Below are 48,937 nucleotides of genomic sequence, written 5' to 3' on the forward strand. Positions count from 1 at the left end.
TGTTTTCAGCTTGAAAACAATATGTGCACTATGTAATTAGCTATAAAAAGCAAAGCGAATGTCGTTCCCGAACGAACTCGGCGGGCGCCGCCGCAAAACCCGCGCCCGCAGCCTGGTGCCAAGCCCTTCTAGAATGACGGGTTCTCTGTGAAAGCTGTTTCCTCATGACCGCACGCAAACTATTCGTCACCACCGCCCTGCCGTACGCCAACGGCAACTTCCACATCGGCCACATCATGGAATACATCCAGGCCGACACCTGGGTGCGTGCGCAGCGAATGCAGGGCAATGCGGTCAACTTCGTGGGTGCCGACGACGCCCACGGCGCGCCCATCATGATTGCCGCCGAAAAGGCCGGCAAGACGCCCCAGCAGTTCGTGGCCGACATCGCCGCCGGCCGCAAGCAGTATCTCGACGGCTTCCACATCGCCTTCGACAACTGGAGCAACACCGACAGCGCCGAAAACCACGAGTTGTCCAAGCAGATCTACCTGGACCTGAAGAAGGCCGGCTTCATCGAAACCCGCACCATCGAGCAGTTCTTCGATCCCGAGAAGAACATGTTCCTGCCCGACCGCTTCATCAAGGGCGAATGCCCGCGCTGCCACGCCAAGGACCAGTACGGCGACAACTGCGAAGTCTGCAGCTCGGTCTACGCGCCCACCGACCTCATCAACCCATTCTCGGCCCTGTCGGGAGCCACGCCGGTGATGAAGTCGTCCGAGCATTTCTTCTTCAAGCTCTCGGACCCGCGCGCCGTGGAGTTCCTGACCGAGTGGACGCAGAACGGCAAGCATGTGCAGCCCGAAGTGGCGGCCAAGATCAAGGAATGGTTCGGCGTGCGCACCAACCCCGACGGATCGACCAGCGAAGGCCTGGACGACTGGGATATCAGCCGCGACGCGCCCTATTTCGGCATCGAGATTCCCGACGCTCCAGGCAAGTACTTCTATGTCTGGCTGGATGCTCCCGTGGGCTATCTGGCATCGCTCAAGGAACTGCTCAACCGACGCGGCGAAGACTACGACGCCTATATGGCCGACCCCGACCTGGAGCAGTACCACTTCATCGGCAAGGACATCATCACCTTCCACACCCTGTTCTGGCCTGCGATGCTCAAGTTCAGCGGCCGCAAGACGCCGACCAGGATCTGCGTGCACGGCTTCATGACCGTGAACAACGGCGAGAAGATGAGCAAGAGCCGCGGCACCGGCCTCGACCCGCTCAAGTACCTGTCGCTCAAGATGAATCCCGAGTGGCTGCGCTACTACCTGGGCGCCAAGCTCAACGGCAAGAACGAAGACATCGACTTCAATCCCGAAGACTTCATGCTGCGCGTCAACTCCGATCTGATCGGCAAGTACGTGAACATCGCTTCGCGCGCCGCAGGCTTCATCAGCAAGCGCTTTGACGGCAGGCTGGGTCAGGTAAGCGAAGACGGCCAGGCCCTGCTGGACGCGCTGCGCGAGCAGCAAGCCGCCATCGTCGCCGCCTACGAGTCCCGCGACAGCGCCCGCGCCGCGCGCGAGATCATGCTGCTGTGCGACAAGGTCAACAGCTATGTGGACGCCAACAAGCCCTGGGAACTGGCCAAGAAGGAAGGCATGGATGCGCGATTGCACGATGTGTGCACGACCTGCATCGAAGCCTTCCGCATCCTGACCATCTACCTGAGCCCCATCCTGCCCGGCGTGGCCGCCGAAGTGGCCCGATTCCTCATCGTGCCGCCCGAGAGCTTTGCCGACGTGGTCAAACCCCTGGGCGCAGGCCACCAGATCGGCATCTACCAGCATCTGATGCAGCGCGTCGATCCCAAGCAGCTCGAAGCCCTGTTCGAAGCGCCATCTTCTGCAGGTTCGGGCCAGGCCGCCCCCGCCACCGAACCCGCCAAGGCCGAGAAGAAGGCTGCCAAGAAGGCCGAGCCCGTGATCGACCCCAATGCCCCCGGCGGCGAGCCGCTGGCCGAGACCATCAGCATCGACGACTTTGCCAAGGTCGATCTGCGCATCGCCAGGATTCTGGAATGCAAGACGGTGGAAGGCTCGACCAAGCTGCTGCAGCTGACGCTGGACGTGGGCGAGAAGGACGAAAACGGCCAGCCCAGGACCCGCAATGTGTTCAGCGGCATCAGCAGCATGTACCAGCCTGAGCAGCTGCAGGGCAAGCTGACGGTGATGGTGGCCAATCTGGCTCCGCGCAAGATGAAGTTCGGACTGTCCGAAGGCATGGTGCTGGCCGCCAGCCATGCCGACGAGAAAGCCCACCCCGGCATCTATGTGCTGGAGCCCTTCCCCGGCGCCATGCCCGGCATGCGGATTCATTGATCCTATGCCCCCTCCTGAGTCGCCTTCGGCACCTTCCCCCTGGGGGGACGACAGCCTCGCTGCGGGGCGGCGGGGCCGCCTTAGGCCCTTGCTCGCTGTCCCCGAGCTGGGCTCTGCCCTTTGCATGCTCCGCAAACCCTCGCGCTTCCTGGCCCTGGGGGCTTTTTGCTTCAGCCTGACGCTCTCGGGCTGCACCGTGATCGCCGTCACCGGCACTGCCATCAGCGTGACGGCCGGGGCCGTGGGTCTGGCCGCCGATGCCGCCATCGGCACGGCCAAGATCGTGGGCAAGGGCGTGGGCAAGGCCGCTGACGCCTTGATGGATGAGGACCAGCCCGATGCCAGCGGCGTGAATATTCGCTACCGCGATCCGTCGGCTACCGCTCCCGCAGCGGCAGAAATGCCGGCAACGTCCGCCAATACCACGCCTTCCGCGCCCTCTGACGGAATGCCGCCGCAAAACTGACGAATCACCCGCATCCGCTCACAGGAAACCGCATTGCGCTATACATCAGATAGCGCAATGCGGTTTTTTGATGCACTGGCGCGCACCCGCAAGCACAAGCGCAGCGCATAACTAAATAACCAATAACTTCCTGTTACACCACCGGGATATTGAGCTTGTCAGAGCCGGTCCGCTTCCTAGAATCCGACTCCATCGGCTCTGCCTGCTCCGCCCCTGCCCAGAAGAATGCTCGACATTCGCCACACATAACAAAGGCCGCGCACATTCAGGCATCGAGGTCATAAATCCCCCACGCGGCCTTGCGTGGGGACAACGGGAGGCCCCATGCGATCGAAACCCTTGCTCACTTCAGCGCGCCCTGCGCTATGGCTGGCTTTTGCCCTGGCAGCGCCGCTGCCCAGCCTGGCCAACCCTGCCGCCACCTCCTTGCGTGTGCAGGATGTGGCCGTGCTGGCTGCCAGCTGCGCCAACTGCCACGGCCCGGACGGCCGCTCCACGGGCGTCATTCCCCAGCTGCGCGGCCTGCCTGAGGCCCATCTGCTGCAGCGCCTGCAGGCCTTCAAGGCCGGCACCGCCAAGGACGCCACCGTCATGACCCGTCTGGCCAAGGGCTACGACGATGAGCAACTCAAAGCGCTGGCCCAGTGGTTCAGCAAGAAGGGCCAGTAAATGCAGATCAATCGTCGTCAAATTCTCGGCGGTGCCGCCGCCGGCGCAGCCAGCTTCGCCATGCCCGCCATCGTGCAGGCCAAGGCAGCCTCGGCCCATGTGGTCGTGATCGGCGGCGGCTTTGGCGGAGCCACGGCCGCGCGCTATCTGCGCCAGTTCGCGCCGCATATCCAGGTCACGCTGGTGGAGCCGGCCGAGCGCTTCTATACCTGCCCCTTCTCCAATCTGTACCTGGCCGGCCTGCGCAGCTGGGACAGCATAGGCCACGGTTACGGCGGTCTGCGCAAGGCCGGCGTGAACGTGGTCCATGCACGTGCCGACCAGGTCCTGACCGACTCCAGGCGCGTGCTGCTGTCCAACGGTCAGGCGCTGAGCTATGACAAGCTGGTGCTCTCGCCCGGCATCGATATGCGCTGGAATGCACTGGAGGGCTATGACGAGGCGGCTTCCCAGCTCGCCCCCCATGCCTGGAAGGCCGGTGCGCAGACCCAGCTGCTCAAGAAGCAGCTCGAAGCCATGCCCGACGGCGGCAAGTTCGTGATGGTCATTCCTGCCAACCCTTTCCGCTGCCCGCCCGGCCCCTACGAGCGCGCCGCCATGGTGGCGCACTACCTCAAGAAGCACAAACCCCGCTCCAAGATTTTGCTGCTGGACGACAAGGATGCCTTCTCCAAGCAAGGTCTGTTCATCCAGGGCTGGAAGGCGCTTTATGGCGACATGATCGAATGGGTCAAGCAGGCCGATGACGGCAAGGTCACGCGCGTGGATGCCAGGAACCTGGAAGTGGAAACTGCGTTCGGCACCAGGCACAAGGCCGATGTGCTCAACGTCATCCCGCCCCAGAAGGCCGGCTTTATCGCCGACCGCGCCGGCGTAACCAATGCCAGTGGCTGGGTGCCCGTCAAGCCCGAGTCCTTTGAGTCCACTCAGGTCCAGCATGTCTATGTGCTGGGCGACGCCACGATTGCCGCGCCCATGCCCAAGTCCGGCTTTGCCGCCAATACACAAGGCAAGGTGGCCGCTGCTGCGATTGCCGCCGAGCTGAGCGGCCAGCCCCTGCCTGCGGCGGCCTTTGCCAACACCTGCTACAGCCTGATCGGCGCCGACTACGGCATCTCCGTGGCCGGCGTCTACCGCACGGCAGCGGGCAAGCTGATCGAGGTGCCAGACTCCGGCGGCGTGAGTCCCTTGAACGGCGATGCCGCCTTCCGCAAGGCCGAGGCCGACTACGGCGCAGCCTGGTACAAGGCGATCAGCGCGGATATCTGGGGTGGTTGACTAGAGGCATCCCCCTGAGGCGCTAACGCGCCTTCCCCCTTCTCTCGTTGCGCTTCGCTTGCGGGAAGGGGGACGCTGGCTTTGCTGCGGGGCGGCCCTTGCTCGCCAGCCCGAGCGAAAGTTCACGCTTCATGCGCTGGATGCGAATCTCTGCCACCCGCCCTCCTCTGCTTTATTGAACGACTGATATGTTGTTGTGGTCTGTTTTTTTGCTAGGCATGGCCTTCGGCGTCGCCGCGCGGCTGGGGCGTTTCTGTCTGCTGCGCGGCCTGCGCCAGCAAATGGGGCTGGATACCGAAGTCGCGGCGGGCCAGGCACCTGCATTGCAGGCCTTTGCCCTGGCCTTGGCCGTGGCCTTGCTGGCCTCCCAGGGGCTGCAGGCTCTGGGAATGCTCGATCTGAGCCAGGCCGCCATTGCGCGGCCCAGCTTTTCCATGGCTGGCGTGCTGATTGGTGGTTTGCTGTTTGGCATCGGCATGGTGCTGGCACGCGCCTGCGGAGCACGCTCTCTGGTGCTGCTGGCGGGAGGCAATCTGCGCTCTCTGGTCACCCTGGTGTTTCTGGCGCTGGGCGCACAACTGGCCATGACGGGTGTGCTGACGCCTCTGCGCCTGTGGCTGCAGGCCCTCACCCCCCTCACTCTGGCCCAGGCCACCTTGCCCGCCTATCTGTCTTCCCTGAATACATGGCTGCTGACGCTTGGGCTGGCCTTGCTGCTGCTGGCCTACGCCCTGCTGCGTCCCGGCCTGCGTCAAAGCCGCTTGCAGTGGGGCAGTGCGTTGCTCATAGGCCTACTGGTGGCTGCCGGCTGGTGGCTGACTGCGCATATCGGGGTCGATGAGTTCGAGCCGGCCCGCCTCACCTCGCTGAGCTTCATCGGCCCGATCGCCGAGACCCTGCTCTATCTGCAACTGTCCGTGGGCCGCGAGCCCGGCATAGGCCTGGCGCTGACGGCTGGCGTGCTCGCCGGCGCATTTCTCGCAGCCTTTGGCAGTCGCACGGCACGCTGGGAAGGCTTTGACTCCACCAGCCGGCTGGCTGCCAGCGCCGGTGGCGGCCTGCTGATGGGCATTGGCGGCGTGCTGGCCGCAGGCTGCTCCATAGGCCAGGGGCTGAGCGGGCTGTCCACGCTGTCGCTGGCCAGCTTTGCGGCCGTTGCCGGCATCCTGCTCGGAGCGCTTCTCAGCCTGCGCCTGCTGCGCCAGCAATAGCGCTGGCTTCGCTTGGGTATTCACCTCCGGATCAGGACCTGCTCCTAGAATCTCCAGCCACCAGCTCTGCTTGTGCCGCGTGTCGGCTGAGAGGCAATCCCATCGCGCTGCGCCCAAGCTTGCTTCCCTCCCCCGAATCCAAGGCCTGAATCAGGCCCCATTCCCATTACAGGAGCAATGCTCATGCAACGTCGCCATTTCCTCTGGACTCCGCCCGCACTCGCCCTGGGCGCCGCTGCCGGCCCGGCAATGGCTGCACCCGCCATCATCAGCAGCCAGTCGCCCATCCTGCCGCGCAAAGGCAAGGGTCCGCGCATCGTGATCTGCGGCGGCGGCTGGGGCGGCCTCACGGCGGCACGCTATCTGCGCGAGCTGATTCCCGCTTCCGACGTCGTGCTGCTGGAGCGCAATCCGACCTTCTGGTCCGGCCCCATGAGCAACAAATGGCTGGTGGACATAGTAGGCACGGACTTCGTGAACCGCGACATGCTGCACCCGGCCAACAAATACGGCTACACGCTGCTGCAGACCGAAGTCACGGGCTTCGAGCGCGACAAAAAGCTGGTGCGCACGGCCCATGGCCTGATCGAGTACGACTTCCTGATTCTCTCGGGCGGCATTCGCAACGATTACGAGGCCTGGTTCGGCAACGACCAGCGCGCCATCGATTACACGCGCACCCACTTTCCCAACGCCTACATCCCCAACCAGGAGATGCTCTCGCTCAAGAGCAAGGTCAAGAACTTCAAGGGCGGCACGCTGGTGATGACGCTGCCTCCACCGCCACATCGCTGCCCGCCCTCGCCCTATGAGCGCGCCTGCCTGATCGCCTGGCACATCAAGAAGAACAAGATTCCCGGCAAGATCCTGATCCTCGACCCCAAGCCCAAGATCGCCCCCATCGGCGTGGGCTACAAGCAGGCTTTCGAAGAGTTGTACGCAGACATCATCACCCATGTGCCCAATGCCGGCGTCAAGGAAGTGGACCCCTTCAACAAGCAGATCAAGACCGCTGCGGGCGACTTCAAGTTCGACGACGCCATCCTCATGCCGCCCCACCAGGCCGCCGACATGGTCTGGAAGGCAGACCTGATAGGCAAGGATGCGGCCACCGGCAAGCCCACGGGCTGGGCCGATATGCATAACCGCCTGTTCCATGCCAGGAGCGATGACCGCGTCTACTTTGTGGGCGATCTGATGGGCGCGATCTCGCCCCAGTTCGGCCACTATCCCAAGAGCGGCCATGTGGCCAACTACATCGGCAAGATCGTCGCCCGGAACATTGCCGAGCGCGTGGCCGGCAAGGAGGTCGTGGCCCGGCTGCCCGACAACCTCTGCTACATGATGGTCAACGGCGACCCTCAGGAGGAAATTTCGGTGAAGTTCGAATACGAGGTGGACGCCAGCGGCCAGGTCAACCAGACCCAGATCGACATGGATGTGCGCACCTCCGATCTGGTCAAGGAAGACTTTGCCTGGATCAACGGCAAGTTCGGTGATTTCCTGGGCACTTAAATCTCCCCCTGAGCGGCTTTGCCGCTTCCCCCTCTCTCTTCGGGAGGGGGACGACGCCCTCTGCTAGGCGCCCCCGCCGCGAGGCGGCTCTTGCTTGGCATCTCTCGCTTGGAGCCGGTGCGAGTTTTGAAGTTTTGTTGATTGGATTGAAGAGAAGCAATGTTCAAGAACACCACCCGTAGAAGCATGGTGCTGAGCGCGGCGGCAGCCGGGGCCAGCCTGGCCCTGCCCGCCCCTGCTCTCGCCCAGGCCAAGGCTCCGTTGGTCGGGCCGCTGGCCCCCAACCCGGCCGAGTTCAGAAAAGCCATGGAGCAGTTCACGGGCGGCAAGCCCGGCCTGGCAGAAGGCCTGCAGCTGGAGGTGCCCGTGCTGGCCGACAACCCCAGCGCCGTGCCCGTCAAGGTCAAGGTGACGCTGCCCATCACCGAGCAGGACTGGTGCGAGGAGATCATTGTGCTGGCCGAGCTCAACCCCTCGCCGCTGACCTGCCGCATGCAGTTCACCGCAGCAGCCGGAACGGCCGAAGCGGCGGTGCGCATACGCCTGTCCCAATCGCAGACTGTTCACGCGCTGGCGCGCATGAAGAGCGGCAAGGTGCTGGTCGCCAAACAGGCGACGACCGTGGCCGCCAGCGGCTGCGGCATGTGAATCTGGCCCCCCTGAGTCGCTGCGCTCCCTTCCCCTCTGTTGTGCCACGCTTTGCGTGGCCGAGGGGCACACCGCCCGCGCGGCAGGGCGGCCATTGCGCGGCGGTTGCTGGCCCAGGCCCAATTCTGGTATGGAGCGTAGCTGCATCCACATTCACGATAGATGCCTGAACTGAAAGGAATTTTGATGAATAAACCACCCCGCGTATGGGTCAGCAATGCCAACCCCAAGAAAGGCGAAGTGCTGCGCGTGCGCGCGCAGATGGAACATGTGATGGAAAGCGGTCTGCGCACCGACCCGGCCACGGGCAAGGTACGCCCGCGCAATATCGTCAGCCGCTTTGAAGCCAAGCTGGGCAATACCTTGCTGTTTGCCTGGGAGCCAGGTATTTCGATTGCCCAGAACCCTTATATCGAGTTCACCTTTGTGGCGCGCGAAAGCGGCGAGCTGAATATGCAGTGGAAGGACGAGCAAGGACAGACACTGAGCGCCCAGAAGACGATCAGCGTCGCCTGATCGCGAGAGCCATGAGAAATGGCGCCCCACGCTTGCCCACTACGTGTGGCCGCGGCCCCGGCGTTTTCATCTTGGGGCGGCCCGGCGATAAAAAAGCCCCGCCCGGTTTGCACCGGAGCGGGGCTTTTTTCATGGATCATGGATGACAGGCCTCAGTTGCCCTGATAGCGGCCGGGGCGATGGCTGATCCACAGGAACATGCTCATGATCACCGCCGCGAGCACCGAATACGCCACACGCTCCAGCGGCACGATGGCCAGCGCCAGCAGCACAACAGTGCAGTCGATCATCATCTGCACCTTGCCGGCGCGAATGCCGTAGCGGTCCTGCAGGTAGAGAGAGACGATGGTGGCTCCGCCCAGGCTGGAATGATGCCGTGCGAGGAACAGGCAACCCGATCCCATGAGCAAGCCCCCAGCCACGGCCGCATAGAGCGGATTCAGATAGTCGATATGGATGAAGCGCGGGCCCACATCGGCCATCAGCGCCAGCATGGCAACCGAGACAAAGGTCTTGATCGTGAACTCCGCGCCCATGCGCTTCCAGGCAAACCAGTAGAACGGCAGATTGATGACGAAGAAAATGGCGCCGAAAGGCAGTCCCGTCACATAGTGCAGCAAAAAGGCCGCGCCCGCCGTGCTGCCCGTGAGCAGTCCCGCCTGCGCAAACAGCATCATGGTGATGGAGACAAACAGCGAGCCCGTGAACAGGGCCTGCGCGTCCTCGAAGCGGCCATGGCGCAGGCCCGAAGTGGCCGGTGCAGCAGCAGCGGGGGCATCCATGCGGCCGGCCAGAGCAGAACTGGCCGAAGAAGATAGCGGTGTCGACATGTCGGGTAAGACAGCAAGATTGATGCCCATGATCTCGATAAAGACCGGGACGAGCCGGTGCGGATAACACCGGGAAACCCCTTAATTTTACGGATGGACTCATGCTGTATGCACATGATTTGCTGCAACGCAACAAATCCCGAAGGGGAATTTCAGGCGCAATTCCGTCGAATATTTCAAGCTTTTTGGCTTCCATCGCTTACCGGTAAAGCGCTAAAAGCTATTAATTCAGAAGCATCTCGACTCCCCCGCCACCACAGCATTCAGGCCCTCTCCAGACCAGAGGCAAAAAAGCCCTGTCTGCACCATCGCAAACAGGGCTTTGAAGAGATCCGGTGGCTTTGCAGGCGATCAGCCGCGCGGCTCGTCGGGCAGGCGTTCGCGGTTGAGCGTGCGCAGCACCCGGCCATCGGCGCCAAAGGTCACCGTGAACTGCATCTCGCGCGTGGGCGGATCGATGTAGTTCCAGTCCCAGTCGGTTTCCTGCTTGAGCTTGTAAGTCATCATCTTGGCAGGCTTGCCCAGCATGCGGCGCACCTCGTTTTCCTCCATGCCGGGCACGATCTTGGCAAACACATGCGGGGCCAGCACCTGGCGCAGCGCGCTCATCTTGCCGTCAGTGTCTATGGTGATCATGTAGTTCCTGGCACCGGCCGGCTGACGGTTGTACTCGAAGGTTCGCGAGCCGTCTTCCTCGTTCCAGATGCGCTCGGGCTCGCCGAACCGGGCGCGCACATCGGCCTCGGTGGACAGGCCTTCCTCCAGCTCCTTGATCTTCTGCTCGTCGCAGCCCAGCAGCGCCAGGCTGCTGATAGCAGCCGCCGCCAGGGCCGCTGTCACACGGGAAAAAATATTCATGGGCTTGGATCACAATGCTTGCCAGACAGAATGCGAATTCTGACATCAAGCCACCCGCGCACGCGCGCCACTTTTGCAAACGCTTGTCAAAACGGAGCTATCCCCAGTGAGCACAACCATAGAGCAGCTGTTTTCCCAATTCACCAGCGCCGCACAGGCGGCTCAGGATCAGCAGGACAAATGGCTGATCATCGATCCCGTCTACGAGCACCTCGAAACACTGCAGGACGCCGCACTGGAGCAGGTTCTGCCGCATATCCTGACGCTGATCGAAACCTATCCCGAACTGGACTATGGCGGCCCCGGTCCGTTCGGCAGTCTGATCGAGGAGCACCCCATGGCCGCCTACACCCCGGCCTTGCTGGCGTCGCTGGAACGTCAACCCAGCGTGCAGGTGATAGGCTGGCTGGACCGCACCATGCGCGTGGACGAGGATTTCCAGCGCAATGACCCGAACCCGGTTGGAGCCACCGAATTTGCCGCTGTGCTGCGCAAGATCGTCGATTCGCCGCTGGCCTCGGACGACTGCAAGGAGTTCGCGCAGATCTGTCTCAAGGATCTATAAGAACGAGCTTGCGATCTCCTCGCGCCGCGACAGAGGCTTTGCGGGATGGAATGCCAGGGGGCGGCCCCGCGCGCGCGATACCGTAGCAATAGCCGTGCTATTGCGAGGATTTGCGCGGCCGGCGAGGCAACGCCGCATACCGCCCCTGACCGGGCGCCCGCAAAGACACTGTCCCGGAGGGTTGGCGCGAAATCGGACGATTTCTGCACTCTGTCTCTTGCTTGCACCCCGGTGCAAGCGGCGAGCCATCGCTTCGAACTCATCCCGATTGCGCTCCAACGCGGCTGCGTAGAGATCGCAAGCACGTTCTAAAGGCCCGGAGCGGGCCTGGCGTCCGCGACGGGCTAAAATCCGCTGTTCTGAGAGGTTTTACACATATGTCTTTCTTCCGCCGCCCCGACTACCGTTCCGACACCACCAACTTCATCAACGACCTGAAGCAGCAAAAGCCCGAGCTGGACAAGCAACAGCAAGCCGGTCGCGCCCTGCTGTGGGACAAGGACGTGAACTATGAAGTCTGGGAAGATCTGCGCGCCGGTCGCGTGGAACAACAGCCCTACGTGTACCAGACCAACCATTCCTGATCTTTTCGATGAAATCAGCCTCAAGCGCTTACTCATCAAGCGCGCTCAGCTCTGCAATCCATAGCAGACCATGAGCGAGGCTGAAGAACAGACCCTGTTGCCGGGCCAGAACCCGGACGCTTCTGATCCGTCGCCTTCGGTCGTCGATCAGGTGGCCCTGGCACGCCTGTACGGTGAGCCCCTGTTTGCGCTGCCCCAGGATCTCTATATCCCGCCCGATGCGCTGGAAGTCTTTCTCGAAGCCTTTGAAGGCCCGCTGGACTTGCTGCTCTACCTGATCCGCAAGCAGAACTTCAATATCCTCGACATCCCCATGCTGGACGTGACGCGCCAGTACATGACCTATGTGGACGAGGTGCGCAGCCGCAATCTGGAGCTGGCAGCCGAATATCTGCTGATGGCGGCCATGCTCATCGAGATCAAGTCGCGCATGCTGCTGCCGCCCAAGAAGCAGGAGGATGGCGAGGAAGCCGAGGATCCGCGCGCCGAGCTAGTGCGCCGCCTGCTCGAATACGAGCAGATGAAGCTGGCCGCCCAGCAACTGGGACAGCTGCCCACCTACGGGCGCGACTTTCTCAAGGCCACGGTCTATATCGAGCAAAGCCTGCAACCGCGCTTTCCGGATGTGGAAATCGGCGAGTTGCAAGCCGCCTGGCGCGACATCCTCAAGCGCGCCAAGCTGGTGCAAAGCCACAAGATCACACGCGAAGAGCTGTCGGTGCGCGAGTACATGAGCCAGATCCTCAAGCAGTTGCAGGGTCAGCGTTTTGTGGAGTTCGAGCGCATCTTCAATCCGGAAAAAGGCTCGACCGTGCTGGTCGTCACCTTTATCGCCATGCTGGAGCTGGCCAAGGAAACGCTGATCGAAATCACCCAGGCCGAAGCCTACGCGCCCATTTATGTGCGCCTGGCCTATACCCCGGTGTGAGGCCGGAGAACAGTTGCAAGGCCTCGGCCTTGTAACCCTATGGCCCACCAGAAGTTCAGCAAGGGCTTACATTCGCATCCTGGGCTGCAGCACGCCAGCCTCCTGTTCCACCGCGCCTTGACGCGACACACACGACATGACATATAGCGTCAAAGAAATTTTCTACACCTTGCAAGGCGAAGGCGGCCAGGCCGGCATGCCCGCCGTGTTCTGCCGCTTTGCGGGCTGCAATCTGTGGACTGGCCGCGAGCAGGACAGACCCAAGGCCATCTGCCAGTTCTGCGACACCGATTTTGTCGGAACCGACGGCACGCTGGGCGGCAAGTTCGCCACGGCCGATGAACTGGCCGAGCGCATTCTGGGCCAGTGGCCCGCCGACGACAGCCGGCACCGCATGGTGGTGTTGACGGGCGGCGAGCCTTTGCTGCAGGTCGACCAGGCCCTGATCGCAGCCCTGCATATGCGCGGTTTTCGTATCTCGGTGGAAAGCAATGGCACGGTGGCCGCACCCGAAGGCATAGACTGGCTGTGCATCAGCCCCAAGGCCGGTGCGGACTGGATTCAGCGTAGCGGGCAGGAGCTCAAGCTGGTCTGGCCTCAGCCCACGTTCGATCTGGCGGCCATTGAAGCCAGCACCGAGTTCCAGCACTATTTTCTGCAGCCCATGGACAACGCCCAGCAGAGCAGCAATATTGCCGCCTGTATCGCGCAATGCATGCTGCGCCCCGGCTGGCGCCTGAGCCTGCAAACCCACAAGCTCACGGGAATTCGATGACCCCCCCCCTGAGTCGCTTCGCGCCTTCCCCCTCTCTCGCTACGCGGGAGGGAGACGACAGCCTCGCTGCGGGGCGGCCCTTGCTTGCTGTCACTAGCGTTGGTGCGCGCCGGTTGCATGCGCAAAGTCAGAAATAACGTTTATGCAGTTCACCGTTCACCAGCGTTTTTTCTTCGATGCCGCCCATACCCTGGAGCGGGCTATCGAGACCGAGAGCAGCCGCCGCATTCACGGCCATACTTACTGGGCGGAAGTCAGCGTGAGAGGCCCGCGCAATCCGGACAACGGCATGGTCATCGACCTCGGCCACCTGCGCGCGCGCCTGGAGTTGCTGCGCGATCAGCTAGACCATCACTTTCTCGATGAAGTGCCGGGCCTGGGCAAGCCCACGCTGGAAAACCTCTGTCTCTTCATCGCCAATGCCCTGGCCGACCTTGAGCCTGCGCCCAGCCGCATCCGCGTCTGGCGCGACAGCATCGGCGACGGCTGCGTGCTCGATCTGCCCTGAAGACAGCCACCGCATAGGCCCCGAAACGCCCCCCAAAAAAAGGCCCCGCTATTGCGGGGCCAGCTTGCTGAGAGTCAGACGGCTTCCCCACCAGGAGGCCTAACTCGGCAAGATCATCAGACAGCAGAGTGCGGCAGCCGCCGCAGCTCTTTGCTGCCCATGCTCTTAGAAATTGTGGCGCAGGCCGATTTCGTAGCCCGTCAGGCTCTTGCCCACAGCGGGTGTAGGGCTCAGCGACGAACCCAGCTTGCGGGAAGCCTTGTCGTCGTTGCTCATGCGTGCCACGGCCGCATAGATTTCGGTGCGCTTGGACAGCTTGTAGCCATAGCCCAGGGCCAGACGCTGGGAGTCCGCATCGCTTTGCTTCTTGTCCTTGTACCAGGTGTAGGCAGCGCGCAGTTCGCCGGCGCCCAGAGGCATTTTCACGCCCAGGCTGTACAGATCGACACGCTTGCCGTTGCCGCGGTCGGACGCGATCAGCAGCATGGGAGTGACAACGCCGAAGTTATAGGAAGCGCCCAGATTCATGGTCTTGTAGTCCACGCCAGCGGCAGCCGTGCCGCCGCGGGCGATGCCGTAGGCTGCGGCAACGTTCAGGGGACCGTTGGCATAGCCCAGACGCAGGCCGGTGGAGCTGGCCAGGCTGTGGTCGTCGGCCTGCTCGCCAAAGCTGTGGGTCAGCTGACCGTAGACGCCACCCAGCTTGGGCAGCAGATAGCTGATGGCATTGGAGTTGCGCTTGGGGTTGGAGCCTTCGGAAGTGCCTGCAGCCGAGCCGCTGATCAGGTTGTGGCCGTTGATGGCGCCCATGCCGGTGTCACCGAAGGCATGAAAGGTCTCCAGGTTCTGGTAGGCGGGGGTCTTGTCGCGACCCAGGCGGACTTCACCGAAGTTGCCCAGCAGGCTGACGGTGGAGCGGCGATCGAACTTGAAACCGGAAGCCGTGCCGTCGTCCACGCCCAGGCTGCCTTCCAGCCAGAAATCGGCCTTCAGGCCTCCGCCCAGATCTTCCACGCCGCGAAAGCCCAGACGGCTGCTGGAGTTGCCGCCGTTGGCCAGGCCGGAAACGCTTTTGCCGGTCGTGGAGATGTGGGCCACCGACACGTCGGCCACGCCAAAGACGGTCACGCTGGATTGAGCCAGGGCACCGGCGGAAACGGTCAGGGCGGCAAGGGCGAGAAGAGTTCGTTTCATGCTGTTCACTTGTTTGTAGAAATGAGAAAGCCCATGCAGTACGGAGATGGCCTGCCTTGGACGGGCCCCGTCTGGGACTGAAGTCATTAAACAAAGTAAAAATGAAACATTAGTTACAACCCTTAAATTCTCAACAAAACAACAATCTCAACCACAATCGTCACATCGTCCTACATCAGCGGTTGGCAGAACTATCGACATCGAGAATGCGCAGGCGCCGCATTTCCCTGTCAATGCCCTCAATGAACTACATGGGTTTTACCGATCGCATTTAGACTTGCGTGATTTTTCGCAAGCACAGGCCTGCCCCATTCCAGCAACGCGCAAAGCGCCCCAGAGAGACAACCATGTTCCGCACCCTGCTCAAATCCAAGATCCACCGCGTCAAGACCACGCAATGCGAGCTGCACTACGAAGGCTCCTGCGCCATCGACGAGGATCTGCTGGATGCCGCCAACATTGCTGAAAACGAACAGGTCCATATCTGGAATATCGACAACGGAGAGCGCTTCGTGACCTACGCCATCAAGGGCGAGCGCGGCTCGGGCATGATTTCCGTCAACGGTTCGGCTGCCCGCCGCGCCAGCGTGGGCGATCTGCTCATCATTGCCGCCTTCGCCCAGGTTCATGAAAGCGATGTGGCCGAGCACCAGCCCCAGCTGGTCTTTGTGGACGACAGCAACAAACAGGTCGAGCTGCGCCACAAAGTGCCCACCCAGATGCTGTAAAAACGGCTTTTGCCTCCAACACCGAGCGAGAGAACTCCATGCCTCATCTGCATATTGAATACACCGACAACCTGACCGGCCTGAACGAGCGCGAGCTGATGCGCGACATCAACGCAGTGGTCTGCTCCCATCCCTCCGTTCTCGATGAAGCCGATGTGAAGGCCCGTATTGCCCGCCTGAACATGGACCATGTCTATATCGGCACCCAGCCCGAAAAGCGCGGCTTTGTCCATGTACACCTGCAGCTGATGGCAGGCCGCAGCACCGAAGCCAAGAAGCAGATGTCGGACGGCATTGCCGAAGTCCTGCGCCGCCTCGTGCCCCAGCCTGCCGATGTGATGGTGCAGCTGAGCGTGGACGTATCCGATATGGACAAGGCCACCTACTTCAAGGGTCGCCTCTAAGTCCTTCACGACTCCCGCAACAGCGCCCGCAGCCCATGCTTGCGGGCGTTGCTGTTTCAGGGACATCGGCCTGAATAAAAATCGCCTTGCCTTCTCCAAAGGCACAAACAGCTCTTGAATCATGAGCAGACCTGACTCTCGCCCCCGCTGCCCCCACTGTCACCGAGCACTGCGCACCTGCATCTGCTCGCTGGCCCAGGCGGTCGCGCATCAGGCCGAAGTGCTGATCCTCATGCATCCCATGGAAGTGCATGAAGCCAAGGGCACGGGGCATTTGCTGCATCTGTGTCTGCCGCATAGCCGGGTGATGGTGGGCGAGGAATTCGATGCCGCCGAGCTGGAAGCGGCTCTCCATGGAAGCTGGACCAGTTGGGCCGATACCGATGGTGCGCCACGCCACAGCCTGCTGCTCTACCCCGATACCGCAGAGCAGGATGCCGCCCTGGAGCTGGCTGCGGCCAGCCCCCTACCCTTGCCCTGGCCGCAGCCGCCAGAGCGCCTTCGGCTGGTGGTCATCGACGGCACCTGGCGCAAAAGCCGCAAGATGCTCTATCTCAATCCTGCTCTGCAAGCCCTGCCGCGCCTGCCCCTCCAAAATGTGGAGGACTCCGGTTACGCCATCCGCAAGGCCCATCTGCCAGGGCAGCTCTCCAGCTTCGAGGCAGCGGCCCAGGCCCTGGCACAGCTGCACAACTGGACAGCAGATGGGTCAGCCAATGCAACACTGCATGAAGTCTTCAAGCAGTTTGTGACGCAGCAACTGCAGCTGCGCCAACGCAATCAGGCGCCCCAAAGGAGCGCCTGATGTTCAGCCGTCAAACGGCTTTCGACTCAGCGGTTGTTGACCACCTGCTCAGGCACATCGGCAGGCTTGGCAGGATCAGTCACCACCAGAGCGGGGCCGCTGCGCTCGCTCTTGCCGCGCTTGCGCTCTGCTGCCCCGTCGTCGGCGCTCAGGCTGTCGCGGGTGTTTTTCTGCACGGCAATCGCACCGAACAGAGCCAGTGCAAAAGCCATGGCATAGAACCCTTTTTCGCTGAGTTGCAACGTGGCGTTGAAGAGACCTGTGCCCAGAAGCAGCACCGCGATGATCAGCGCCACCCAGCTGATGCCGTAGTAAATGCCGGTCACGGCAACGCCTTCGAGCTTGTCGCGCACGGTTTTCTGCAGCGAGATGGCCGAGTACAGGCCCAGCACCAGCACGGCAAAGTAAAAGCCTTTCTCGTTGAGCTGCATGGCTGCATTCCACAGCCCGGCCATGAAGGCTACGACACCCAGCAGCAAGGCGGCCCAGGACGCGCCGACAAAGGCGGTTGAAGGCTTGTGGCTGGTGACGGCTTGAGAGTTCATGAGCTTGTCTCGAAAGTTGTGGTGAACGGATAGTAGAAAATCCATTCTCTCAAGCCAAGAGTTTCTTCACAAGGTATCGCCAAAAGATACCCAAGGAGCTGTTTCACTCATCAGCCACTGGCTTGCCTGAACCGCCCCGGCTACGACCCCCGGCGGCAGCGGCTTCATCCCGAGCACGGCCATCTGCCGCTTCATGCGCTGCAGTTGCCCTAAGCATAGGCCTGCGTGAGCGCAACAACCGGGCGCGCAGGCGCTAATCCTCATCCTCGACTTCATCTCCATCCATGGCGGCATTGAGCTCCTCCTGGACATGGGGCGGCATGCCGTCTTCCCAGCCGTGCTCGTCGACATAGGCATAGATATCGGGTTGCTCGCCGGGCACGGCCTGCAGCATGATGGCCGGAATCTGCCATTTGGCTTCATCACCCTTGACGGCTTCGCTGGTCCAGTCATAGCCAGGATGCTTTTCATTGCCCGTGGGCGAAGCCAGATCGTTGGCCGGATCCCAGCCAATGGTGGCCGGAGCAAGATTGCCCTGTTCAAAGCGCTGGCTCAGCGCCTGCACACGGGCCCAGCCTGAGCGGTTGATGCTGGGAACCTTGTCCTGCGAAGCATAGTGCTGGAAGTAGCCCGGCTGCTGATACCAGTACAAGGCCTTGGCAACGGCCGGCTCCAGCTTGGGATGCTTGCTGATCCAGTCGGGCAACGCGCTGCCGTTGTCGTAGTTCATGGTGGTGACCACGGCCAGCCACTGAAGGGGCGTGGCAGTGGCCAGGAATTCCTTCATCAGGTCCAGATACAGGGCATCAAAGTCGTCGTCATCCATGGCTGAGACTCCTCCAGGTTGCTTACATCCGCACGATAACAAACCAGGCCTAGGCGATCAAACGAGCATCCAGCCAGCCACGCAGGCTATTGATAAAGGCCCAGCCGCTGGCATGGCTTGCCTCTTGCAGCGTCACCACCTGCTCTGTCAGCCGGCCTTGGGACAGGGCCAGTGCCCGCCCCACGCCCGGCAGCAGCCCGCATTGCAGCGGCGGGGTGACCCAGCGCCCATCGAGCTGCACGGCAATATTGCCGCGCGTGCCTTCGGTGATCTGACCGTCCTCGTTGAAAAGCACGATATCGAAAATGCCGGCGCTCTGGGGCTTGAAAGCGTCGTAATGCTGACGTACCGAGGTTTTGAAACGCACCACATCGCTATGCGCCACCGCGCTTGCAATGGGTTGATGCGCCAGCTGCAGCGCCACCGGCTGGACCGTGGGCGGCAAGGGCTCGGCCGTGATCTGCACTTCACCGGTGATCGAAAGCGCCAGCCGCACGCGCCAGTCGCCCATGGCATGAGTCTGCCTGGCCATGCGCTCCATATCGGACTCCAGCTGCATCTGCATCAAGGGATAGCGAAAATGCTGCGCAGTGATCTGCAGGCGCGCCCAATGCAAGGCCCAGTTCTGCCAGCGGCCATCCTTGAGCGCCAGGGTTTCGAGGATCTCAAGATTCGTGTTCATGCTCCAACACCTTGCTCAAGCACCTTCAGAAAAGCCTGCTTGTGTTGCCATTCCATCCATTCATCGGCCGCATTGGCGCTGGCCGTGATACCGCTGCCTACGCCGCAGCTCAGGCGCCCATTCCTGAGCACCACGGTGCGAATGGGAACATTGAAAGTTGCGTGAATACTCCCCGGCTTGGCCCCGGGTCGCACCACGCCCAGCGCACCGCAATAGACGCCACGAGGCTCGGGCTCCAGCTCGCGAATCAGGCGCATGGCCTGGCGCTTGGGCGCCCCGGTGATCGAGCCGCAAGGGAACAGCGCCCCGAATACATCCACCAGCCGCACATCCGGGCGCGTGCGTGCCACCACATCCGAGGTCATCTGCCAGACGGCCGGCAGTGCCTGGACCTGAAACAGCTGTGGCACTTTCACGCTGTGCGGCACGGCTATGCGTGACAGATCGTTGCGCAGCAAGTCCACGATCATCACGTTCTCGGCCCGCTCCTTGGCCGACTCGCGCATGGTTTGCGCGGCCTTCGCATCGGCTTCGGGGGTCCTGCCGCGCGCCGCCGTGCCCTTCATGGGGCGGGTCAGAATCCGCTCGCCGTCCCAGTCGAAAAACAACTCCGGGGACAGCGACAGCACCTGCATGTCGCCACAATCAACCAATGCTGCATAGCCTCCGGGCTGGGCCCGCTGCAGCCTTGCAAACAGCTCTTGAGCCAGGGCGGAAGTGTCGGACTCTTTCTCACCCGATAGCTCTGCAGTCAAGGGGGCCGTGTAATTGATCTGATAGCAGTCGCCCGCAGCGATGGCCGCATGAATGCGCGCCACATGGGCATCGAACTGTTCGCGGCTCAGAGCCGTCTGCCAATGTATTGCCGCAGAAGGCACGGGCGAGTTCTGCCCGCAGGCCGCCAGCGGCGCGCGATGCAGGCCGAACCAGGCCAGCGGCTGGCCAGCGGAGTTCCTATGCACGGCCTCGGCATAGGCGCGATCAAACCCGCTGGCCGCCTCATAGGCCAGCCAGCCCACGCACCACAGGCCTTGCTCGGCGGCCTGCTGCACGGCTTCCAGCACGGCAGGCACATCCTCGGGAGCATGGGCTTGCAATATGCGCTCGGGCTCGTCAAAGCCATGCTGCAAACGGGCAGCACCCGTCTGCCAGGGAGCGGTGAAATCAAGAACGGTTTTCAAGTCAGATCACCTGCAAGCACACTATCAATATGCGCCGAATGCTATCAAACTTGCTATATCCATCAGCCGGGCATTGCCGGCATAAAAAAACGCGCTGAAGGAATCCCTCAGCGCGCATCCACCAATGGGCCACCTCTGTCGGATGGCTAAGAGAGAACTCTGTTACTTTCCGCCCAGCTGCGACTGGTACTTGGCCACGGCAGCCGTGTAGGCGGGGCTGGCCAGCAGACGCTGGTATTCGGCATAAGCCTTGCGGTACTCGGTGCTGAATTCTGTTTCGACATAAGCCGCAGGCGTGGGCATATAGCCCAGACCTGCACGCTGGTACATCTCAAGGTCGGCCATCACTTCGGCACGACTTTTGCTGGCGGTTACGGAAGTTTGGGGGAGGTCTTGAGCCATGGCAACCGCGGCGCTGGCGGTCAGCACAGCTGCGGTCAACAAACGGGTGAGGGAGCGCATTTTCAATCCTTTCAACGGCGCAGCGGCGGAAAGAAGACCTGCCGCGTACTGCACGACTGAACTATGCGCCCTGCCCCCACGGGCCGTCTGTGCGTTTTCTCACGCAAAAAATCATTTCACATTGCGAAATCAATGCGCTTCTTCGAGCAGCAGCCGCAGGCCATCGACGCGGCAAAGACGCAGATTGCGCCCTTCACGTCTGAGCAGGCCCAGGCGCGTGAGCCGCGACATCTCGCGTGCGACTTCTTCGCGGCTGGTGCCTAGCATCAAGGCCAGATCGTTCTGGCGCGGAGCCGGCGACAGCAGGGCCTCGTCGTTCTCGATTCCCGCCATCTCGGCCCGCTCCAGCAACTGGGCATGCAGGCGGCCCCGCACCGTGAGGGTTCCCAGGCTGACCACACGCCGCGCCAGCACCCCGGCCAGCTCGCTGAGCCGCTGGACCACGGCCCGCATGACCAGAACATCGCTCATGATCAATGCTTCGAGCTCTGCACTGGAAAGCGATGCCACCAGGCTTTCATGCGTGGCCTGCACCTGCACGGACACATGCCTGACCAGAGGCTTGGGCGCGAAAGCACCAAAAAAGAAACCGGGCTCCAGATAACCCAGAATCATGGCCCGCCCGCTGGTGCTGTAGCTGCCGACACTGAGCTGGCCGTTGATCAGCATGTACATGCGCTCATCGGTATAGGCCCCGTGCAGCACCTGTCCCGACTCCAGCCGGTGCCAAAGGCATTGCCCCGCCAGCACGGACAGCCTCTCGTCGGAAAGCGACTCCAGCCAGCTCACGTTGCGCAGCCCCTGCCAGGCAACGGCTGACACAGGCGCTGAAACCGAGGGCTGCGGGGACTCGAGCATGGACATGAACCACCTTGTGCAAAAAGAAATGGAAGGCCGCTGAACGCAGGGCCATGCAATGCATGGCCACACAGCATAGTAAGGTGGCCGACAGCAGCCATACCCTTTTTCAACGTGGCGCTGCAGCGCAGCATCGCATAGACTCGCGGGCAAATTTGCCTGCAGGCTTTTCTGCGGGGCCCAGCCATAGACAAGACCAGGAGACATCCATGACCGCTACCGGCACGCCTTACGGCACCATCCCCCCCTCTTCGCCCCAGCCCCAGCGCCGCCCCGTCAGCCTGCCGCGCCTGGCTCAGATGCGCGCGGCCGGTGAAAAAATCACCATGCTGACGGCCTATGACGCCACTTTTGCCGCCGTGGCCGACGCGGCCGGGGTGGAGTGCATCCTGGTCGGCGACTCGCTGGGCATGGTCTGCCAGGGCCTGCACAGCACCGTGGGCGTGACGCTTCAGGATATGGCCTATCACACGGCCAGCGTCACGCGCGGCCTGCATCGCGCCCAGGCCACAGCCTGGGTGATTGCCGACATGCCCTACGGCAGCTATGCCGAAAGTCCCGAACAGGCCATGCGCAGCGCCTGCCAGCTGATGCAGGCCGGCGCCCATATGGTCAAGCTCGAAGGCGGTGGCTGGACCGCACCCACCGTGCGCTTTCTCGTCGATCGCGGCGTGCCCGTCTGCGCCCACCTGGGACTGACGCCGCAGACCGTGCATGCACTGGGCGGCTACCGCGTCCAGGGCAAGGACGAACAGGCCGCCGCTACGCTGCGCCAGCATGCGCTGGAGTTGCAGGACGCCGGGGCCGCCATGCTGGTGCTGGAGATGGTGCCCGCAGCCCTGTCCGCCCAACTGACCGAAGAGCTGCCGCTGTGCCACACCATAGGCATTGGCGCGGGCAATGGCACGGCCGGCCAGGTTCTGGTGCTGCACGACATGCTGGGCGTGAACCTGGGCAAGATGGCCAGGTTCGTGCACAACTTCATGGCCGATGCAGGCAGCGTCAAGGGCGCCATGGAAGCCTATGTGCAGGCCGTCAAGAATGGCAGCTTCCCCGACAATGCCCTGCACGCCTGGTGAGTCCGGGCTTTTGTTTTTTTTCCCCCACTGTTTGAGTCATGCAAATCGTTCACACCATCGCCGACCTGCGCGCCGCCCTGGCCGGTCGCGGCCGCCCTGCTTTTGTGCCCACCATGGGCAATCTGCACGAAGGCCATCTCTCCCTGGTGCGCCAGGCCCGCCAGCATGGCGATGTGACCGTGGCCAGCATCTTCGTGAACCGCCTGCAGTTTCTGCCTCACGAAGATTTCGACAGCTACCCGCGCACCTTCGATGCCGACTGCGCCAAGCTGGAAGCCGAGGGCTGCGACATCGTCTTCGCCCCCAGGGAGAAAGACCTCTACCCCGAGCCGCAGACCTTCAAGGTCCAGCCCGATGCGCAGCTGGCCGACATTCTGGAAGGGCACTTCCGCCCCGGCTTCTTCACCGGCGTCTGCACCGTGGTCATGAAGCTGTTCCAGGCCGTGTTTGCCACCACGGGCGGCGGCACTGCCGTTTTCGGGCAGAAGGACTATCAGCAGTTGATGGTGATCCGCCGCATGGTGCAGCAGTTCGCCCTGCCCATAGAGATCATCGGCTGCGCCACGGCACGCGCCGACAGCGGCCTGGCCCTGAGCTCGCGCAACGGCTACCTCAGCGATGAGCAGCGTGTGCAGGCCATGGCGCTGTCGCAGGCGCTCAAGGCACTGGCCGATGCCGCACGCCAGGGCGGCAATCTGGCCGATCTCGAAGCGCAGGCCATGGCCGCGCTGCGCGCCAAGGGCTGGGAGCCCGACTATCTGAGCGTGCGCCAGCGCAGCGATCTGCAGACACCTGTCGATGCGCGCAGCGGCGAGTTGGTGGCCCTGGGCGCGGCACGCCTGGGTAGCACCCGGCTCATAGACAACCTGGAGTTCTAGGCCTTCTTAGGCGCTTTGTGGCGAGGCATGTGGGCAGCGGGCGGCACACCCGCTGCGGCGCGGCCAACCCAGGATCAGGCCCTTGCCTCGTGTCTCTGATTCAGGCCCCGCCAGCGTCAGGCATCAAGACCAATGCAGAGGCGAGTAGCGCTCTCAGCACTGGTAGGAGTCCGTCGATGACCGACCGGGCAGAGGCTGCAGCTCAAGTCCCTGCCCATTGAGCCGGCAGAACAGGCCGCTGCCCATTTCCAGCTCCAGCACAAAATCGGCATCGCTGACAAAAGGCAGGGGCAGGCTGCGCAGGCGCTGACCAGCAATATGCAGCTGCGCTTGCCGGACACGGCCCACGGCGGCCAGGATTCGCGCCAAATCGGCCTCCGGCACTTTGTCAGCCTGCGCAGTTTGCTTGCATATCAATAGCATCGGCTGCCACAGGCCCTCCCCGGCCCCGGCTCGGTCACCGTCAAGCACACGGGCAGCGGAAAAGCGGATCTGCAATGCGCCGTTCTGCAGGCTGATTGCGGCGACCTCGGAATCTTCAAACTCGAAATTCATGGGCCCGAGCATAGCGCTCTGGCACCTTGGCAACAGCGGCCAGGGCCGCTGCCGCGCATACTGTCGGCTACTCCACACAAGAAGGAACGAGGAGCCAAATGAGCGAAAAACTGTATCTCGATGATCTGTACGTGGGCCAGAAGTTCGTCAGCGAAGGCTACCCGCTGGATGAGGCGCAAATCATTGCCTATGCCAGGCAGTTCGATCCCCAGGTCTTTCACCTCGACCCCGAAGCCGCCAAGCACACCTTCTTCCAGGGCCTGGCCGCCAGCGGCTGGCATACGGCCTCCATCAGCATGCTGCTGGTGACGCAAAGCATTCCCCTGGCCGACGGCGTGATCGGTGGCGGCATGGAAGAGCTGGCCTGGCCCCAGCCCACACGCCCTGGTGATGTGCTGCAGGTCGAGTCGGAAATCGTGGAGATCATTCCTTCCCAGTCCAAACCCAACCGGGCCCTGGTGCGTGTCCTCTCCCACACCAAAAACCAGCGCGGCGAGGTGCTGCAGCGCTTCAGGCCCAAGATGGTGTGCTTCAAGCGCCCGGCCTGACCCTTGCGCAGCAAAAGTCCTGGGCACTGCTTAATATCGCCCACCGGCGCTGCCTGCTATGCACAGGCGGCGCATCACTTGCTGCTGCGATATGAATCCCCATTTTTCCCTGAGCCGATGGCGCGCCGAATGGGCGTCCAGCGTGCCGCGTGAGCTGCTGGCCGGCGCCGTCGCCACGTTTGCGCTGATTCCCGAGGTCATTGCCTTTTCCTTTGTCGCGGGTGTGGACCCGGCCGTGGGGCTGTATGCCTCCTTCATCATCAGCATCGTGATTGCCGTGTTCGGCGCACGTCCGGCCATGGTCTCGGCAGCGGCCGGCTCGGTGGCCCTGGTGGCGGCTCCGCTGGTCGCATCGCATGGTCTGCCATATCTGCTGGCCGCAGGCTTGCTGGCGGGTGCCATGCAGATCGCCTTCGGCCTGTGCAAGATGGGCTCTCTGGTGCGCTTTGTCTCCAGTTCGGTGCGCACGGGTTTTGTCAACGCGCTGGCCATTCTGATCTTTTCAGCCCAGTTGCCGCATCTGCAGGGCGCCAACACCGCCACCTGGGCCATGCTGGCCCTGGGCCTGGCCCTGATCTACGGCCTGCCCTGGCTGGGACAGAGAGTGCAGCTCAAGGCACTGACCGCCATTCCCTCACCACTGATCTGCGTGCTGGTGCTGACGCTGCTCGCCAGCTTCATGGGCCTGCCCCTCAAGACCGTGGCCGATCTGGGCCATCTGCCGGACAGCCTGCCGCTGTTCGCCCTGCCCGAAATCCCCGCGAGCCTGGAGACGCTACGCATCATCGCCCTGCCAGCCCTGGCGATTGCCATGGTGGGTCTGCTGGAGTCGGTGCTCACAGCCGCCGTGGTGGACGACCTGACGGGCACGCCCAGCAACAAGAGCCGCGAATGCACGGGCCTGGGCCTGGCCAATGTCTCGGCCAGCCTGTTCGGCGGCATTGCGGGCTGCGGCATGATCGGCCAAGCCGTGGGCAACGTGAAATACGGCGGCCGCGGTCGTCTGTCCACCCTGTTTGCCGGGGTGTTTCTGCTGATTCTCATGGTCGCCCTCAAGCCCTGGGTGTCGCGGGTACCGGTGATTGCTCTGGTGGCCATCATGGTCATGGTGTCGGTTTCGACCTTCGACTGGAAGTCGCTGGGCAATCTGGTGCGCCACCCGCGTCTGTCCAGCTCGGTGATGCTGGTGACGGTGGTCATCACCATCGCCACCCACAATCTGGCCGCCGGCGTGGTGGCAGGCGTGCTGCTCTCGGGCGTGTTCTTCACCTTCAAGGTGGCCCATATGCTGCAGGTCCGGGGCAGCCTGGACGAGGCCGGCGGACTCTATACCTGGACGGTGAGCGGCCAGGTGTTTTTTGCCTCGGCCGATGCGCTGATCGAAGCCTTCGACGTGCGTGCCGCGGCCGGCAGGCAGGCCCGCATCGATGTAAGTGGCGCTCATTTCTGGGACATCACTGCCGTGGGCGCGCTGGACAAGGTGATGGAGCGCCTGCGCCAGCATGGCTGCCGCGTGGAGCTGACGGGGCTGGACGAGGCCAGTCAACGACTGATAGAACGCATCAGGGTCTAGGTTTGGCGGCTGGTGGCCGCTTATTTCAGGCTGGTCTGCGACAGGCGCTTGGCATTGGCCACGGCCTTGCGGCGAATCGGCGCCAGGCTTCTGGCCGCCACCTTGTCGGCCGCCACGGGCAGCTTCTGGCTCATGGTCCAGGGGTTGCGCATCCAGGCCAGACACAGTTGCTGCTGCACCTTGAACATTTCGGCCCCCATGGTCAGCCAGGCCTGGCTGAAGGCGACCTGCTTTTCCACCACCATGCGCGTGAACTCCTTCTGGTCGCGCGCAGAGAGCACCGGACCGCTGAGGGCCATGCGCGTGAGCCGGTGGTTGATGACCTGAGGCACGGCCATGCTGATGTCCAGCAGTTCGCTGGCAGTGCGGTGGGGGATGGCGGATTCAGGCATGTGTAACTCCTTGCATTCAGGCGTTTTATTGTGCACTGCAACATAGAAGTTTGCGCAAGCTCACCTGCGAAAGCCCTATCGCCGAATTCAGCGCCTGTGCCCAAGCAGGCTGAGTGCCTCCTGCTCCAGTGCCGCCGTCAGCCAGGGCAGGCCCGCATCGGCAGGCCGGTGCAGCGGCAGCAGCATATGCACCTGGAACGCTATCGAGAACGCCAGCGGCCGCACCACCAGCTGCGGGCCGGCGCAGGCCCGCGCAGTCAGCGGGTTGACGATGGCCAGACCCAGGCCATGCTGGACCATGGCGCAGACGGCCACGGCGCTGGCGGTCTCCAGGCTCAGCCGGCGCTGTACGCCGGCACGGGCGAACACCGCATCGATCTGGGCCCGGTAGGGGTCGTCGCGCGCCAGGCTGATGAAGGATTCGCCCTCAAAGTCCCGCTCGCTCAGCAGCGCCTTCTGCGCCAGCGCATGGCCAGCAGGCAGCACGGCTACCTCGTCCATGGCCGGCAAGGGCTGGCTGCGCGTGCCCGGCGGCGCCTCGGCCAGCTCGGACAGGCCCAGATCGAAGCGCTGGGCCGCCATCCATTCCTGCAGCAGCGGTGCCTCCTGGGTGCTCACGCTCACGGCCACGGCGCCATGACTGACCTGCAGACGCGCCAGCGCGCCCGGCAGCAAGGCGTGGCTGAGTGCCGGCAGGCACAGCACGCTGATGCTCGCGCCCTGCGGGCGCCCCAGCTCCACGGCGCGGTCGATCACGCGCTCCAGGCCCTGCCAGCTGCGCCGCACCTCGTCCCACAGCAGCAAGGCCCGCGCATTGGCGCGCAGCCGGCCCTGCACGCGCTCGAACAGTGCATAGCCCAGCAGTTGCTCCATGCGCGCCAGCTCGCGGCTGACCGTGGGCTGGGAGGTATAGAGCAGCTGCGCCGCGCCCGTGACGCTGCCGGCCGTCATAACGGCACGGAACACCTCGATATGACGGTGGGTGATGCGCTGAGAAGCTTCTGAATCAGTCATGCCCAAAGCATATCAATATTGAATGATCTTCAAAAATCAAGCTATTGGACTGAATAGATAGTCGCATGCATGATGCGCTGAACTATTCCCTTTCAAGAGACCGCCCATGGCAAACCCCTTCTCTCCCGCACAGCTCTGGAACCTGGCCGACCAGTACGGCACGCCGCTGTGGGTTTATGACGCCGCCACCATCCGCGAACGCATTGCCCAGCTCAAGGCTTTCGACACCGTGCGCTTTGCCCAGAAGGCCTGCTCCAACATTCACATCCTCAAGCTCATGCGCGAGCAAGGCGTGAAGGTGGATGCAGTCTCGCGCGGCGAAGTCCTGCGCGCGCTGGCGGCGGGCTTTACGCCCGGCTTCGGCGAACCTGCCGATATCGTCTTCACAGCCGACGTGATGGACGAGGCCACGCTGGCCACCGTGGTGGAACACCAGGTGCCTGTGAACGCGGGCTCCATCGACATGCTGCACCAGCTGGCCGCCGTGTCCAAGGGCCACCATGTCTGGCTGCGCATCAACCCCGGCTTCGGCCACGGTCACAGCAACAAGACCAACACCGGCGGCGAGCACAGCAAGCACGGCATCTGGCACAGCGAACTCGAAGCCGCACTGGACGCCATCAAGGCCGGCGGCCTGGTGCTGGCCGGCCTGCACATGCACATCGGCTCGGGCGTGGACTACGGCCATCTGCAGGAAGTCTGCGGCGCCATGGTCAAGCTGGTCGAGCGCACCAAGGCGGCGGGCGTGGACCTGCATGCGATTTCGGCCGGCGGCGGCCTGTCCATTCCCTACAAACAGGGCGATGCCACCATCGACACCAACCACTACCACGGCCTGTGGGATGCGGCGCGCAAGCAGGCAGAAGGCATCGTGGGCCACAGCCTGGGTCTGGAACTGGAACCCGGCCGCTTCCTGGTGGCCGAGTCCGGCGTGCTGCTGGGCACCGTGCGCGCCACCAAGAATGCGGGCAGCAACCACTTCGTGCTGGTCGACACCGGCTTCAACGAGCTGATGCGCCCCAGCATGTACGGCAGCTACCACGGCATGGAAGTGCTGCGCCGCGACGGCCAGAGCCTGCCCGCGCAGGACAGCGTGGTGGCCGGCCCGCTGTGCGAATCGGGCGATGTCTTCACCCAGGGCGACGGCGGCGTGGTGCTGCCGCGCGCGCTGGCCGGCGCCAGCGTGGGCGACCTGCTGGTGATTCATGACACGGGCGCCTACGGCAGCTCCATGTCCAGCAACTACAACACCCGCCCGCTGGCCGCCGAAGTGCTGGTCGATGGCGAGCAGAGCCAGCTGATTCGCCGTCGCCAGACGGTGGAGGAACTGCTGGCCCTGGAGATTGGTTTGTAACTCCCCCTGAGCCGCTTGCCTGGGCGGCCCCGCGCCTTCCCCTGGCCGGGCGCCCCTCTCCTCTCTCTACGCGCTGCGCGCTAAGGGAGGGGGACGACAGCATCGCTGGGGCAGCCCTAGCTGCGGGGCGGCGCGGCCGGCTAGGCCCTTGCTTGCTGTCTCTCTCTTGCGTCACGCCCCATGATTGAGTTCACGCCATGAATTCAATAGCAGCCAACGCTTAGTCATCAGGGGCTTCAGGCCAAAATCACCTGAAGTCTTTTCTCTCGGCACCGCGCAGTGCCCGGCAAGTTCTTCCATGTCACAGCACTCAGCCTCCTCGGTCCATCGCCATACGCTGACGGGCATCGGCTTCACGGTGCTGGCCTGCGCCTGTTTTTCGATACTCGATACGGGCTCCAAATATGCGGGCGCCGTGCTGCCGCTGCTGATGGCGTTGTGGCTGCGCTATGCGCTGCAGTCGGTGCTGACCGTGGGCTTTGGCGTAGCAAGACATGGGCTGGAGATTTTTCGCACCCAGCGCCCGGGCTTTCAGTGTCTGCGCGCCATTCTGTTTTGTCTGAGCAATGCGCTGGCCATGCTCAGCCTGCGCTATCTGCCACTGGCGGAGTTCACGGCCATCGTGGCGCTGACGCCGCTGGCCCTGACCTTGCTGGCCGCGCTCTGGCTGGGCCAGCAGGTCAGCCCCTTGCGCTGGGTGCTGGTGGCGCTGGGCTTTGCGGGCACGCTGGTCATCTTGCGGCCGGGCGGCGGCCAGTTCAGCGGCTGGGCCCTGGTCTGGCCTGCGCTGCAGCTGCTGGCCAACACCGCCTATCAGATCCTGAGCAGCCGCATGGCGGGCAAGGAGCGCCCGCTGACCACGCAGATCTACACCAGCCTGCTGGCCCTGAGCCTGAGCTGCATGGCCCTGCCCTGGTCCTGGCAGCTGCCGGACAGCGCAGCACTCTGGCTGGCCGCGATTGCCATGGGCGCAGGCAGCGCCGTCGGACACCTGATGCTGCTCAAGGCCTATGAAAAGGCCGAGCCTGCGACCATCACGCCGTTTCTCTACAGCCAGATCCCCTGCGCGCTGCTGGCAGGCTGGCTGGTCTATGGTCATATCCCCGACCAATGGGCCGTGCTGGGCATGGTCGTCATTGCGCTGTGCGGGGCGGCGAGTGCCTGGCTCAGCGTCAGAGAGGCGAAGTAGCTCGCCGGGCGCGCCTGAATCCGTCAGTCAGCACCATGGAAAACAATAGCTGCTACCGCCTGCATCCATTAACTTTCAGATAGAAAAGTATCTGAGATCCATGAATATCAAGCGCTAACAGCTATCGTTCTATAGGCTTATTCGCCGCGCGGATCGCGCACCATCAGGTGCTGCACGGCTTCGGTCACCGGCAGCTGGCCGTCCAGCAAGGCAACCACGGTTTCGGTGATGGGCATTTCCACACCGACCTGGCGTGCCCGTGCGAGCACGGTGCGGGCGCTGTACACACCCTCGGCCACATGGCCCAGCGATGTCACGGCCTGCTCCAGGCTCTTGCCTTCGGCCAGCAGCAGACCCACCTTGCGATTGCGCGAGAGATCGCCGGTGGCGGTCAGCACCAGATCGCCAAGGCCGGACAGGCCCATGAAGGTTTCGGCGCGCGCACCCAGCGCCACGCCCAGGCGCGTCATCTCGGCCAGGCCACGCGTGACCAGGGCCGCGCGCGCGTTCAGCCCCAGCTGCAGGCCGTCGCAAAGACCCGTGGCAATGGCCAGCACATTCTTGACGGCTCCGCCGACTTCCACGCCCACGATGTCCTGATTGGCATAGACGCGCATGGCCTCACCGTGAAAGGCCGACACCAGCAGCTCGCTCACGCCCTCATGGGCGCTGGCTGCCACCAAAGCCGTAGGCTGCTGGCGCGCCACCTCGGCCGCAAAGCTGGGGCCGCTGAGCGCACCGCTTTGCAGCTGCGGAGCCACCTGTTGGCAGACTTCATGCGCCATCAGCCCATAGCTGCCGGCAGGTGCGTCGGCGGCCACGGCCTCGAAGCCCTTGCACAGCCAGACCACGGGCCGGCGGCAATCCTTGAGCTGGCCCAGCCACTGGCGCAGCGCCGCCATGGGCGTGCCCAGCACGATCAGATCGGCATCCGCCACATGGGCCATCACATCTCCACTGACCACCGTGAGCGCATCCGGGAAGCGGATGCCGGGCAGATAGCGGCTGTTGGCGCGCTCGGCCTGCATGAGCTGCGCCTGTGCCGGGTCACGCGCCCAGAGTCTGACGCTGCCCTGCTCGGGATGGGTGGCCGCGCTGATGGCCATGGCTGTACCCCAGGCGCCAGCGCCGATGACAAGAATTTTCATACCTGAATTTTGATAGCGGTTTGCGCACAACCCACAAGAAAAAGAGGCCGCTAGGGCCTCTTTCTTGCCTGGCTGCCGATTCTTGCACATCGCAGGAATCAGCAATTGCCGTCAGCTTACTGGGGCAGCTGGCCTTCGGCCTGTGCTGCGGCAGCCGCTTGCTGCTGCTCGTACATGGCCTGAAAGTTGATCTCGGCCAGGTGCACGGGAGGGAAACCGGCGCGGGTCACCACGTCGGCCACGTTGCCGCGCAGATAGGGGTAGATGATCTGGGGGCAGGCAATGCCGATCACGCCGCCCATCTGGTCTTCGGGCACGTTGCGGATTTCGAAGATGCCGGCCTGCTTGGCTTCGACCAGGAACACGGTCTTGTCCTGAATCTTGGTCTGAACCGTGGCGGTCACGGCCACTTCGTAGACGCCTTCAGCCACGGGAGTGGCTTCCACACCCAGCTGGATGTCCACGCTGGGCTGCTCTTGCTCCAGCAGGATGGCGGGAGAGTTGGGCTGCTCCAGGGACAGGTCCTTCAGATACACGCGCTGGATCTGGAACACGGGGCTGTTGTCTTGTTCGGCCATGATGAGCTAGGTCTTTCAGAAAATCTTGAGAGGGAAATGAAAATGCCTGCGCAGAGGACTAGCACGCAGCTATCCTCACAGCAGGCATTTCCATGAAATAGCGCTTTGCATTATGCAGTGACAGCCAGAGGCTGCGTCGTAGCAGGCAGCACAAAGCGCAAATTCATGCCGTTTGGCGGCAGTGGCACGGCAAGTAATCAGCTTTGCAGCAGGGGCAGCAGACCGCCCTTGGCATCCAGCGCCATCAGATCGTCGCAACCGCCCACATGGGTATCGCCAATGAAGATCTGGGGTACGGTGCGGCGGCCGGTGACCTGCATCATGTGATCGCGGGCAGCGGTATCGAAATCGATGCGCACTTCCTCGATCTGATCCACGCCCTTGGACTTGAGAATCTGCTTGGCACGAATGCAATAGGGGCAGACGGCGGTGGTGTACATCTTCACGGCTTGCATGAGCAACTTCCTTGTAGTTTTTGCAATGCAGCACGCTGTGCTGCAGTCGTCAGAGTTCTCAGTTGCGGCCGAATCAGGCTTTTTCAACCGGCAGGCCGGCATCGCGCCAGGCCTTCATGCCGCCAGCCAGCGCCTGGGCCTTCTCGTAACCCAGCTTCTTGGCCACCGCTTCGGCACGCACGGCACGGGCGCCCGATGCACACACCAGCACCACGGGCAGTTGCTTGTTCTTGACGGTGGTGGGCAACTTTTCTTCCAACTGGCTCAGCGGCAGGTTCCTGGCTCCGTTGACATGGCCGGCGGCAAACTCTTCGGGCTCGCAGACGTCCAGCACCACGGCTTTTTCGCGGTTGATCAGGTGCACCGCAGCCGCTGCCGACAGCGAGCCGCCTGTGGCACCGCGCAGTGCGGGCAGCAGCAGCATCACACCCGAAGCCACGGCAATCAGGATCAAATACCAGTTATCAATGATGAATTTCACGTCATTCCTTGGGATGGCAAACCGAACGATTTTAGAGGCAGGCTTGCCGGCGGATCGCGCCAGAGGGCCACAGCCCCTGTTCTCGCAAGCCAAAACCCTCTGTTCACACGCCCTAGGCCGCAAGTGAGTGCTCTTCACAATCCCCGAAGGGCCCAACAGGAATAGCTTGGCGGCCACCGCTGGGTGCGACCGGCTTACCTTGCCTCAAGCCCGGACAAAGGCCAGCCCCTAAAATGCACGGTTTTGACTTTGTGTCATTACTGCTTTGCTACTTTGAGAGAATCCATGTACAAGCTCGTTCTGATCCGCCACGGTGAATCCACCTGGAACCTTGAAAACCGCTTCACCGGCTGGACCGATGTGGATCTGACTGCCACCGGCGTCGAACAGGCCAAGAAGGCCGGCCAACTGCTCAAGGCAGAAGGCTATGACTTCGATGTGGCCTATACCAGCGTGCTCAAGCGCGCCATCCGTACCCTGTGGCATGTGCAGGATGAAATGGACCGCACCTGGCTGCCCGTGGTGCATAGCTGGCGCCTCAACGAACGCCACTACGGCGGTCTGCAAGGTCTGAACAAGGCCGATATGGCCAAGCAGTACGGCGACGAGCAAGTGCTGGTCTGGCGCCGCAGCTACGACGTGCCGCCTCCCGCCCTGGAAGCCACCGACCCTCGCAGCGAACGCAGCGATGTGCGCTACGCCAAGCTGCAGCCCGAGCAGATCCCGCTGACCGAGTGCCTCAAGGACACGGTGGCACGCGTTGTGCCGTTCTGGGACGAGTCCATCGCACCCGCCATCAAGGCCGGCAAACGGGTGGTTGTGGCCGCACACGGCAACTCCATCCGCGCCCTGATCAAGTATCTGGACAACATCGCCGACGACCAGATCGTGGGCGTGAACGTGCCCAACGGCATTCCTCTGGTCTATGAGCTGGACGCCGACCTCAAGCCCATCCGCCACTACTACCTGGGCGACGCCGAAGCCGCAGCCAAGGCAGCAGCGGCAGTTGCGGCCCAGGGCAAGGCCTGAGAGAGACCTCTTCACCGTTCCTGTTCAGACCGCTTGCGCAGTCTGAACAGGACTGACACGGCAAAAGGCCTTGGAACCTCATGGGCCTTCCGCCGTCCAAGGTGTATATTGCGAATGGTTTAAGGGGTGCTATGGGTCAAAAAATCAAAATTGCAGGCTGGATCTCTGTGGGCGTGGTCGCCGGTGCGTTGACCACCGTATCCCTGCAGACGCTGGCTCGCGGGGGTGTGACGCCTCTGCCACTTGAAGAAATCCAGCAGTTGTCGGCCGTCTTCGGCCTGATCAAGACCGATTACGTGGAGCAGGTCAGCGACAAGAAGCTGATCACCGACGCCATCTCCGGCATGGTCTCCAGCCTGGACCCTCACTCCCAGTACTTCGACAAGAAAACCTACAAAGAATTCAAGGAAGGCACTTCCGGCAAGTTCGTTGGCGTCGGCATCGAGATCACCATGGAAGACGGGCTGATCAAGATCGTCTCCCCCATCGAAGGCTCGCCCGCTTTCCGTGCGGGTCTCAAGACCGGCGACCTGATCACCAAGATCGACGACACTGCCGTCAAGGGCCTGACGCTCAATGACGCTGTCAAGCGCATGCGTGGCGAACCAAATACCAAGGTGCGCCTGAACATCCTGCGAAAGGATGAAAGCCGCAGCTTCCCCGTCACCATTACCCGTGAAGAAATCAAGACTCAATCGGTCAAGGGCAAGGTGATCGAGCCTGGCTACGCCTGGATCCGCCTGAGCCAGTTCCAGGAACGCACCGTCGATGACTTTGTCCGCAAGGTCGAGGAAATCTACAAGCAGGAACCCAATCTCAAGGGACTGGTGCTGGACCTGCGCAATGATCCAGGCGGTTTGCTGGATGCTGCCGTAGCCATCTCTGCGGCCTTCCTGCCACCCGATGTGCCCGTGGTTTCGACCAACGGCCAGTTGGCCGAAAGCAAGGCCGTCTACAAGGCATCGCCCGAGTTCTACGCCCAGCGCGGTTTTGGCGACCCCTTGCAACGCCTGCCTGCAGCACTGAAAAAGCTGCCTCTGGTGGTGCTGGTCAATGAAGGCTCGGCCTCGGCCAGCGAAATCGTGGCCGGAGCCCTGCAAGATCACAAACGCGCCACCGTCATGGGCAGCCAGTCCTTTGGCAAGGGGTCGGTGCAAACCGTGCGCCCTCTGGGCCCCGATACGGCTCTCAAGCTGACGACGGCGCGCTACTACACGCCTAGCGGCAAATCCATTCAGGCCAAGGGCATCGTGCCCGATGTGATGGTGGACGAGACTGCAGACGGCGATTTGTTTGCAGCACTGAGCATGCGTGAAGCAGACCTTGAAAAGCATTTGTCCAGCGGACAGGGTGCGGAGGTCAAGAACGATTCGCTTGAAAAGGCCCGCGAGGAAGCTCGCAAACGCCTGGAAGAGGAAGCCAAGAAGCCAGCCGCCGAACGCCGCCTGCCGGAATTCGGGTCTGAAAAGGACTTTCAGCTGCAACAGGCACTGAACAAGCTCAAAGGCCAAGCTGTCAAGGTCAGCAAAACCCTGACGGAGCGCAAAATCGAAGAGAAGCCCGGAGACGCGACGGCCGCGGACAAAAAGCCCGCTGACAAGAAAGCGCCCGAAAAAGGCGAATCCGACAAGAGCAAAAAATAAGCACCGGGTTATGGAACCCGCTCAAAATCAGCCGGGCTTGCCCGGCTTTTTTCTTGGAACCATGGAAGCAAACCGATGAATGACGATCAATTGCTACGCTATTCCCGTCACATCATGCTCGACGAGATCGGCATCGAAGGCCAGGAGCGCATTCTGGCAGCGCATGCAGTGATCATTGGAGCCGGCGGCTTGGGCTCGCCTGCCGCACTCTACCTGGGCTCGGCAGGTGTGGGGCGCATCACCATCGTCGACAACGACGTCGTGGACATGACCAATCTGCAGCGCCAGATTGCCCACACGACCGAGCGCATAGGCATGGCCAAGGTGGAATCGATCCGCACTGCCGTACATGCCATCAATCCCGGGATCGAGATTCGCTGCATCCAGCAGCGTGCAACCGAGACCCTGCTCGATGAACTGCTGCCTGAGGCAAGCATCGTGCTCGACTGCACCGACAACTACAAGACCCGCCAGGCCATCAATGCGGCTTGCGTACGCCACGGCGTACCCCTGGTCGAAGGAGCTGCCATCCGTGTCGATGGCCAGCTGATGGTCATTGATCCACGCAACCCCGACAGCCCATGCTATGCATGCGTCTTTCCGCCAGAGGCTGAATTTGAAGAGGTTCAGTGTTCAACCATGGGCGTCTTTGCTCCGCTGGTTGGACTGATCGGCACCCAGCAAGCTGCGGAAGCACTGAAGCTGATTGTCGGTTTTGGCCGATCTTCTGTCGGACAACTTCAAATGCTTGATGCACGCTCCATGGAGTGGAGTAGGATGAAAATTGCTAGGGTTAAAACCTGTGATATCTGCGGAACGCCAAACACAAATTACAAAAAATGACAATACAATGATTTTTTCATGGGCCGTAATTGATTTTCCACATTGAGAATTGAAACGACTCTCGCCGCTTGATCCTTGGCGTCCACCTCATCAGCTTGCTACCGTCGTGAAACTGCGTACCTTTTTTGTTGAAGACAATCCCACGATTCGCGACAACCTGATTGCGACGATGGCGGAGCTTGCCGATGTGGAAGCTGTGGGGGTGGCAGAGACCGAAGCCGATGCCGTACGCTGGCTCAGCCACAACCCTGACGCCTGGGATCTGGTCATCGTGGACCTGTTCTTGCGCGAGGGCAGCGGTCTCGGCATCGTCACAAGCCTTCAACATCGACCACCGCAGAAAAAGCTGCTCGTGCTGAGCAATTACGCGACCGCCGATATACGACAGCGCTGCCTTGAACTCAGCGCAGATGCCGTATTTGACAAATCCAACGAAATCGATGCGCTTATCGATTTCTGTATTGATTTAAATACCAGTAAATCTTGAAAATAACGCAAAATAAAAAAGGCTTGAATATTCAAGCCTTTTTTATTTGAGTCTCCATTAATCGATCAATCGATTTTTCAACGCATAGTATGTCAGATCGCTATTTGAGGAAAGGCCCATTTTTTCCATGAGCCTTGTCCGGTAAGTACTCACTGTTTTCACGCTCAACGAGAGCGATTTGGCAATGTCTCCGGCAGTCTCGCCGCGCGCAAGCTTCAGGAATACCTGAAACTCACGCTCCGACAATTGCTCGTGTGCCGGAACATCATCCTTGCGGTTGAGTTGCTGGGCCAGGAGATCGGCCACCGCCGGCGTCAGGTAACGCCTTCCCAGAGCCACGGTGCGGATGGCCTCTGCAATATCCTGGGGATCGCACTCCTTGTTGAGATATCCGCTGGCCCCCTGACGAATCAAGTTGATTGCGTAATGCTCCTCAGGGTATCCACTAAGTATCAGGATGCCCATATCAGGTGCTTTGGCTCTGAGCATTGCCAAGGCATCTATGCCGCTTTGTCTTGGCATGGACAAGTCCATCAGCAGCACGTCAATTTCATGCTCCCGAACCAGGTCAATGGCCTCCCGCCCATTGCCCGCTTCTCCCACGACCCTCAGATCTACATGTTCCGACAGGAATTGGCGTAATCCCGAGCGAACAATCGCATGGTCATCCACTATGCCTACTTTTATCATGAACACCTCTTTTCATGAAACTGCGCTCATCTCCAGGGCGCATCACATTTTAAGACCCGCACTATGATGTCAGTCGTTGACGCTACGGTTATGCAGAATATCAGGTAATTGCCTTGTAGGTGAGAGGATGTAGATGCGTTGGACCAATATCCGCAAAATTGCAGTCAGCCTGACGATCGCAGTCATTGCGGCAGTCTTAATGGTAAGCATTAATGAAGCAGGCTATAAGCGCTCGTTGCAGGCTCTGGACACTCTCACCAAGACGCAAGCCACCAGAGCCAAGCTCAATTTGCTGATGCAGCAAATGCTGGATGCGGAAACCGGCCTGCGCGGCTACCTGCTGACAGGAGAGGAGCGCTATCTCGAGCCCTATAACTCTGCCTCCGCCGCTATCAGCAGCAGCATGGATGACCTGCGCGGCATCTTCATCATGGACCCCAAGGAGCTGGCAACCTTTACTCCGCTGGCGCGCCAGGTCGAGCGCAAGACCAGCGAAATGGAGCTGAGCCTGCGCCTTTATCGCCAGGGCAACGATGAAGCGTGGCGCTTTGTGATGTTTACCGACGTAGGCATGGAAAACATGGATGCCATACGGGGCCATATCAAGACCCTGATGGACAGCATCGATCAGCGCGTCAAGTCCAATCTCGCGGATATCGAACAAACGCTGGGTCTGTCACGCCTGGGAATTGCGACAGTGACCGCTCTGGGGATTCTGGGCTTCTTCATGTATCTGCGACAGGCCAATGCGTTGCAGCACTCACATCAGCGCGAGCAGGAGATTCAGCGCGATGAACGCAATCGTCTGGAGGAAGTCGTTCGCGACCGCACAGCGGCCCTCACCGAGCTGGCAACCCATTTGCAGCAGGTACGCGAGGATGAGCGAGCGCACTTGGCACGCGAGTTGCACGATGAACTGGGCTCGCTGCTGACCGCCGCGAAACTGGACGTTGCGCGCCTCAAGTCCAAGATCGACACCTCGACACCCGACGTCTCCGAACGCATCACCCATCTGATCGAGACGCTCAACAGCGGGATTGCACTCAAACGCCGCATCATTGAAGACCTCCGACCCTCTTCTCTCTCCAACCTGGGCCTGACCACCGCGCTGGAAATCCTGACCCGGGAATTCGGTGAACGCAGCAACATCGAGGTGGAATGCAGCCTGGAGCAAGTGGACCTGCCTGAATCCACGCAGCTGACGGTCTATCGCGTCGTACAGGAGTCGCTCACCAACATCGGGAAATACGCCAGGGCCAGCCATGTCATCGTCACGGTGCACAACTATCCCACCTATGTGGCCGTGCAGATCCAGGACGATGGCCAAGGCTTCGAGACGGCCAGCATGCGCCCCAACTCCCATGGACTGGCAGGCATGAAACACCGTGTTGAAGCTGTCGGCGGCAGGCTTACCGTGGCATCCCAGCTCGGCAAGGGAACCACGATCTCGGCAGTCATTCCTTTGACAATGGCAAGCACCTGAACTGGGCGCACATGTCAACGCAGTCCTACATGACTGTCCCTAAATACCCCGACCCTGGTGACAGAAGCTCACCGTCAAGCTTGGGCTGCTCAGTTCTCTACATTCAATACATGGCCGCACGGCAATGCCTGTCGGCCTGCATTCGATAGGAGAAAACCATGTTGCACTACGCCATTGTCTTTCTGGTGATTGCCTTGATCGCTGCAGTGTTCGGCTTCGGCGGCATCGCGGCCAGCGCCGTAGGTATCGCCAAGATTCTGTTTTTCGTGTTTCTGGTCATGGCCGTCATCACCTTCCTGATGGGCCTCGTGAAGAAATAGCACTGGCGCCAAATGTGTAGAACTTTGTTCCTGCACATTGCACAAACCACCAGTATTCGCCATGATCGCTCTCAGCTTCTGCCTCCGAGAGGCCGGGTTACGAAGACTGGCGTTACTTCACGCTGTCACGATAATTTCTAGATTTCAGGGAGTTCCAAACAATGAGCCAAGCCGTAAAAGACGCCAAGGACACGGTTGAAGATCTCAAGGACGCTGCCAAGGAGCTGGCAGCCGATGCCAAGGACTCGGCAAAGCATGCCGCCCAATCCGCCCAGAATGTGGCCCACAAGGTAGCCGATGCCGCTGAAGATGCAGTGGACTCCGGCAAGCAGGCCGCCCAGAAAATGGTGAATGAGGCTCAGGACGTGGCAGAGGACGTCGCCGACAAGGTTCATGACGCCGCACGCCGCGCACGGCGCACAGCCTCCGAGGCCATCGACTCCACGGGGCGTCATATGCGCAATATCGACGACAGCGAAAACCCGCTGATCGACAACCTTGCCAACCGCGCTCAGGATCTGGCCGAGCGCAGTATCAACTTCTGGGCCGACAGCTCGCACCGCGCACGCCGTCAGTTCAACACCGCAGCGGATGCGACCACCAAGTATGTGTCCGAACAACCTGGGCGCTCCGTGCTGATCGCCGCGGCGACCGGGGCAGCTCTGGCAACGGCCTTCTTTCTGGGCCGCTCGCGCAGGAAGTGAGCAGGAATTCACTCTGAGCCGTTTTTCGCAAGCGTTCTTTGCGCCTTTTCAAAACCAAGGGAGAACCATATGAAGAATCTGACTCGCGCTTTGGCTTTCAGTCTGGTCGCCGCAACGACCGTGCTGGCAACCACGGCCTGCTCGGTGGCTCGTGACCAGCAGACTGTGGGCTCCTATGTGGACGACGCCGGCATCACCACTGCGGTGAAGGCCAAGATGGCCGAAGACAAGAATGTCTCTGCAACCGCCATCAGCGTGGAAACCATGAACGGCACCGTGCAGCTGTCGGGCTTTGCCAAATCCGAAGCAGAAAAGGCCCGTGCCGGCGAAATTGCCCGCACGACCAAGCATGTGCGTGAAGTGCGCAACAGCATCGTGGTCAGGCCTTGACGATGCGCACCTGAAGCCAGCCACTGTCTGAGGGCTGCGCTTCCTGCCCAAAGCCAGCTTTCGAGCTGGCTTTGTTTTTTCCTACACCCTGGCAGCCGAGTTCGCCATTAAAGTGTCCGCATGCAAGTTTTCAACTGCGAGGCCTGCGGCCACCTGATCTATTTTGAAAGCCTGCAATGCGTGCATTGCGGAGCAAGCCAGGCCTTTCTGCCCGACCAGTTGCGCGTCGGCATTCTGCCCCCGGCCGGGGGCCCCGACGTACGCTACCGCGCCTGCGCCCACCGACACAACATCAGCCTGTGCAATTTTGCGATCGAGGCCTCAGACCCGCAGCCGCTGTGCGTTTCCTGCCGACAGACCGAATGGCTGCCGGACGGCAGCGATCCCGCCAATGAACTGCGCTGGGCCAAGATCGAGGTCGCCAAGCGCAGGCTGTTCTACACCCTGGCCAGGCTGGGCCTGCTGGACCCTCATGGACACCGCGTGGCCGAGCCGCGCTTTTCCCTGCTCGCAGACCTGCCCGGCCAGAATCCCGTCATGACCGGCCATGCCAGCGGCATGATCACGCTCAACGTGGTCGAGGCAGACGACGACGAACGTGCCAAACGCCGCCAGGTCTTGCACGAACCCTATCGCACGCTGATAGGACATCTGCGTCACGAATCGGGACATTTCTACTGGGATCAGCTGATAGCCAACAGCGAGCATCTGGAGCGCTTCAGGGCATTGTTTGGCTATGAGAATCAGGACTATGCCCAGGCCCTGCAGCGCCATTATGGCAAGGACCCTCTGGACAACAGCTGGCGCGGTCAGTTCATCAGCGCCTATGCCACCTCACACCCCTGGGAGGACTGGGCCGAAACCTGGGCTCACTATCTGCACATGGTGGACTTGCTGGAGACCGCTGCCAGCTACGGCACCTGCATTACCGTGCCGGACATACCCAGCACGGGCCAGCAACTCATTCAAAACCCGCTGGGGCCGGTGCCACCCGATTTTTCGGTGATGCAATCCCAGTGGGTGCCGCTGACCCTGCTGCACAACAGCCTGAATCGCAGCCTCGGCCATGGCGATGCCTATCCGTTTGCCATTTCCGGGCCGGCCTGGGACAAGCTGCGCTTTGTCCACGAAACCATCAGCAGCTATCGCAGCAGGGCGACTAGCCAGGGAGGCTGAAAGCTCAGGCCTTGCGGCCGACCTTGAGCATCAGGCGCTCATGCACGCCCTTGGAGACAAACTTGTCCACATCGCCATTGAGCGTGGCAATCTCGCGCACAAAGGTGGAGCTGATGAACTGATAGCGATCGCTGGGCGTGAGGAACACGGTTTCCACCTCGGGCATCAGCGTGCGGTTCATGCCGGCAAGCTGGAACTCATAGTCGAAGTCCGTCACCGCACGCAGGCCGCGCACCATGGCCTTGGCGCCGCGCGCGAGCACAAAATGCGCGAGCAGTCCGTCAAAGCTCTCCACCTCCACCTGAGGATAATTGGCACAGGACTCGCGCACCATGGCAATGCGCTCCTCCAGCGAAAACAGCGTCTTTTTGTGATGGCCTGCCGCCACGGCCACGATGACCTTGCCAAACAGCTGTGCAGCCCGGCGCACCACATCTTCATGCCCCAGGGTGATCGGGTCAAAGGTTCCGGGGTAAACAGCAATCAGGTCCTGGCTCATGGCTTATCTCTCTCCTGCGGGTCTTGATGAGGGTGAGGGCTGCTGCAGTGCAGCGTAAAGAGATTATGCATTCAGGCCTGCACAGCGCTGCCCCATACAAAAAAGAGCTGCTGACGCATCTGATCAAAGCGCCTGCAGCTCCCGGTTCAATAGCAAAGGTCTACTGCTTCTTCAGCAGATGCGCATGGACGGCGCCGGCCTTCAGATAGCGATGCAGCTCCAGTCCCATTTCCAGCAGGCGGTCCTCGGCCCAGGCTTCGGGAGCTTCCAGGTAAATGAAGCCGCCGTCGTTCAAGGCCGCCGTGGCGGCCTTGAGCGCGGGCTCGAACAGCTCGGTCTGACCGAATGGCGGGTCCAGCAAAATCAGATCCTGCCCCGCCACGGTCTTCAGGCAGCTCAGCGCATCGCCGCGCTGCACCTTGACCATCCTGGCATCGAGCTTTTGCTGCAGACGCTGCAGCTGCTGCACCAGGGCGGCATCCTGCTCGTTCATGATGACGCTGGTCGCGCCGCGCGATGCGGCTTCGAAACCCAGTGCCCCGGTGCCCGAGAAGGCATCGACGCATTTCCAGTTGCTCAAGTCCTGACCCAGCCAGTTGAACAGGGTCTCGCGCACGCGATCGGGCGTGGGCCGTAAGCCGGGCTTTTGCGCCACGACCAGGCGCGTGCGGCGCCATTGCCCGCCGATGATGCGGATTTCACCGGCCCCCGTGGCCGCCGGCTTGGCTGCAGCGGGCTGGGCAGCCTTGGCTCCGGGGCGGGCCGGACGGCTGGCCGCCAGCTCCTGCGCCTTGCGCTCGGACTCATGAATCATCTTGTCCAGCGCCTTGCGGCCTGCCGGGGTGTGTAGCTTGATGGCGCTGCGGCTCATGGCTTGGCTCCGAGAGTGATGGTGACCATGCGCTCGGGCTGGACCATGCGCTGCATCGCCTCCTTCACGTCCTTGGTGGTCAGAGCCTGAACGCGATCGGTCCAGTGCTCCAGATAATCGAGCGGCAGGCCATTCCAGGCAATATTTGCCACATTGCCCAGCAGCTTGCGGTTGCTGTCTATGCGCAGGGCGAAGCCGCCTATCAGATTGTCCTTGGCCGCCTTGAGTTCCTTGTCGCTAGGACCTTCGGCTATGAATTTGCGCAACACGTCCTGCGAGACCTTGAGCGCCTCGGCCGCCTGATCGGGCCGGGTCTGCAGGCCTATGATGAAGGCGCCACGATCCAGGCCCGGCGAGAAGTCGCTGGAGACGCCATAGGTCAGGCCCCGCTTTTCACGCACCTCTTCCATCAGCCGCGAGGTGAAGCCGCCGCCGCCCAGAATATGGTTGCCCACCATCACGGCGAGAAAATCGGGGTTGTTGCGCGCAATGCCGGGCTGGCCGATCAGCACCTGGGCTTGTGCCGACTCGAACGGAATGTTCTCGACCTTGGCTTGCTGCAGGTCCTGCACCTTGGCCACGGCAGGCAGCGGCGGGCAGTCGTTGCCATTGGTAGCCTGCAGCGGCCCCAGCAACTGCTTGACCATGGCATCGGCCTGCTGGCGATTGACCGCGCCCACCACGCTGACCTTGGCGCGGCAGGCGGCAATCAGCTTGCGGTGAAAGTCCTGCATGGCCGAAACATCGATCCGGCCCAGGCTGTCGACCGTGGTCTGATAGCCATAGGGCGAGTTGCCGAACACGGCCTTGCGGAAGGCCTTGGAGGCCACGGTGCCGGGACGCGTATCGGCTTCCTTGATGGACGCGCTCCAGCGCTCGCGGTCACGCTGCCACACGGCTTCCGGCCAGCTTGGCGAGGCAATCTGGCGTGCCGCCAGGGCCACGGCCTTTTGCTGCAGATTGGGCTCGGTCAGAGTGCGCAGGCCGTAGCTGAAGCTGTCACGCCCCGCACTGGCGCCAAAACTGGCGCCCAGGTCGGCCCAGGCCTGACCCAGGCCATTTTCATCCAGCGCAGGCGCATCGCCTGCCGCCTTGATGCCCTTGGAGGACATCATGGCCACGGCTGTCGCCAGGCCTACCTTGTCCTCGGGATCACGGCGGCTGCCGGCGTCGAAGTCCACCTGCACATCCACCATGGGAATTCCGGGACTTTGCACCAGCCAGACCTGGGCGCCACTGGGTTGGGTCCAATGCTCTATCGGCAGCAAGGCCCAGGCAGATTGGGATAAAAAACCCATTCCAGCGCTTACCACGAAAGCGCTAGCAGCTATCTTTTTCATAGTTTTCATAGGTTTCTCCGCTGCGCTCAGTGCATGGATTTATCTGCATCCGCCTTGCCCGACATGGGACGCTGGGGCTTGCTACCCGCCGGCAGAGGCTGAGGCACCAGGGTGCCGACAGTGAGCTGGTCGTCGCCAAAATATTTGGCGGCCACGGCCTTCACATCGTCAGAGGTGACTTTGCGCAGTTCGGCCAGCAGCTTGTCCTCGGCATCCAGCGGCATGTTCTGAATCCAGTAATTGCCCAGGTTCTGGGCCTGGCCCATGACGGAATCACGCTCATAGACGTTGGAGGCCATCCACTGCGTCTTGACGCGCTCCAGTTCATCGGCCTGCACGCCCTCATCAGCCACCTTCTTGATCTGCGCACGCAGCGCAGCCTCCACATCGGCCACGGTCTTGCCCTGGGCCGGAACGCCGGTCAGCATGAACAGGCTGGGCCCGCGCCCCATGATGTTGGCCGAGCTGCCGGCGCTATCGGCCACACGGCCGTTGGCCTGGCCTTCGCCCTGCACCAGGGCGCGCTCCAGGCGAGCACCGTCATAACCGTCCAGCACGGCGGACAGCACCAGCAGCGCCAGCGCGTCCTTATCCTCGGCCTGCAGCTTGTCCACGCTCTTCAGGGTGGGGGTGCGATAGGCCATGGCGATAAAGGCCTGCTCGGCAGGCTGCTTGACCTCGATGCGACGCACGCCGATCTGCCTGGGTTCGGTCTGCGGCTTGCGCTGCGGCAGGGCTCGCGCGGGAATGCTGCCGTAATACTTCTCGGCCCAGGCACGCACCTGGTTGACGTTCACGTCCCCCACCACGACCACGGCGGCGTTGGCAGGCACATACCAGCGCTTGTGGAAATCGCGCACATCGCCGGGCGTCATGGAGTTCAGGTCGCTCATCCAGCCCACCACGGGGCGACGATAGGGCGAGGCCATGAAGGTAGCCGCCATCAGCTGCTCCATCAGCATGGCGCGCGGCTGGTCGTCGGTGCGCATGCGGCGCTCTTCCTTGATGACCTCGATTTCCTTCTTGAATTCGGAGTCCGGCCACTGGTTGTTGGCAAAACGGTCGGATTCCAGCTTCATCACGTCTTCCAGACGGCTGGACGGAATCTGCTGGTAGTACCCCGTGTAGTCACGCCAGGTGAATGCGTTTTCCTGGCCGCCCAGCGCCGCCACGCGACGCGAGAAGTCTCCGGGCTTGACGCTTTTGGAGCCCTTGAACATCATGTGCTCCAGCGCATGGGCCACGCCCGTGGTGCCGTCGACCTCGTCCATGGAGCCTACGCGTACCCAGACCATGTGCACGGCCGTGGGCGCGCGCCGGTCGGGCTGCACGATCAGCTGCATGCCGTTCTTCAGTGTGAACTGCTGCACTTGCGGCGCGGCCGCCGTGGCGGCAGCAGGCACAGGTTGCGACGATGCGCCCGGCGCAGCCAAGGCTGCCCCAGCGCTCAAACAGGCCATTAAGCCCAGTACAGGGAGTGCGCGTACATGTTTCATAGAATGATGCGATTCTAAAAACCCGCCAATGTTCAGTTTTTTCAAGAAAAAGCCCAGTTCACCCGATGCAGTGAACACCACGCCCGCTGCCGAGGCAGCCGCGGCGCCCGCTCCTGCCCCGCAAACCGGGCCAGCTCCACAGGATACGCCTGCCGAAAACGGCAACAGCTCCTGGTGGCGCAAGCCCTTTGGTGGCGGCGCGACGGCCAAGGCCGGCGAAGATCAGCCTGCCACTCAGGATTTTGTAGCAGCCCCCGAGCCTACCGCAAAGCCGCAAGCCCCAAATTCCCGTCAAAACTGGATGGAACGGCTGAAAGCCGGTCTGCGCAAGACCGGCTCCAGCATCGCCACCGTCTTTACCGGCACGCAGATCGACGACCGGCTCTATGAAGAGCTGGAGGACGCGCTGCTGATGGCCGACACCGGCGTCAAGGCCACCCAGCATCTGCTCGAAGACCTGAAGCGCCGCGTCAAGGAAACCAAGACCACCGAGCCCGCCGCCGTCAAGGCGCTGCTGGCCGATGCACTGACCGATTTGCTGAGGCCCCTGGAAAAGCCGCTGACCATCGGCGAGCACACACCGACCGTCATCATGGTTGCCGGCGTCAACGGTGCGGGCAAGACCACCTCCATCGGCAAGCTGACCAAGCATCTGGCCGACGGCGAGCAGTCCGTGCTGCTGGCCGCCGCCGACACCTTCCGCGCCGCCGCGCGCGAGCAGCTGGGCGTCTGGGCCAATCGCAACACCGTGGAGATCATCAGCCAGGACGGTGGCGACCCCGCCGCCGTGAGCTTCGATGCTGTTTCAGCCGGCAAGGCACGCAAAAAGGATGTGGTGCTGGTCGATACGGCCGGACGCCTGCCCACGCAGCTGCATCTGATGGAAGAGCTCAAGAAGATCAAGCGCGTGGTGAGCAAGGCCGACGGCACGGCGCCGCACGAGGTGCTGCTGGTGATTGACGGCAACACCGGCCAGAACGCGCTGACCCAGGTGCGCGCCTTCGATGACGCGCTGCAACTCACGGGCCTGATCGTCACCAAGCTCGACGGTACGGCCAAGGGCGGCGTGCTGGCCGCGATTGCGCAGGAGCGTCCCGTGCCCGTCTACTTCATCGGCGTGGGCGAGAAGATCGAGGATCTGGAAACCTTCAGCGCACGCGAGTTCGCCCAGGCCCTGCTGTCCTGAATCACAAAAACCATAGCAACCAGCGCTTTATCTATCAAATTTTCAGATAGATTAAGTACTGAAACCTAATGAAGGAGCGCGCAAGGCGCTCCTTTTTTATTCAGGCTTCAGAGCTGCACCTGCTGCTTGAGCCATTTGGCATAGTCGTTGAGGCAGCGCTCGGTGCGCATGGTGATCTGGGGCACTTCATAGCTGTGATGGCTGCGCAGCAGCTGCGTCAGCCGCGGCAGGGCCTCGGGCAGGGTCTTGCAGATCAGCCGCCATTCGGGAGCGGTCTGCAGCACTCCGTCCCACTCGTAATACGAGGTGATGCGCTCGGTCTGCACGCAGGCCGCAGCCTTGGCCGAGACCAGCGCCCGCGCCATGTCCTCGGCCTCGGCCGAATGCCCAACGGTCGTCGTCACCACGCACAGCGTGGCCCAATGGCTGTCCTGCGCAGGAGCGGACTTGAGAGTGGCGGTCTGGGTAGATGTGGTGCTCATGCCATCTAGTCTAGGCCCAAGAGCGCCCTGCCCGCCACCGCCTTACACCGGATACAGACCCAGCTGCTGCGCGCGCAGCCGCGCCAGTCCCAGCAGCGCATCGGTGAACGGCGTGCTCATGCCACACATGGCGCCCATCTCGCGCACAGCGCCCACCAGGGCATCCAGCTCCACCGGCTTGCCGGCTTCCACATCCTGGAGCATGGAGGTCTTGAAGCCGCCCAGCTTGAGCGTGACCTGATGGCGGTCCTGCGGACTGTCGGCAATCGGCAGGCCGATGCGCGCGCCGATTTCGCGGGCTTCCAGCATCACGGCCGTGATGAAGTTGCGCACCAGCTCATCGCCCAGAATCCTGTCCGTGGCCGCGCCCGTGATCGCACTGACGGGGTTCATGGTCATATTGCCCCAGAGCTTGTACCAGGCGTCGCGCTGGATGTTGTCGCTGAGCCTGACCTCGAGACCACCCGCACGCAGCAGCTCGGCCAGCGCCAGCAGGCGCGGCGTGGGCGCATCGCCGGACTGGGCCGTGGGCTCGCCGACGATGAGGCTGTTGCCGAAATGCCGGCGCACCACGCCGGGAGCGTCAAGGGAGCAGCTGGCATGCACCACCGACCCGAGCACCTGCTCGGTGGGAATGGCGCGCGCAATCTCGCCCTGCGGATCCACTGTCCTGAGCTGCAGGCCGCGCAGGCTGGCATCCACGCCACCGGCCAGAAACCACCAGGGCACACCGTTCATGGCGGTCAGCACCAGGGTCTGCGGGCCGATCAGCGGTGCGACGGCACGCGCCACATCGGGCATGGACGGCGCCTTGACGGCAATCACCACCACATCCTGCACGCCCAGAGCGGCCGGGTCCTGCTGCGCATTGACGGCCACGGTCTCACGCTCCTCGCCATGCACCAGCGTCAGGCCGTTGTGCTGCAGCGCAGCCAGCGTCTGGCCCCGCGCCACGGCGCTCAGCTCGCAGCCGGCCTTGGCCAGCGCCACACCCAGCCAGCCGCCAATGGCTCCGGCACCATAGATACAGACTCTCTTCAGACTCATGCTCTTGTCTCTCCTGTCTTATAGAACTCTCAAAAACAGTAGCTGCCGGTGCTTTACCGTAAAGCATCTGAAGACTATCCACCCTTGAAACCAGGCGAGATCTTCGCGGCCGCTGCTCATTGTTGATACGTTAACAGCAGTATCGACCCGCGCGACACTGAAGGCCGTTGACAGCTGGACACCCCGCACTGCGCGCCATGCCAGCTGCCCTGTTCATCGCATTTTCAAGGACCGACTCATGAGCTCCAACACCACCGTCGTCAATCTCACAGCCCAGATCACGGCACTGGCCACTGCCTTGCGCATCGTGCTGGACGCCAGCCCCCAGGCTGCCCAGACACGCGAGCAGCTGGCTGCCGCGCTGGACAAGACCATTCACGACGCGCTGGAAGAAGGGGTCTGGGACAACGCCGACGGTGTCAAGACCATCAGGGCAGCGCTGCTGGGCTGATCGCCACCGCGCCATGAAAAAGCCGGGCCCAAGGCCCGGCAAAAGAGAAGCAACAATCAACGATCTCGCTCACGCCAGCGTATAGGCCGTCTTCACCGTGGTGTAGAACTCCTGGGCATAGCGGCCCTGCTCGCGCGGGCCGTAGCTTGAGCCCTTGCGACCGCCAAACGGCACGTGGTAGTCCACGCCCGCCGTG

The 48,937-nt window shown here is 62.2% G+C and carries 58 protein-coding genes; 33 read left to right on the forward strand and 25 right to left on the reverse strand.

Annotated features, from left to right (window positions below; genetic code table 11):
- Nucleotides 1-164: 164 nt before the first annotated feature.
- From metG to soxZ, 8 genes are all read left to right on the forward strand, one after another.
- Nucleotides 165-2,324, forward strand: a complete 2,160-nt coding sequence (gene metG, locus FSY45_RS18605; RefSeq protein ID WP_057093322.1) for a methionine--tRNA ligase — start codon at nucleotides 165-167, stop codon at nucleotides 2,322-2,324.
- A gap of 124 nt (nucleotides 2,325-2,448) precedes the next feature.
- Nucleotides 2,449-2,790, forward strand: a complete 342-nt coding sequence (locus FSY45_RS18610; RefSeq protein WP_057093325.1) for a hypothetical protein — start codon at nucleotides 2,449-2,451, stop codon at nucleotides 2,788-2,790.
- 339 nt (nucleotides 2,791-3,129) lie between these two features.
- Nucleotides 3,130-3,459: a c-type cytochrome gene (locus tag FSY45_RS18615; RefSeq protein ID WP_003065819.1), complete on the forward strand. Its 330-nt coding sequence runs from the start codon at nucleotides 3,130-3,132 to the stop codon at nucleotides 3,457-3,459.
- On the forward strand, nucleotides 3,460-4,737 hold the full coding sequence (locus FSY45_RS18620) for an NAD(P)/FAD-dependent oxidoreductase (RefSeq protein WP_003065818.1): 1,278 nt from the start codon (nucleotides 3,460-3,462) through the stop codon (nucleotides 4,735-4,737).
- A gap of 188 nt (nucleotides 4,738-4,925) precedes the next feature.
- The gene (locus FSY45_RS18625; RefSeq protein WP_057093328.1) at nucleotides 4,926-5,948 is read left to right on the forward strand and encodes a YeeE/YedE family protein; all 1,023 of its coding nucleotides are present in this window, start codon (nucleotides 4,926-4,928) and stop codon (nucleotides 5,946-5,948) included.
- Nucleotides 5,949-6,131: 183 nt separating this feature from the next.
- Complete coding sequence (locus FSY45_RS18630; protein ID WP_148748161.1) at nucleotides 6,132-7,463, forward strand: FAD/NAD(P)-binding oxidoreductase; 1,332 nt, start codon at nucleotides 6,132-6,134, stop codon at nucleotides 7,461-7,463.
- Nucleotides 7,464-7,622: 159 nt separating this feature from the next.
- Complete coding sequence (locus FSY45_RS18635; RefSeq protein ID WP_003065811.1) at nucleotides 7,623-8,111, forward strand: thiosulfate oxidation carrier protein SoxY; 489 nt, start codon at nucleotides 7,623-7,625, stop codon at nucleotides 8,109-8,111.
- Nucleotides 8,112-8,297: 186 nt separating this feature from the next.
- Nucleotides 8,298-8,627 carry a thiosulfate oxidation carrier complex protein SoxZ gene (soxZ, locus tag FSY45_RS18640; protein ID WP_003065807.1) on the forward strand — a complete coding sequence of 110 codons (330 nt, stop codon included), beginning with the start codon at nucleotides 8,298-8,300 and terminating at the stop codon, nucleotides 8,625-8,627.
- 152 nt (nucleotides 8,628-8,779) lie between these two features.
- Here soxZ and FSY45_RS18645 read toward each other — a convergent pair whose 3' ends face one another.
- Both FSY45_RS18645 and FSY45_RS18650 read right to left on the reverse strand, forming a co-directional pair.
- Complete coding sequence (locus FSY45_RS18645; protein ID WP_148748162.1) at nucleotides 8,780-9,487, reverse strand: YitT family protein; 708 nt, start codon at nucleotides 9,485-9,487, stop codon at nucleotides 8,780-8,782.
- 321 nt (nucleotides 9,488-9,808) lie between these two features.
- Complete coding sequence (locus FSY45_RS18650; protein WP_148748163.1) at nucleotides 9,809-10,315, reverse strand: outer membrane protein assembly factor BamE; 507 nt, start codon at nucleotides 10,313-10,315, stop codon at nucleotides 9,809-9,811.
- Between the two features lie 106 nt (nucleotides 10,316-10,421).
- On the opposite strand from FSY45_RS18650, the gene FSY45_RS18655 reads away from it, so the two are divergent.
- From FSY45_RS18655 to FSY45_RS18675, 5 genes are all read left to right on the forward strand, one after another.
- Complete coding sequence (locus tag FSY45_RS18655; protein WP_012839635.1) at nucleotides 10,422-10,880, forward strand: hypothetical protein; 459 nt, start codon at nucleotides 10,422-10,424, stop codon at nucleotides 10,878-10,880.
- Between the two features lie 377 nt (nucleotides 10,881-11,257).
- The gene (locus FSY45_RS18660) at nucleotides 11,258-11,464 is read left to right on the forward strand and encodes a DUF3460 family protein (protein WP_003051953.1); all 207 of its coding nucleotides are present in this window, start codon (nucleotides 11,258-11,260) and stop codon (nucleotides 11,462-11,464) included.
- A gap of 70 nt (nucleotides 11,465-11,534) precedes the next feature.
- On the forward strand, nucleotides 11,535-12,392 hold the full coding sequence (locus tag FSY45_RS18665) for a ScpA family protein (protein WP_003065796.1): 858 nt from the start codon (nucleotides 11,535-11,537) through the stop codon (nucleotides 12,390-12,392).
- Between the two features lie 136 nt (nucleotides 12,393-12,528).
- Entirely contained in the window at nucleotides 12,529-13,167 is a 639-nt protein-coding gene (gene queE, locus FSY45_RS18670) for a 7-carboxy-7-deazaguanine synthase (RefSeq protein WP_057093335.1), read from the forward strand.
- A 142-nt stretch (nucleotides 13,168-13,309) separates the two neighbouring features.
- The gene (locus FSY45_RS18675; protein ID WP_057093337.1) at nucleotides 13,310-13,675 is read left to right on the forward strand and encodes a 6-carboxytetrahydropterin synthase; all 366 of its coding nucleotides are present in this window, start codon (nucleotides 13,310-13,312) and stop codon (nucleotides 13,673-13,675) included.
- Between the two features lie 165 nt (nucleotides 13,676-13,840).
- On the opposite strand, the gene FSY45_RS18680 is transcribed toward FSY45_RS18675, so the two are convergent.
- A complete protein-coding gene (locus FSY45_RS18680; RefSeq protein WP_003065789.1) occupies nucleotides 13,841-14,869 on the reverse strand; it encodes a porin in 1,029 nt (342 codons plus the stop codon).
- A 347-nt stretch (nucleotides 14,870-15,216) separates the two neighbouring features.
- On the opposite strand from FSY45_RS18680, the gene panD reads away from it, so the two are divergent.
- From panD to FSY45_RS18695, 3 genes are all read left to right on the forward strand, one after another.
- Nucleotides 15,217-15,597, forward strand: coding sequence for an aspartate 1-decarboxylase (panD, locus tag FSY45_RS18685; RefSeq protein WP_003065787.1), 381 nt, complete (start codon nucleotides 15,217-15,219; stop codon nucleotides 15,595-15,597).
- A 38-nt stretch (nucleotides 15,598-15,635) separates the two neighbouring features.
- Nucleotides 15,636-16,001 (forward strand): 5-carboxymethyl-2-hydroxymuconate Delta-isomerase, encoded by a 366-nt coding sequence (locus tag FSY45_RS18690; RefSeq protein WP_003065785.1) that lies wholly within the window; start codon nucleotides 15,636-15,638, stop codon nucleotides 15,999-16,001.
- Between the two features lie 121 nt (nucleotides 16,002-16,122).
- Nucleotides 16,123-16,806: a tRNA-uridine aminocarboxypropyltransferase gene (locus tag FSY45_RS18695; protein ID WP_046462223.1), complete on the forward strand. Its 684-nt coding sequence runs from the start codon at nucleotides 16,123-16,125 to the stop codon at nucleotides 16,804-16,806.
- Between the two features lie 26 nt (nucleotides 16,807-16,832).
- On the opposite strand, the gene yiaA is transcribed toward FSY45_RS18695, so the two are convergent.
- The 6 genes from yiaA to FSY45_RS18725 form a co-directional block, all read right to left on the reverse strand.
- Nucleotides 16,833-17,351, reverse strand: coding sequence for an inner membrane protein YiaA (gene yiaA, locus FSY45_RS18700; protein ID WP_003065781.1), 519 nt, complete (start codon nucleotides 17,349-17,351; stop codon nucleotides 16,833-16,835).
- Between the two features lie 253 nt (nucleotides 17,352-17,604).
- A complete protein-coding gene (locus tag FSY45_RS18705; protein ID WP_003065778.1) occupies nucleotides 17,605-18,177 on the reverse strand; it encodes a DUF4274 domain-containing protein in 573 nt (190 codons plus the stop codon).
- Nucleotides 18,178-18,226: 49 nt separating this feature from the next.
- On the reverse strand, nucleotides 18,227-18,859 hold the full coding sequence (locus FSY45_RS18710) for an aminotransferase class IV (protein ID WP_003065776.1): 633 nt from the start codon (nucleotides 18,857-18,859) through the stop codon (nucleotides 18,227-18,229).
- A complete protein-coding gene (gene pabB, locus FSY45_RS18715; RefSeq protein ID WP_046462222.1) occupies nucleotides 18,856-20,040 on the reverse strand; it encodes an aminodeoxychorismate synthase component I in 1,185 nt (394 codons plus the stop codon). Before pabB ends, FSY45_RS18710 begins: the two co-directional genes overlap by 4 nt.
- A 162-nt stretch (nucleotides 20,041-20,202) precedes the next feature.
- Nucleotides 20,203-20,502 carry a DUF4148 domain-containing protein gene (locus tag FSY45_RS18720; protein WP_003065771.1) on the reverse strand — a complete coding sequence of 100 codons (300 nt, stop codon included), beginning with the start codon at nucleotides 20,500-20,502 and terminating at the stop codon, nucleotides 20,203-20,205.
- Nucleotides 20,503-20,631: 129 nt separating this feature from the next.
- Nucleotides 20,632-21,366, reverse strand: coding sequence for a Crp/Fnr family transcriptional regulator (locus FSY45_RS18725; protein WP_039049688.1), 735 nt, complete (start codon nucleotides 21,364-21,366; stop codon nucleotides 20,632-20,634).
- 203 nt (nucleotides 21,367-21,569) lie between these two features.
- Here FSY45_RS18725 and panB point away from each other — a divergent pair, with 203 nt between their 5' ends.
- Nucleotides 21,570-22,439 (forward strand): 3-methyl-2-oxobutanoate hydroxymethyltransferase, encoded by an 870-nt coding sequence (panB, locus tag FSY45_RS18730; RefSeq protein ID WP_003065769.1) that lies wholly within the window; start codon nucleotides 21,570-21,572, stop codon nucleotides 22,437-22,439.
- Between the two features lie 38 nt (nucleotides 22,440-22,477).
- Nucleotides 22,478-23,317, forward strand: a complete 840-nt coding sequence (gene panC / locus FSY45_RS18735) for a pantoate--beta-alanine ligase (protein ID WP_003065767.1) — start codon at nucleotides 22,478-22,480, stop codon at nucleotides 23,315-23,317.
- Nucleotides 23,318-23,470: 153 nt separating this feature from the next.
- Here panC and FSY45_RS18740 read toward each other — a convergent pair whose 3' ends face one another.
- Nucleotides 23,471-23,872, reverse strand: coding sequence for a hypothetical protein (locus FSY45_RS18740; protein WP_003065765.1), 402 nt, complete (start codon nucleotides 23,870-23,872; stop codon nucleotides 23,471-23,473).
- Between the two features lie 98 nt (nucleotides 23,873-23,970).
- Between FSY45_RS18740 and FSY45_RS18745 the strand changes: the two genes are divergently transcribed.
- Together FSY45_RS18745 and FSY45_RS18750 are read left to right on the forward strand one after the other, a co-directional pair.
- Nucleotides 23,971-24,420 (forward strand): MaoC family dehydratase, encoded by a 450-nt coding sequence (locus FSY45_RS18745; protein ID WP_012839648.1) that lies wholly within the window; start codon nucleotides 23,971-23,973, stop codon nucleotides 24,418-24,420.
- Nucleotides 24,421-24,511: 91 nt separating this feature from the next.
- Entirely contained in the window at nucleotides 24,512-25,993 is a 1,482-nt protein-coding gene (locus tag FSY45_RS18750) for a SulP family inorganic anion transporter (protein WP_057093343.1), read from the forward strand.
- Between the two features lie 20 nt (nucleotides 25,994-26,013).
- Here the strand turns inward: FSY45_RS18750 and FSY45_RS18755 are convergent, their stop codons facing one another.
- Both FSY45_RS18755 and FSY45_RS18760 read right to left on the reverse strand, forming a co-directional pair.
- Nucleotides 26,014-26,385 carry a polyhydroxyalkanoate granule-associated phasin gene (locus FSY45_RS18755; protein ID WP_003066750.1) on the reverse strand — a complete coding sequence of 124 codons (372 nt, stop codon included), beginning with the start codon at nucleotides 26,383-26,385 and terminating at the stop codon, nucleotides 26,014-26,016.
- Nucleotides 26,386-26,472: 87 nt separating this feature from the next.
- Nucleotides 26,473-27,399 carry a LysR family transcriptional regulator gene (locus tag FSY45_RS18760; protein WP_034362359.1) on the reverse strand — a complete coding sequence of 309 codons (927 nt, stop codon included), beginning with the start codon at nucleotides 27,397-27,399 and terminating at the stop codon, nucleotides 26,473-26,475.
- Between the two features lie 106 nt (nucleotides 27,400-27,505).
- Here FSY45_RS18760 and lysA point away from each other — a divergent pair, with 106 nt between their 5' ends.
- Nucleotides 27,506-28,753 (forward strand): diaminopimelate decarboxylase, encoded by a 1,248-nt coding sequence (gene lysA / locus FSY45_RS18765; protein WP_003066746.1) that lies wholly within the window; start codon nucleotides 27,506-27,508, stop codon nucleotides 28,751-28,753.
- A 171-nt stretch (nucleotides 28,754-28,924) separates the two neighbouring features.
- Here lysA and FSY45_RS28285 read toward each other — a convergent pair whose 3' ends face one another.
- The gene (locus FSY45_RS28285) at nucleotides 28,925-29,053 is read right to left on the reverse strand and encodes a hypothetical protein (RefSeq protein ID WP_255432092.1); all 129 of its coding nucleotides are present in this window, start codon (nucleotides 29,051-29,053) and stop codon (nucleotides 28,925-28,927) included.
- On the opposite strand from FSY45_RS28285, the gene FSY45_RS18770 reads away from it, so the two are divergent.
- Entirely contained in the window at nucleotides 29,052-29,942 is an 891-nt protein-coding gene (locus FSY45_RS18770; protein WP_003066745.1) for a DMT family transporter, read from the forward strand. The genes FSY45_RS28285 and FSY45_RS18770 overlap by 2 nt on opposite strands.
- Nucleotides 29,943-30,079: 137 nt before the next feature.
- On the opposite strand, the gene FSY45_RS18775 is transcribed toward FSY45_RS18770, so the two are convergent.
- The 4 genes from FSY45_RS18775 to FSY45_RS18790 form a co-directional block, all read right to left on the reverse strand.
- Nucleotides 30,080-31,090 carry an NAD(P)H-dependent glycerol-3-phosphate dehydrogenase gene (locus tag FSY45_RS18775; RefSeq protein ID WP_003066742.1) on the reverse strand — a complete coding sequence of 337 codons (1,011 nt, stop codon included), beginning with the start codon at nucleotides 31,088-31,090 and terminating at the stop codon, nucleotides 30,080-30,082.
- Nucleotides 31,091-31,206: 116 nt separating this feature from the next.
- Nucleotides 31,207-31,668, reverse strand: a complete 462-nt coding sequence (gene secB / locus FSY45_RS18780; RefSeq protein WP_003066740.1) for a protein-export chaperone SecB — start codon at nucleotides 31,666-31,668, stop codon at nucleotides 31,207-31,209.
- 197 nt (nucleotides 31,669-31,865) lie between these two features.
- Nucleotides 31,866-32,123, reverse strand: a complete 258-nt coding sequence (gene grxC, locus FSY45_RS18785) for a glutaredoxin 3 (RefSeq protein WP_003066738.1) — start codon at nucleotides 32,121-32,123, stop codon at nucleotides 31,866-31,868.
- 73 nt (nucleotides 32,124-32,196) lie between these two features.
- Nucleotides 32,197-32,604 (reverse strand): rhodanese-like domain-containing protein, encoded by a 408-nt coding sequence (locus FSY45_RS18790; protein ID WP_003066735.1) that lies wholly within the window; start codon nucleotides 32,602-32,604, stop codon nucleotides 32,197-32,199.
- A gap of 285 nt (nucleotides 32,605-32,889) precedes the next feature.
- Here FSY45_RS18790 and gpmA point away from each other — a divergent pair, with 285 nt between their 5' ends.
- The 4 genes from gpmA to FSY45_RS18810 all read left to right on the forward strand — a co-directional run bounded on the left by gpmA (nucleotide 32,890) and on the right by FSY45_RS18810 (nucleotide 36,606).
- The gene (gpmA, locus tag FSY45_RS18795) at nucleotides 32,890-33,633 is read left to right on the forward strand and encodes a 2,3-diphosphoglycerate-dependent phosphoglycerate mutase (RefSeq protein WP_003066733.1); all 744 of its coding nucleotides are present in this window, start codon (nucleotides 32,890-32,892) and stop codon (nucleotides 33,631-33,633) included.
- A 131-nt stretch (nucleotides 33,634-33,764) separates the two neighbouring features.
- Nucleotides 33,765-35,276, forward strand: coding sequence for a S41 family peptidase (locus FSY45_RS18800; protein WP_003066730.1), 1,512 nt, complete (start codon nucleotides 33,765-33,767; stop codon nucleotides 35,274-35,276).
- A 75-nt stretch (nucleotides 35,277-35,351) separates the two neighbouring features.
- Nucleotides 35,352-36,119: a HesA/MoeB/ThiF family protein gene (locus FSY45_RS18805; protein ID WP_003066727.1), complete on the forward strand. Its 768-nt coding sequence runs from the start codon at nucleotides 35,352-35,354 to the stop codon at nucleotides 36,117-36,119.
- A 106-nt stretch (nucleotides 36,120-36,225) separates the two neighbouring features.
- The gene (locus FSY45_RS18810) at nucleotides 36,226-36,606 is read left to right on the forward strand and encodes a response regulator (RefSeq protein WP_003066723.1); all 381 of its coding nucleotides are present in this window, start codon (nucleotides 36,226-36,228) and stop codon (nucleotides 36,604-36,606) included.
- A 57-nt stretch (nucleotides 36,607-36,663) separates the two neighbouring features.
- Here FSY45_RS18810 and FSY45_RS18815 read toward each other — a convergent pair whose 3' ends face one another.
- Nucleotides 36,664-37,296, reverse strand: a complete 633-nt coding sequence (locus FSY45_RS18815; protein ID WP_148748164.1) for a response regulator transcription factor — start codon at nucleotides 37,294-37,296, stop codon at nucleotides 36,664-36,666.
- Between the two features lie 133 nt (nucleotides 37,297-37,429).
- On the opposite strand from FSY45_RS18815, the gene FSY45_RS18820 reads away from it, so the two are divergent.
- The 5 genes from FSY45_RS18820 to FSY45_RS18840 all read left to right on the forward strand — a co-directional run bounded on the left by FSY45_RS18820 (nucleotide 37,430) and on the right by FSY45_RS18840 (nucleotide 41,369).
- Nucleotides 37,430-38,779 carry a CHASE3 domain-containing protein gene (locus FSY45_RS18820; RefSeq protein WP_003066721.1) on the forward strand — a complete coding sequence of 450 codons (1,350 nt, stop codon included), beginning with the start codon at nucleotides 37,430-37,432 and terminating at the stop codon, nucleotides 38,777-38,779.
- Nucleotides 38,780-38,937: 158 nt separating this feature from the next.
- The gene (locus FSY45_RS18825) at nucleotides 38,938-39,099 is read left to right on the forward strand and encodes a DUF1328 domain-containing protein (RefSeq protein ID WP_003051882.1); all 162 of its coding nucleotides are present in this window, start codon (nucleotides 38,938-38,940) and stop codon (nucleotides 39,097-39,099) included.
- A gap of 161 nt (nucleotides 39,100-39,260) precedes the next feature.
- A complete protein-coding gene (locus FSY45_RS18830; protein ID WP_003066718.1) occupies nucleotides 39,261-39,803 on the forward strand; it encodes a YtxH domain-containing protein in 543 nt (180 codons plus the stop codon).
- A 69-nt stretch (nucleotides 39,804-39,872) separates the two neighbouring features.
- Nucleotides 39,873-40,193: a BON domain-containing protein gene (locus FSY45_RS18835; RefSeq protein ID WP_003066716.1), complete on the forward strand. Its 321-nt coding sequence runs from the start codon at nucleotides 39,873-39,875 to the stop codon at nucleotides 40,191-40,193.
- A gap of 120 nt (nucleotides 40,194-40,313) precedes the next feature.
- On the forward strand, nucleotides 40,314-41,369 hold the full coding sequence (locus tag FSY45_RS18840) for a putative zinc-binding metallopeptidase (RefSeq protein WP_003066714.1): 1,056 nt from the start codon (nucleotides 40,314-40,316) through the stop codon (nucleotides 41,367-41,369).
- A 4-nt stretch (nucleotides 41,370-41,373) separates the two neighbouring features.
- Here the strand turns inward: FSY45_RS18840 and coaD are convergent, their stop codons facing one another.
- From coaD to FSY45_RS18860, 4 genes are all read right to left on the reverse strand, one after another.
- Nucleotides 41,374-41,868 carry a pantetheine-phosphate adenylyltransferase gene (gene coaD / locus FSY45_RS18845; RefSeq protein ID WP_003066712.1) on the reverse strand — a complete coding sequence of 165 codons (495 nt, stop codon included), beginning with the start codon at nucleotides 41,866-41,868 and terminating at the stop codon, nucleotides 41,374-41,376.
- Nucleotides 41,869-42,028: 160 nt separating this feature from the next.
- Nucleotides 42,029-42,739: a 16S rRNA (guanine(966)-N(2))-methyltransferase RsmD gene (rsmD, locus tag FSY45_RS18850; RefSeq protein WP_046462220.1), complete on the reverse strand. Its 711-nt coding sequence runs from the start codon at nucleotides 42,737-42,739 to the stop codon at nucleotides 42,029-42,031.
- Nucleotides 42,736-44,088 carry a pitrilysin family protein gene (locus FSY45_RS18855; RefSeq protein ID WP_046462219.1) on the reverse strand — a complete coding sequence of 451 codons (1,353 nt, stop codon included), beginning with the start codon at nucleotides 44,086-44,088 and terminating at the stop codon, nucleotides 42,736-42,738. Before FSY45_RS18855 ends, rsmD begins: the two co-directional genes overlap by 4 nt.
- A gap of 17 nt (nucleotides 44,089-44,105) precedes the next feature.
- On the reverse strand, nucleotides 44,106-45,539 hold the full coding sequence (locus tag FSY45_RS18860; protein ID WP_034362354.1) for a pitrilysin family protein: 1,434 nt from the start codon (nucleotides 45,537-45,539) through the stop codon (nucleotides 44,106-44,108).
- Between the two features lie 64 nt (nucleotides 45,540-45,603).
- On the opposite strand from FSY45_RS18860, the gene ftsY reads away from it, so the two are divergent.
- Entirely contained in the window at nucleotides 45,604-46,761 is a 1,158-nt protein-coding gene (gene ftsY, locus FSY45_RS18865) for a signal recognition particle-docking protein FtsY (protein WP_046462218.1), read from the forward strand.
- Between the two features lie 107 nt (nucleotides 46,762-46,868).
- On the opposite strand, the gene cutA is transcribed toward ftsY, so the two are convergent.
- Both cutA and FSY45_RS18875 read right to left on the reverse strand, forming a co-directional pair.
- Nucleotides 46,869-47,243 carry a divalent-cation tolerance protein CutA gene (gene cutA, locus FSY45_RS18870; RefSeq protein WP_003066702.1) on the reverse strand — a complete coding sequence of 125 codons (375 nt, stop codon included), beginning with the start codon at nucleotides 47,241-47,243 and terminating at the stop codon, nucleotides 46,869-46,871.
- Nucleotides 47,244-47,285: 42 nt separating this feature from the next.
- Nucleotides 47,286-48,290, reverse strand: a complete 1,005-nt coding sequence (locus FSY45_RS18875; protein ID WP_046462217.1) for a 2-dehydropantoate 2-reductase — start codon at nucleotides 48,288-48,290, stop codon at nucleotides 47,286-47,288.
- Nucleotides 48,291-48,528: 238 nt separating this feature from the next.
- Here FSY45_RS18875 and FSY45_RS18880 point away from each other — a divergent pair, with 238 nt between their 5' ends.
- Nucleotides 48,529-48,741: a hypothetical protein gene (locus FSY45_RS18880; protein ID WP_003066698.1), complete on the forward strand. Its 213-nt coding sequence runs from the start codon at nucleotides 48,529-48,531 to the stop codon at nucleotides 48,739-48,741.
- Between the two features lie 69 nt (nucleotides 48,742-48,810).
- On the opposite strand, the gene FSY45_RS18885 is transcribed toward FSY45_RS18880, so the two are convergent.
- A partial coding sequence (locus FSY45_RS18885; protein WP_134737337.1) for an aldehyde dehydrogenase family protein occupies nucleotides 48,811-48,937 on the reverse strand: 127 nt, incomplete at its 5' end.

Origin of the sequence: Comamonas sp. Z1, assembly GCF_008121555.1 — a bacterium.
GTDB lineage: Bacteria > Pseudomonadota > Gammaproteobacteria > Burkholderiales > Burkholderiaceae_C > Comamonas > Comamonas thiooxydans.

Bases quoted from the DNA above. Each gene is read 5' to 3' on its own strand.
- ftsY (WP_046462218.1), top strand. From the start codon at position 45,604: ATGTTCAGTTTTTTCAAGAAAAAGCCCAGTTCACCCGATGCAGTGAAC.
- FSY45_RS18720 (WP_003065771.1), bottom strand. From the start codon at position 20,502: ATGCGCTCCCTCACCCGTTTGTTGACCGCAGCTGTGCTGACCGCCAGC.
- grxC (WP_003066738.1), bottom strand. From the start codon at position 32,123: ATGCAAGCCGTGAAGATGTACACCACCGCCGTCTGCCCCTATTGCATT.
- FSY45_RS18705 (WP_003065778.1), bottom strand. From the start codon at position 18,177: ATGGATGACGACGACTTTGATGCCCTGTATCTGGACCTGATGAAGGAA.
- FSY45_RS18875 (WP_046462217.1), bottom strand. From the start codon at position 48,290: ATGAGTCTGAAGAGAGTCTGTATCTATGGTGCCGGAGCCATTGGCGGC.
- FSY45_RS18725 (WP_039049688.1), bottom strand. From the start codon at position 21,366: ATGTCCATGCTCGAGTCCCCGCAGCCCTCGGTTTCAGCGCCTGTGTCA.
- FSY45_RS18690 (WP_003065785.1), top strand. From the start codon at position 15,636: ATGCCTCATCTGCATATTGAATACACCGACAACCTGACCGGCCTGAAC.
- gpmA (WP_003066733.1), top strand. From the start codon at position 32,890: ATGTACAAGCTCGTTCTGATCCGCCACGGTGAATCCACCTGGAACCTT.
- FSY45_RS18620 (WP_003065818.1), top strand. From the start codon at position 3,460: ATGCAGATCAATCGTCGTCAAATTCTCGGCGGTGCCGCCGCCGGCGCA.
- FSY45_RS18650 (WP_148748163.1), bottom strand. From the start codon at position 10,315: ATGAATATTTTTTCCCGTGTGACAGCGGCCCTGGCGGCGGCTGCTATC.
- FSY45_RS18635 (WP_003065811.1), top strand. From the start codon at position 7,623: ATGTTCAAGAACACCACCCGTAGAAGCATGGTGCTGAGCGCGGCGGCA.
- metG (WP_057093322.1), top strand. From the start codon at position 165: ATGACCGCACGCAAACTATTCGTCACCACCGCCCTGCCGTACGCCAAC.
- cutA (WP_003066702.1), bottom strand. From the start codon at position 47,243: ATGAGCACCACATCTACCCAGACCGCCACTCTCAAGTCCGCTCCTGCG.
- FSY45_RS18860 (WP_034362354.1), bottom strand. From the start codon at position 45,539: ATGGCCTGTTTGAGCGCTGGGGCAGCCTTGGCTGCGCCGGGCGCATCG.
- FSY45_RS18825 (WP_003051882.1), top strand. From the start codon at position 38,938: ATGTTGCACTACGCCATTGTCTTTCTGGTGATTGCCTTGATCGCTGCA.
- FSY45_RS18745 (WP_012839648.1), top strand. From the start codon at position 23,971: ATGAGCGAAAAACTGTATCTCGATGATCTGTACGTGGGCCAGAAGTTC.
- FSY45_RS18660 (WP_003051953.1), top strand. From the start codon at position 11,258: ATGTCTTTCTTCCGCCGCCCCGACTACCGTTCCGACACCACCAACTTC.
- rsmD (WP_046462220.1), bottom strand. From the start codon at position 42,739: ATGAGCCGCAGCGCCATCAAGCTACACACCCCGGCAGGCCGCAAGGCG.
- FSY45_RS18800 (WP_003066730.1), top strand. From the start codon at position 33,765: ATGGGTCAAAAAATCAAAATTGCAGGCTGGATCTCTGTGGGCGTGGTC.
- FSY45_RS18840 (WP_003066714.1), top strand. From the start codon at position 40,314: ATGCAAGTTTTCAACTGCGAGGCCTGCGGCCACCTGATCTATTTTGAA.
- FSY45_RS18740 (WP_003065765.1), bottom strand. From the start codon at position 23,872: ATGAATTTCGAGTTTGAAGATTCCGAGGTCGCCGCAATCAGCCTGCAG.
- queE (WP_057093335.1), top strand. From the start codon at position 12,529: ATGACATATAGCGTCAAAGAAATTTTCTACACCTTGCAAGGCGAAGGC.
- FSY45_RS28285 (WP_255432092.1), bottom strand. From the start codon at position 29,053: ATGGAAGAACTTGCCGGGCACTGCGCGGTGCCGAGAGAAAAGACTTCA.
- FSY45_RS18770 (WP_003066745.1), top strand. From the start codon at position 29,052: ATGTCACAGCACTCAGCCTCCTCGGTCCATCGCCATACGCTGACGGGC.
- FSY45_RS18680 (WP_003065789.1), bottom strand. From the start codon at position 14,869: ATGAAACGAACTCTTCTCGCCCTTGCCGCCCTGACCGTTTCCGCCGGT.
- FSY45_RS18775 (WP_003066742.1), bottom strand. From the start codon at position 31,090: ATGAAAATTCTTGTCATCGGCGCTGGCGCCTGGGGTACAGCCATGGCC.
- FSY45_RS18625 (WP_057093328.1), top strand. From the start codon at position 4,926: ATGTTGTTGTGGTCTGTTTTTTTGCTAGGCATGGCCTTCGGCGTCGCC.
- FSY45_RS18675 (WP_057093337.1), top strand. From the start codon at position 13,310: ATGCAGTTCACCGTTCACCAGCGTTTTTTCTTCGATGCCGCCCATACC.
- panD (WP_003065787.1), top strand. From the start codon at position 15,217: ATGTTCCGCACCCTGCTCAAATCCAAGATCCACCGCGTCAAGACCACG.
- FSY45_RS18665 (WP_003065796.1), top strand. From the start codon at position 11,535: ATGAGCGAGGCTGAAGAACAGACCCTGTTGCCGGGCCAGAACCCGGAC.
- FSY45_RS18830 (WP_003066718.1), top strand. From the start codon at position 39,261: ATGAGCCAAGCCGTAAAAGACGCCAAGGACACGGTTGAAGATCTCAAG.
- secB (WP_003066740.1), bottom strand. From the start codon at position 31,668: ATGGCCGAACAAGACAACAGCCCCGTGTTCCAGATCCAGCGCGTGTAT.
- FSY45_RS18760 (WP_034362359.1), bottom strand. From the start codon at position 27,399: ATGACTGATTCAGAAGCTTCTCAGCGCATCACCCACCGTCATATCGAG.
- FSY45_RS18805 (WP_003066727.1), top strand. From the start codon at position 35,352: ATGAATGACGATCAATTGCTACGCTATTCCCGTCACATCATGCTCGAC.
- panB (WP_003065769.1), top strand. From the start codon at position 21,570: ATGACCGCTACCGGCACGCCTTACGGCACCATCCCCCCCTCTTCGCCC.
- FSY45_RS18630 (WP_148748161.1), top strand. From the start codon at position 6,132: ATGCAACGTCGCCATTTCCTCTGGACTCCGCCCGCACTCGCCCTGGGC.
- FSY45_RS18855 (WP_046462219.1), bottom strand. From the start codon at position 44,088: ATGAAAACTATGAAAAAGATAGCTGCTAGCGCTTTCGTGGTAAGCGCT.
- panC (WP_003065767.1), top strand. From the start codon at position 22,478: ATGCAAATCGTTCACACCATCGCCGACCTGCGCGCCGCCCTGGCCGGT.
- coaD (WP_003066712.1), bottom strand. From the start codon at position 41,868: ATGAGCCAGGACCTGATTGCTGTTTACCCCGGAACCTTTGACCCGATC.
- FSY45_RS18695 (WP_046462223.1), top strand. From the start codon at position 16,123: ATGAGCAGACCTGACTCTCGCCCCCGCTGCCCCCACTGTCACCGAGCA.
- FSY45_RS18755 (WP_003066750.1), bottom strand. From the start codon at position 26,385: ATGCCTGAATCCGCCATCCCCCACCGCACTGCCAGCGAACTGCTGGAC.
- FSY45_RS18815 (WP_148748164.1), bottom strand. From the start codon at position 37,296: ATGATAAAAGTAGGCATAGTGGATGACCATGCGATTGTTCGCTCGGGA.
- FSY45_RS18710 (WP_003065776.1), bottom strand. From the start codon at position 18,859: ATGAACACGAATCTTGAGATCCTCGAAACCCTGGCGCTCAAGGATGGC.
- FSY45_RS18645 (WP_148748162.1), bottom strand. From the start codon at position 9,487: ATGGGCATCAATCTTGCTGTCTTACCCGACATGTCGACACCGCTATCT.
- FSY45_RS18610 (WP_057093325.1), top strand. From the start codon at position 2,449: ATGCTCCGCAAACCCTCGCGCTTCCTGGCCCTGGGGGCTTTTTGCTTC.
- yiaA (WP_003065781.1), bottom strand. From the start codon at position 17,351: ATGAACTCTCAAGCCGTCACCAGCCACAAGCCTTCAACCGCCTTTGTC.
- soxZ (WP_003065807.1), top strand. From the start codon at position 8,298: ATGAATAAACCACCCCGCGTATGGGTCAGCAATGCCAACCCCAAGAAA.
- FSY45_RS18835 (WP_003066716.1), top strand. From the start codon at position 39,873: ATGAAGAATCTGACTCGCGCTTTGGCTTTCAGTCTGGTCGCCGCAACG.
- FSY45_RS18820 (WP_003066721.1), top strand. From the start codon at position 37,430: ATGCGTTGGACCAATATCCGCAAAATTGCAGTCAGCCTGACGATCGCA.
- FSY45_RS18750 (WP_057093343.1), top strand. From the start codon at position 24,512: ATGAATCCCCATTTTTCCCTGAGCCGATGGCGCGCCGAATGGGCGTCC.
- FSY45_RS18880 (WP_003066698.1), top strand. From the start codon at position 48,529: ATGAGCTCCAACACCACCGTCGTCAATCTCACAGCCCAGATCACGGCA.
- lysA (WP_003066746.1), top strand. From the start codon at position 27,506: ATGGCAAACCCCTTCTCTCCCGCACAGCTCTGGAACCTGGCCGACCAG.